This window comes from Arthrobacter sp. zg-Y916, assembly GCF_020907385.1.
GTDB lineage: Bacteria > Actinomycetota > Actinomycetes > Actinomycetales > Micrococcaceae > Arthrobacter_B > Arthrobacter_B caoxuetaonis.
This window is the reverse complement of record NZ_JAJJOD010000001.1, coordinates 1-57671: the sequence shown is the minus strand read 5'-3', so window position 1 is coordinate 57671 and position 57671 is coordinate 1. Positions and strand designations below refer to the sequence as shown.

The 57671-nt window shown below is 65.1% G+C and carries 53 protein-coding genes (1 of these 53 running past the window's edge); 20 read left to right on the top strand and 33 right to left on the bottom strand.

What is annotated here, in order from left to right; genetic code table 11:
* The 6 genes in view from LOC59_RS00265 to LOC59_RS00240 are tightly spaced (at most 33 nt apart) and all read right to left on the bottom strand, a layout consistent with a single transcriptional unit that may run on beyond the window.
* Nucleotides 1-263, bottom strand: the 5' portion of a protein-coding gene (locus LOC59_RS00265; protein ID WP_229970040.1) for an alkaline phosphatase family protein. The gene continues 1138 nt to the left of window position 1, outside the view; the window shows 263 of its 1401 coding nt (coding positions 1-263); its start codon is at nt 261-263; its stop codon lies off the left edge, out of view.
* Nucleotides 264-296: 33 nt separating this feature from the next.
* The gene (eboE, locus tag LOC59_RS00260; protein ID WP_229970038.1) at nt 297-1421 is read right to left on the bottom strand and encodes a metabolite traffic protein EboE; all 1125 of its coding nucleotides are present in this window, start codon (nt 1419-1421) and stop codon (nt 297-299) included.
* Nucleotides 1421-2299 (bottom strand): TatD family hydrolase, encoded by an 879-nt coding sequence (locus LOC59_RS00255; protein WP_229970036.1) that lies wholly within the window; start codon nt 2297-2299, stop codon nt 1421-1423. Before LOC59_RS00255 ends, eboE begins: the two co-directional genes overlap by 1 nt.
* 2 nt (nt 2300-2301) lie before the next feature.
* A complete protein-coding gene (locus LOC59_RS00250; RefSeq protein ID WP_229970033.1) occupies nt 2302-3807 on the bottom strand; it encodes an EboA domain-containing protein in 1506 nt (501 codons plus the stop codon).
* On the bottom strand, nt 3804-4685 hold the full coding sequence (locus LOC59_RS00245; RefSeq protein WP_229970030.1) for an SCO3242 family prenyltransferase: 882 nt from the start codon (nt 4683-4685) through the stop codon (nt 3804-3806). Before LOC59_RS00245 ends, LOC59_RS00250 begins: the two co-directional genes overlap by 4 nt.
* Nucleotides 4682-5947 (bottom strand): inositol-3-phosphate synthase, encoded by a 1266-nt coding sequence (locus LOC59_RS00240; RefSeq protein ID WP_229970028.1) that lies wholly within the window; start codon nt 5945-5947, stop codon nt 4682-4684. The genes LOC59_RS00245 and LOC59_RS00240 overlap by 4 nt, the downstream gene beginning before the upstream one ends.
* A 326-nt stretch (nt 5948-6273) precedes the next feature.
* On the opposite strand from LOC59_RS00240, the gene LOC59_RS00235 reads away from it, so the two are divergent.
* From LOC59_RS00235 to LOC59_RS00210, 6 genes are all read left to right on the top strand, one after another.
* The gene (locus LOC59_RS00235) at nt 6274-7473 is read left to right on the top strand and encodes an ROK family transcriptional regulator (protein ID WP_227895990.1); all 1200 of its coding nucleotides are present in this window, start codon (nt 6274-6276) and stop codon (nt 7471-7473) included.
* Nucleotides 7474-7961: 488 nt separating this feature from the next.
* On the top strand, nt 7962-8807 hold the full coding sequence (locus tag LOC59_RS00230) for a sugar phosphate isomerase/epimerase family protein (protein WP_229970026.1): 846 nt from the start codon (nt 7962-7964) through the stop codon (nt 8805-8807).
* Nucleotides 8808-8927: 120 nt separating this feature from the next.
* Nucleotides 8928-9947, top strand: a complete 1020-nt coding sequence (locus LOC59_RS00225; protein WP_229970024.1) for a zinc-dependent alcohol dehydrogenase family protein — start codon at nt 8928-8930, stop codon at nt 9945-9947.
* A 9-nt stretch (nt 9948-9956) separates the two neighbouring features.
* A complete protein-coding gene (locus LOC59_RS00220; protein WP_227895993.1) occupies nt 9957-10601 on the top strand; it encodes a M23 family metallopeptidase in 645 nt (214 codons plus the stop codon).
* Between the two features lie 75 nt (nt 10602-10676).
* A complete protein-coding gene (corA, locus tag LOC59_RS00215) occupies nt 10677-11672 on the top strand; it encodes a magnesium/cobalt transporter CorA (RefSeq protein ID WP_229970023.1) in 996 nt (331 codons plus the stop codon).
* Nucleotides 11673-11681: 9 nt separating this feature from the next.
* Nucleotides 11682-12101 carry an META domain-containing protein gene (locus LOC59_RS00210; protein WP_229970021.1) on the top strand — a complete coding sequence of 140 codons (420 nt, stop codon included), beginning with the start codon at nt 11682-11684 and terminating at the stop codon, nt 12099-12101.
* A 90-nt stretch (nt 12102-12191) separates the two neighbouring features.
* Here the strand turns inward: LOC59_RS00210 and LOC59_RS00205 are convergent, their stop codons facing one another.
* Nucleotides 12192-13538 (bottom strand): MFS transporter, encoded by a 1347-nt coding sequence (locus LOC59_RS00205; protein ID WP_227895996.1) that lies wholly within the window; start codon nt 13536-13538, stop codon nt 12192-12194.
* A 263-nt stretch (nt 13539-13801) separates the two neighbouring features.
* Between LOC59_RS00205 and LOC59_RS00200 the strand changes: the two genes are divergently transcribed.
* The gene (locus tag LOC59_RS00200) at nt 13802-15322 is read left to right on the top strand and encodes a S10 family peptidase (protein WP_227895997.1); all 1521 of its coding nucleotides are present in this window, start codon (nt 13802-13804) and stop codon (nt 15320-15322) included.
* Nucleotides 15323-15424: 102 nt separating this feature from the next.
* Here LOC59_RS00200 and LOC59_RS00195 read toward each other — a convergent pair whose 3' ends face one another.
* Nucleotides 15425-15925: a DUF456 domain-containing protein gene (locus LOC59_RS00195; protein WP_227895998.1), complete on the bottom strand. Its 501-nt coding sequence runs from the start codon at nt 15923-15925 to the stop codon at nt 15425-15427.
* 120 nt (nt 15926-16045) lie between these two features.
* Here LOC59_RS00195 and LOC59_RS00190 point away from each other — a divergent pair, with 120 nt between their 5' ends.
* Nucleotides 16046-16942, top strand: a complete 897-nt coding sequence (locus LOC59_RS00190) for a YrzE family protein (RefSeq protein WP_229970019.1) — start codon at nt 16046-16048, stop codon at nt 16940-16942.
* 65 nt (nt 16943-17007) lie between these two features.
* Here the strand turns inward: LOC59_RS00190 and LOC59_RS00185 are convergent, their stop codons facing one another.
* The 17 genes from LOC59_RS00185 to LOC59_RS00105 all read right to left on the bottom strand — a co-directional run bounded on the left by LOC59_RS00185 (nt 17008) and on the right by LOC59_RS00105 (nt 35903).
* Entirely contained in the window at nt 17008-17907 is a 900-nt protein-coding gene (locus LOC59_RS00185) for a 3-hydroxyacyl-CoA dehydrogenase family protein (protein ID WP_229970016.1), read from the bottom strand.
* Nucleotides 17904-19418, bottom strand: a complete 1515-nt coding sequence (locus tag LOC59_RS00180; RefSeq protein WP_229970013.1) for an aldehyde dehydrogenase family protein — start codon at nt 19416-19418, stop codon at nt 17904-17906. The genes LOC59_RS00185 and LOC59_RS00180 overlap by 4 nt, the downstream gene beginning before the upstream one ends.
* Before the next feature lie 48 nt (nt 19419-19466).
* Nucleotides 19467-20651 carry an acyl-CoA dehydrogenase family protein gene (locus tag LOC59_RS00175; protein WP_229970010.1) on the bottom strand — a complete coding sequence of 395 codons (1185 nt, stop codon included), beginning with the start codon at nt 20649-20651 and terminating at the stop codon, nt 19467-19469.
* A 14-nt stretch (nt 20652-20665) separates the two neighbouring features.
* Nucleotides 20666-21829 carry a CaiB/BaiF CoA transferase family protein gene (locus LOC59_RS00170; RefSeq protein WP_229970008.1) on the bottom strand — a complete coding sequence of 388 codons (1164 nt, stop codon included), beginning with the start codon at nt 21827-21829 and terminating at the stop codon, nt 20666-20668.
* A gap of 47 nt (nt 21830-21876) precedes the next feature.
* The gene (locus tag LOC59_RS00165) at nt 21877-22689 is read right to left on the bottom strand and encodes an aldolase/citrate lyase family protein (protein WP_269440036.1); all 813 of its coding nucleotides are present in this window, start codon (nt 22687-22689) and stop codon (nt 21877-21879) included.
* Nucleotides 22674-23459: a 2-oxo-hept-4-ene-1,7-dioate hydratase gene (gene hpaH / locus LOC59_RS00160; RefSeq protein WP_229970006.1), complete on the bottom strand. Its 786-nt coding sequence runs from the start codon at nt 23457-23459 to the stop codon at nt 22674-22676. Before hpaH ends, LOC59_RS00165 begins: the two co-directional genes overlap by 16 nt.
* Nucleotides 23460-23511: 52 nt before the next feature.
* The gene (locus LOC59_RS00155) at nt 23512-24282 is read right to left on the bottom strand and encodes an HpcH/HpaI aldolase family protein (RefSeq protein WP_229970003.1); all 771 of its coding nucleotides are present in this window, start codon (nt 24280-24282) and stop codon (nt 23512-23514) included.
* 34 nt (nt 24283-24316) lie between these two features.
* Nucleotides 24317-26077, bottom strand: a complete 1761-nt coding sequence (locus LOC59_RS00150) for an ABC transporter permease (protein ID WP_229970001.1) — start codon at nt 26075-26077, stop codon at nt 24317-24319.
* Nucleotides 26070-27251 carry an ABC transporter ATP-binding protein gene (locus tag LOC59_RS16715; RefSeq protein ID WP_229969999.1) on the bottom strand — a complete coding sequence of 394 codons (1182 nt, stop codon included), beginning with the start codon at nt 27249-27251 and terminating at the stop codon, nt 26070-26072. Before LOC59_RS16715 ends, LOC59_RS00150 begins: the two co-directional genes overlap by 8 nt.
* A gap of 31 nt (nt 27252-27282) precedes the next feature.
* Entirely contained in the window at nt 27283-28317 is a 1035-nt protein-coding gene (locus LOC59_RS00140; protein WP_229969996.1) for an extracellular solute-binding protein, read from the bottom strand.
* 282 nt (nt 28318-28599) lie between these two features.
* Nucleotides 28600-29685, bottom strand: a complete 1086-nt coding sequence (locus tag LOC59_RS00135; RefSeq protein WP_229969993.1) for a helix-turn-helix domain-containing protein — start codon at nt 29683-29685, stop codon at nt 28600-28602.
* 23 nt (nt 29686-29708) lie between these two features.
* Nucleotides 29709-30557, bottom strand: coding sequence for an alpha/beta fold hydrolase (locus LOC59_RS00130; RefSeq protein ID WP_229969991.1), 849 nt, complete (start codon nt 30555-30557; stop codon nt 29709-29711).
* A complete protein-coding gene (locus LOC59_RS00125; protein WP_229969989.1) occupies nt 30551-31501 on the bottom strand; it encodes an alpha/beta fold hydrolase in 951 nt (316 codons plus the stop codon). Before LOC59_RS00125 ends, LOC59_RS00130 begins: the two co-directional genes overlap by 7 nt.
* A gap of 10 nt (nt 31502-31511) precedes the next feature.
* Nucleotides 31512-32384 carry a hypothetical protein gene (locus tag LOC59_RS00120; RefSeq protein ID WP_229969987.1) on the bottom strand — a complete coding sequence of 291 codons (873 nt, stop codon included), beginning with the start codon at nt 32382-32384 and terminating at the stop codon, nt 31512-31514.
* 71 nt (nt 32385-32455) lie between these two features.
* Nucleotides 32456-33454: a flavin reductase gene (locus LOC59_RS00115; protein ID WP_229969985.1), complete on the bottom strand. Its 999-nt coding sequence runs from the start codon at nt 33452-33454 to the stop codon at nt 32456-32458.
* Nucleotides 33451-34713 carry a hypothetical protein gene (locus LOC59_RS00110; RefSeq protein WP_229969982.1) on the bottom strand — a complete coding sequence of 421 codons (1263 nt, stop codon included), beginning with the start codon at nt 34711-34713 and terminating at the stop codon, nt 33451-33453. The genes LOC59_RS00115 and LOC59_RS00110 overlap by 4 nt, the downstream gene beginning before the upstream one ends.
* Before the next feature lie 281 nt (nt 34714-34994).
* Entirely contained in the window at nt 34995-35903 is a 909-nt protein-coding gene (locus LOC59_RS00105) for an SDR family oxidoreductase (RefSeq protein ID WP_229969980.1), read from the bottom strand.
* Nucleotides 35904-36346: 443 nt separating this feature from the next.
* Between LOC59_RS00105 and LOC59_RS00100 the strand changes: the two genes are divergently transcribed.
* Nucleotides 36347-36787, top strand: a complete 441-nt coding sequence (locus tag LOC59_RS00100) for a universal stress protein (protein WP_227896003.1) — start codon at nt 36347-36349, stop codon at nt 36785-36787.
* Nucleotides 36788-36801: 14 nt separating this feature from the next.
* On the opposite strand, the gene LOC59_RS00095 is transcribed toward LOC59_RS00100, so the two are convergent.
* On the bottom strand, nt 36802-38481 hold the full coding sequence (locus LOC59_RS00095) for an MFS transporter (RefSeq protein WP_442860554.1): 1680 nt from the start codon (nt 38479-38481) through the stop codon (nt 36802-36804).
* Between the two features lie 139 nt (nt 38482-38620).
* On the opposite strand from LOC59_RS00095, the gene LOC59_RS00090 reads away from it, so the two are divergent.
* The 3 genes from LOC59_RS00090 to LOC59_RS00080 all read left to right on the top strand — a co-directional run bounded on the left by LOC59_RS00090 (nt 38621) and on the right by LOC59_RS00080 (nt 40371).
* The gene (locus LOC59_RS00090; RefSeq protein WP_227896004.1) at nt 38621-39187 is read left to right on the top strand and encodes a TetR/AcrR family transcriptional regulator; all 567 of its coding nucleotides are present in this window, start codon (nt 38621-38623) and stop codon (nt 39185-39187) included.
* A 77-nt stretch (nt 39188-39264) separates the two neighbouring features.
* The gene (gene rraA / locus LOC59_RS00085; RefSeq protein ID WP_229969977.1) at nt 39265-39732 is read left to right on the top strand and encodes a ribonuclease E activity regulator RraA; all 468 of its coding nucleotides are present in this window, start codon (nt 39265-39267) and stop codon (nt 39730-39732) included.
* A 9-nt stretch (nt 39733-39741) separates the two neighbouring features.
* Nucleotides 39742-40371, top strand: a complete 630-nt coding sequence (locus LOC59_RS00080; protein ID WP_227916064.1) for a dienelactone hydrolase family protein — start codon at nt 39742-39744, stop codon at nt 40369-40371.
* Between the two features lie 374 nt (nt 40372-40745).
* Here the strand turns inward: LOC59_RS00080 and LOC59_RS00075 are convergent, their stop codons facing one another.
* From LOC59_RS00075 to LOC59_RS00050, 6 genes are all read right to left on the bottom strand, one after another.
* Entirely contained in the window at nt 40746-41591 is an 846-nt protein-coding gene (locus LOC59_RS00075; RefSeq protein ID WP_227896007.1) for an HpcH/HpaI aldolase/citrate lyase family protein, read from the bottom strand.
* A 63-nt stretch (nt 41592-41654) separates the two neighbouring features.
* On the bottom strand, nt 41655-43172 hold the full coding sequence (locus LOC59_RS00070; protein ID WP_229969975.1) for a nucleobase:cation symporter-2 family protein: 1518 nt from the start codon (nt 43170-43172) through the stop codon (nt 41655-41657).
* Nucleotides 43172-44098 carry a factor-independent urate hydroxylase gene (gene pucL / locus LOC59_RS00065; RefSeq protein ID WP_227916062.1) on the bottom strand — a complete coding sequence of 309 codons (927 nt, stop codon included), beginning with the start codon at nt 44096-44098 and terminating at the stop codon, nt 43172-43174. The genes LOC59_RS00070 and pucL overlap by 1 nt, the downstream gene beginning before the upstream one ends.
* A 3-nt stretch (nt 44099-44101) precedes the next feature.
* On the bottom strand, nt 44102-44440 hold the full coding sequence (gene uraH / locus LOC59_RS00060) for a hydroxyisourate hydrolase (RefSeq protein ID WP_229969972.1): 339 nt from the start codon (nt 44438-44440) through the stop codon (nt 44102-44104).
* Nucleotides 44437-44952 (bottom strand): 2-oxo-4-hydroxy-4-carboxy-5-ureidoimidazoline decarboxylase, encoded by a 516-nt coding sequence (gene uraD, locus LOC59_RS00055; protein WP_227896011.1) that lies wholly within the window; start codon nt 44950-44952, stop codon nt 44437-44439. Before uraD ends, uraH begins: the two co-directional genes overlap by 4 nt.
* A gap of 292 nt (nt 44953-45244) precedes the next feature.
* Entirely contained in the window at nt 45245-46615 is a 1371-nt protein-coding gene (locus LOC59_RS00050) for an 8-oxoguanine deaminase (protein ID WP_229969970.1), read from the bottom strand.
* 403 nt (nt 46616-47018) lie between these two features.
* Here LOC59_RS00050 and LOC59_RS00045 point away from each other — a divergent pair, with 403 nt between their 5' ends.
* The 8 genes from LOC59_RS00045 to LOC59_RS00010 all read left to right on the top strand — a co-directional run bounded on the left by LOC59_RS00045 (nt 47019) and on the right by LOC59_RS00010 (nt 57462).
* The gene (locus LOC59_RS00045; RefSeq protein ID WP_229969968.1) at nt 47019-48128 is read left to right on the top strand and encodes an XdhC family protein; all 1110 of its coding nucleotides are present in this window, start codon (nt 47019-47021) and stop codon (nt 48126-48128) included.
* A 13-nt stretch (nt 48129-48141) separates the two neighbouring features.
* Nucleotides 48142-48981 (top strand): FAD binding domain-containing protein, encoded by an 840-nt coding sequence (locus LOC59_RS00040; RefSeq protein WP_229969966.1) that lies wholly within the window; start codon nt 48142-48144, stop codon nt 48979-48981.
* The gene (locus LOC59_RS00035; protein WP_229969962.1) at nt 48978-51788 is read left to right on the top strand and encodes a molybdopterin-dependent oxidoreductase; all 2811 of its coding nucleotides are present in this window, start codon (nt 48978-48980) and stop codon (nt 51786-51788) included. Before LOC59_RS00040 ends, LOC59_RS00035 begins: the two co-directional genes overlap by 4 nt.
* Nucleotides 51789-51864: 76 nt before the next feature.
* On the top strand, nt 51865-52509 hold the full coding sequence (locus LOC59_RS00030; RefSeq protein WP_227896016.1) for a TetR/AcrR family transcriptional regulator: 645 nt from the start codon (nt 51865-51867) through the stop codon (nt 52507-52509).
* Nucleotides 52510-52581: 72 nt separating this feature from the next.
* The gene (locus LOC59_RS00025) at nt 52582-55077 is read left to right on the top strand and encodes an MMPL family transporter (protein WP_229969960.1); all 2496 of its coding nucleotides are present in this window, start codon (nt 52582-52584) and stop codon (nt 55075-55077) included.
* A gap of 267 nt (nt 55078-55344) precedes the next feature.
* Complete coding sequence (locus tag LOC59_RS00020) at nt 55345-56595, top strand: collagen-like protein (RefSeq protein WP_229969958.1); 1251 nt, start codon at nt 55345-55347, stop codon at nt 56593-56595.
* A 2-nt stretch (nt 56596-56597) separates the two neighbouring features.
* On the top strand, nt 56598-56981 hold the full coding sequence (locus LOC59_RS00015; protein WP_229969956.1) for a DUF6916 family protein: 384 nt from the start codon (nt 56598-56600) through the stop codon (nt 56979-56981).
* Nucleotides 56974-57462, top strand: a complete 489-nt coding sequence (locus LOC59_RS00010) for a phage tail protein (RefSeq protein ID WP_229969954.1) — start codon at nt 56974-56976, stop codon at nt 57460-57462. Before LOC59_RS00015 ends, LOC59_RS00010 begins: the two co-directional genes overlap by 8 nt.
* A 34-nt stretch (nt 57463-57496) precedes the next feature.
* Here LOC59_RS00010 and LOC59_RS00005 read toward each other — a convergent pair.
* Nucleotides 57497-57671, bottom strand: a 175-nt coding sequence (locus LOC59_RS00005; RefSeq protein ID WP_331460399.1) for an FAD-linked oxidase C-terminal domain-containing protein, incomplete at its 5' end; no start/stop codon positions are given.

The following is a 57671-nucleotide window of genomic DNA, read 5'->3' as shown; positions in this document are numbered from 1 at the left end:
TTCTCTCCGCTGACCAGCTTGTTGTGCTGGCGCCAGAGGAACACCTCACCCAGTTCACGGAAATACCAGCCGTTGCCAACAATCCCGTGTTCAGACGGCGGCAGGCCGGTGAGCATGGTGGACTGGACAGTGCAGGTGACAGCCGGAAGGACGGTGGCCAGTTCCGAAGACCAGCCGACAGCAGCGAGTTTGGACAAGTTGGGCATATCCCGCAGCGACTGTCCCGTGAGTCCCACGATGTCGAGCAGCAGTACCGGTTTCAAGGCTCTCCTTAGGTGTTGGGCAACGCTCCGGTGTCAGGACGGAGCGGGAGCCAGCAGGTGGGATTCCGCCCAGGCGATCTCCCCGGCTATCCCTTCGACGAGGTCGGTGTGTCTTCCGGGCAGGACGCTCCAGGTGTAGGTCTCTATGTCCAAGTGCACGTCCCGGGCATACGGCAGCGTGCTGACTTCAGCCACAGCGGCTTCGAGTACATCCGCCGTCGTCTCCAGTGGCTGCGCCGGTACCAAGTGCAGCGGCATGTGGAAATGGACTCTCCAAGGACCCCTGCCCGGCAGCTCGCCCAGGGCTTGCGGCAGGTCATCTGCCGTCAGGACGGTTCCATCGCTTTCCAGTTCCCGGACCTGGTGAAGGTACCGAGGTTCCGCGAAGGCTTCGAGTGCATGGCGGGCGGCCGGTCCCGAGGGCCCGGCTACGTGCAATGCGGCCGATGCCTGGACCTTCACGATTCGCAGGCCTGCTGCGCCGACACCGCGAACTGCCGCAGCCGGGTTCGCAAAAGATACGGCCAGATGGCAGGTGTCTATGCACAGGCCGATGAAATCGGGATCGATGCCCCTGGGAATTCCTGCTGCCAGCCAGACTGTAACGTCCGAGACCGTGTCCAGAACGCACCCCGGCTCCGGCTCCACCGCTATCCGGACCGTCTTCCCGGTGCACTCCTTGAGCGTTCTCAGGGCTGCGGACAGCGCCGCGAACGCAACGGTGGCCGCCTCGTCGTCGTCGTCCGTCCATGGATCACGCCAGGCCAACGGCAGCGTGGAAATAGACCCGGGAACGCCGTCGGGAAGCAGTGCGGCGAGGACGTTGGCGCAATCCAGCGTGTACTGGAGCCGCTCGCGCTGAGCCCAGGTGGGGAGGTACACGTCTGTCTTGACCACGTCGTTGTGGAACCCGCCGTAGGGAAAGGCATTAAGGGTATGGATTTGCAGCCCCTGCTCGGACAGGACCTCCCGAAGCAGCGCCAGGTCGGCATCACTGCCCGCCAAACGGCTTGCCAGCACTGCAGGCAGCCACAGCCCCACGCCCAGGACTTCCAGCCCGGTGCGGCGGCGGATCGGACCCGCGTATTCGCGGAGCTGCCGGATTACCCCGTCAAGGTCTTCGGCCGGATGCACGTTGGTGCAGTAGGAAAGCTGCATCAGGCCCGGACCCCCCGCAGCAGCGAGTTGCCTTCGAAGGTGGCTCCGGCTCCCCCGAGTTCCTCTCCGTCGAAGCCGGGGATCGGGTCCAGGATCAACGCACCGCTTTGACCGTAGAAGTCCACCGGATTCTGCCAAAGGACACGGTCGACGTCGTCCGCCGAGAAACCGCCCGCGAGCATGGCCTTCGCTGTGCTCACCGTCTTGAGCGGATCGGATTTGCCCCAGTCTGCAGCGGAGTTGACCAGGACTTTCTCGGTTCCGTACTCGCGGAGGATTGCGACCAGGCGTTCCTCGTCCATTTTTGTATCCGGGTAAATGGAGAACCCCATCCAGGCACCTGCGTCCTTCACCATGGCCACATTCGTCTCGTTGAGGTGGTCCACTACCACCATGGACGGGTCAACGCGCGACTCCCGGACAATGTCCAGGGTCCGCTGCGTGCCGCGGAGCTTCTCCCGGTGCGGGGTGTGCACCAGCGCCGGGAGGCTGAATTCGGCGGCCAGCTCCAACTGCCGGCTGAATGCCCTGTCCTCGGCCGGCGTCATGGAATCAAAGCCAATCTCTCCCACGGCGACTACGCCTTCTTTGCCCAGGTACCGCGGAATCTCCTCCAGCACGGGCACGCATCTGGGATCGTTTGCTTCCTTGGGGTTCAGGGCGATGGTTGCGTGGTGCCGGATTCCGTACTGCGCTGCCCGGAACCGTTCCCAGCCCAGCAGGGCATCAAAGTAGTCGATGAAGGATCCGACGCTGGTCCGCGGCTGGCCCAGCCAGAAGGCCGGCTCAACCAGTGCCCGCACTCCGGCTTCATACATTGCGGCGTAGTCGTCGGTCGTGCGGCTGGTCATGTGGATGTGCGGGTCGAAGATTCGCATGGCTAGGACTCCTTCAGGGAGGTGGTGGGGCTGGCTTCGGTGCGCAGCAGGAGGCCGACGTCGTCCGGCACTGGACGTCCCGCTGCCTGCCGTTCGGCAGCGAAATCGGCGGCCATGCGCGCCAGTTCGTCGTCGGCCCGGTCGTTGAGGTCGGTCACGGCGGCAAGGCTGACCCCCATGAAAATGAGCTTCAGGACGGCGTGCCGCCAGTTGTGCTGGTCAAGGTGGGCGGCAGCGAAGGGTCCGGCGGCGGCTGCAACCAGTCCGGTTTCGTTGGTCCGGAGCGCCTCCGCCGTCACCTGCAGACCCGCCGCGACCACCGGAGCCGGAAGATCAGGCTCATGGATGGCCAGGGAGCCGAGCCCCCTGAGCACGCCGCGCCGCTCCGCGGAGTCTCCCCCGCTGTAGAGCGAAAGCAGCGACTCTGCCAGCTGCCCGGGAGAAAGGAACCCCGCCAACCGCCGAAGGAGCTCACCGCGGGCGTAGTCGCTCCTGTTGCCGTGGAGGACCGCCGTCGGATCAGTGGCAGGATGCAGCGGGCTGCGGCCAACGCTGCGGCCGGCTGCCGCGAAGACGGCGGGCAGGGCGGCGGGGTCCGCGGCGATCCGGGCCACCGCCTGCTGCAGCCACTGTTCCGCCACACGGTCTGCCTGCACGTCCTGCCAGGCTGACTGCAGCGCAGCCATGCTCCGGACAGCCAGTCCCGGCGCATCAAAGGAATGCCGGGGAAGTTCGACGGCGGCCACTCCGCGGTAATCCAGTTCCGTGAGAGTGGCCAGGGCGAGCGGAACGTCGACTTCTCCCTCGCCGAACGGAAGGTGCTCATGGGCAACGGACCGCATGTCATCGAGCTGGACGTTGGCCAGCAGCGGTCCGGCGTCCATCAGTGCGCCCCGCACTCCGCCCGGTTCCACTACTACGCAGTGTCCTATGTCCACGGTCAGCCGGAGACCTTCCGGATCGCCGAGCCGGGACCGAAGCTCAAGCGCGTCAGCGACCGTCTCCACGAACATGCCGGGTTCCGGTTCAAGTGCGAGCAGGACACCCTTCTCCGAGGCATGGCCCAGCACCTGGGCCACCCGTGTTTCCAGCCGGTGCCAGCCCGTCTCAGGACTGGTGCCGAGCGGCAGTATGCCGGAGAAAAAGGAGACGCATTCGGCGTTCAGCGCCGCTGCGATATCTACCGCTCGGTGCAGGAAGTCGACCCGGACTGCGGCTTCTTCGTCCACAAGGGCCGGCCGGTGCTTTTCCCGGGGGTTGAGGAGGAACCGGGTGCCGGTTTCGATGACCACCCGAAGATCGAGTTCCTCGAGCCGGCTGCGCAGCGTGCTGAGACGGGCCTCCAGGTCCGGGGCGAACGGGTCCAGGTGCGGATGGCCGAGGGTCAGGGCCACAGCGCCGTAGCCGAATTCGTGCAGCAGCTCCAGCACCTCCGGCAGCGGATGGTCCGTGAAACCGTTGGTGCCGTAGCCGATGCTGAACGGCGGTGCGGACGGTGCGGTGGTCATGACTCGCTCACTCTCCTGCCCCTGGGACGGGAACGGATGATCCGGCCAATAATGTCGACACCGATCAGCGCACCTGCAGCCGCCGGGTGTCCGTGACGCACCGCGAGCGCCGCCTGAAGCGGTACCATCGCGCGGATGCCTGCTTTGGTTGCGCTCAGGGCGTTGCCGGCAGCCGGGTTGCGCGCTGCCCGTATCTGGGCGGGTGCGCATCTCAGGGCATAGGCAGCCGCGGCGCCGAGGACCGCGAGCGTCCTGGCCGGCGGCCCGGCGGATCCTGCGGCGACTAACGCCGCCAGGACACCCGTGGTTACTGCGGCGCCGGAAGCGGTGGCGGCGTCCGTGCCGTTGACCTCACCCCGGGACAGGAGGGTCACGGCTGCCGTATGGCCCCCCATGATTCCGGCTGCCCCAAGCGCCGGCTTAATGTGCCCGGCCCCCGCTCCCATGAGGACATCAAGGGCCCGGCAGGTTCCCATTGACACGGCGCCCGGAAGGGCATGGTTCTTCGCCGCCAGGTCATACGTCCAGATCGAGACCGCAAGCGGAACCCCCACGGCCAGGGCACCGCGCCCTCCGGCAGCCGCACACAGGCCGAGTCCCGCCGCCGTAAGGGCAGATGCCGCCGTGAGGGCGTTCCGGGCGCTGATCCGCCCGGAAGGAATGGGGCGCTCGGGACGCTCGACGGCGTCGAGGTCCCGGTCAGCGTAGTCATTCAGTGCCATTCCACCTGCGTACAGGCACGCGCTGGCCAGCGGCATCAGCGCGCGCCGCCCGGTCAGGGACCGCCCGGCGGCAGCGCCGCCCGCCACCGAATCACCCAGCACGGTCAGGACAGCGGGAGCCCTGACCAGCTCCAGGTAGTCTCCGGGCCGGCTCACTGCTTCTCCTTCCCCGCCCGGGATGAGATCCGGCTGCTGGCTTCCTGTGCCCAGTGCACCAGGTTGTTCACCTGCTGCGCGAAGGAGTGTTCCGCGCTGCCCCAGGGATCCTTGAAGAAGAAGCCAAGGGCACCAACATGTCCTGTCTCTCCGGCCGCGTCTGCGAGCGCCATCAGGCGGGCGAGGTCCAGGATCATCGGAGCTGCAAGCATGGAGTCGTAGGCGGTCCAGGTTGTCTGGATGGTCAGCCGGGAGCCCAGGAACCCTTCCACGTGGATGTGGTCCCACGCCACCTTGGTCTCGCCCAGGTCCGGCACGTTGTCAATGTGCAGCGGGGTGACTGCGCCTCCGGTGAGCTCGCGCAGCCCCCGGTTCTTCGACAGCAGCTTTCCGGAGACGGCCCGGCTGTCTGCCAGAGTGGCTCCGTCACCGCCGCCCAGCAGGTTGGTTCCGGCCCAGGACAGGACATGGAGACCGCGTGCAGCCAGTGCAGGAGCAAGCACCGAGCGCAGCCAGGTCTGGCCCGTCTTGCCGTCCTGGCCTGCGGTGGGAACCCGGGAGGCTCCCGCGAGCTCATATAAGGCAGGAATGTTCAGGGCGACGGACGGAGTGAAGCAGATGTAGGGAGACCCTGCCAGGACTGCTGCGTAGGCCGCCACTGAGCTGGCTGGAAGCACTGACCGTGCCGGGTCCTCGAGGGCTTCCCGGAGGAGCCCGGAATCGCAGTATTCGTCGAGCTGGGCCGGCGGCGCTTCGGTGGAGGCGACGTCCACGACGATAACCCGCCGCAGCCCGTTGGTTTCCCTGAACGCCAGAATGTCTCCGGCCAGGCGCCTTACGGCCTCAGCCTGCGGTTCCGGTGCGCCGGCTGGATCGTACCCGGGACGCACCCGCCCGTCAGCCTCCTGGAGCTGGGCCCGGACCGATTCAAACAAATGTGCCGGGACCATCCCCGCCTCAGCAAGTTTCTCTCCCCGCTTGAGAATTGAAACACCGCTGATGTCATGGCCGCCGACTACCAGGTCCGCGTAATCCGGGAGGCACACGCCGTCGAAGGCGTCCTGTTCGGTGACGCATCCCAGTGGTTTCACGAGCCGTGATGCGATGGCCGCAAGCCCAATCACCGCCGTCGTTGCCACTGACCCCCGTGCTCCGATAAGCCAGATGCCGGTGCGGCCGTAGCCGCCGTTCCCGTGAGCGGCACCGGGTGCGGCTTTCCCGCCCGGCTCAGCTTCCAGTCCCTCATGGGTGTCCCTGATCAAACTTCCTCCTCGAAGCTTACGAACCATCGGCGGGCTTAGCGCCTAACCCAGGAACTGAATCTTCGGGTGAGACGCCCGTCACAGGGAACCTAACATAGGTAATGTCAGGCAACAACGCACTTATGAGGTATTCCGATATATCCACGCTTGGCGGTACCGTCATTCAGTCGACCATTGACAATCCAGCGCGGGAGTTGCGTTCATTCCCGGCGCCTCCGGCTGGCGGAACGGACCGTCGCGGCGCACCTAACCGAACCGGGTGGTCCTATGGCATGCGGAGTAGTTGACGTCAATAGTTCCGTCGCATTTTGTGCTGTAATGAGTCGGTGAGTGACATAAGTAACGTCAGCGGGCTGGCCTCCTCCGGAGCGAGCGAGCTCTTCCAGATCCTTCGCGACGGCAAACCCCGGACCCGGTCCGAGCTGGCCGAGCAGATGGGGCTGGCGCGCTCGACAGTCACCCTTCGGATCGAAGCACTCATGGACCTGGGGCTCGTGGGCTTCGTCCAGGATGCCGTGTCCACCGGCGGCCGCCCCTCGTCACGCATCGCCCTCAAGGCAGGCAGCCGGGTTGTCATGGGAGTGGACATCGGAGCTTCGCACCTCCAGGTGGCAGTTACGGACCTCACCGGCCATCTGCTGTCCCAGTCCGCCCGGACCATGGAGATCACCCTGGGGCCGGAAACCGTCCTCGAAGCCGTGGTGGAAATAGGCTCCGAGCTGCTCGCTGCCACCGGGCGGTCAACCGAAGACCTCCTGGCGGTGGGCATCGGGCTGCCGGGCCCGGTGGAACACAGCACCGGACGGCCCATTAATCCGCCCATCATGCCGGGCTGGAACGCCTACAACGTACCCGGATTCCTGCAGTCGCGGTTCCACGTCCCCGTTCTGGTAGATAACGACGTGAACATCATGGCCCTGGGCGAGCGCAATATGGCCTGGCCCGAGGTAGATGACCTGTTGTTCGTCAAGGTTGCCACCGGTATCGGCTCAGGCATCGTCTCGAGCGGAATGCTGCAGCGCGGGGCGGACGGAGTTGCCGGGGACATCGGGCACATCCGCGTCCACGGCGGCACCGGAGTGCCCTGCCACTGCGGAAATACTGACTGCCTGGAAGCCATAGCGTCCGGGCCTGCCATCGCCGCCAAGCTGCGGCAGCGGGGCCTGGAGGCCAGCGGCAGCGAGGATGTCGTGGCACTGGTCCGCGCCGGAAACACGGAGGCCATCCACGCAGTCCGGCAGGCCGGGCGCGACGTTGGGGACGTGCTCTCCGCGTGCATCAGCCTCGTCAATCCCTCGGTGATTGTCATTGGTGGATCCATGGCACTGGCCGGTGAGCACTTTATTGCCGGAATCCGGGAGACGGTGTACTCCCGCACGATTCCCCTTGCCACCCAGCACCTGCAGATAGTGCATTCCAGCTCCGGCCTTGACGCCGGCGTGCTGGGGGCGAGCATGCTGGCCATTCACCATGCCATGTCCCCCCAGCGCATTGACGCCATGGTTTCCGGCCTGAGTAACGCCTAGCTGAACTTATCCCACCCTTGTCGGCGACTTTTGCTTGACAGACACCAAAAGTCCGCCATAGCCTCATGCGACGGACTCATTTCCAGTCACCGCTCGTGTTTCACACTCGCAGCCTTGCACAGGATCGGCGGATAGCAGGCATGCTTTCCTGACCAAACCCCTAAGGTACGCCTGGGCGCCTGGTAGTGGTTTCAGACAACAAAACGGACATATCTACCTAAATGCTGGTGCTGAATCAATGTGGATAGCTCGCCGGCGACGATGAGCTATCCGTATCGGCCCAGTGAATTCCCCAGTGACCCGCACGTGTTTTCGCCAGTGCCGACGGAGGCGGCGGAAATGCGTCCAACGCTCAGGAAGGCAACAGTATGTGCTTCGGATTTGACGCAACAGGCGCACTAAACCGTTCTCTTGAAAAGAAGGGTGTTGACCGGCGCAATTTCATCCGCGGGGCATTGGCCGCTGGCGTCGGCGTTGGCCTCGCAGGTATGGGCGCTGCTCCTGCAGTGGCCCACAAAGGCAAGCCGGGCCACCATGGAAAGCCAGGCCACAAAGGCAACCGTCCGGTTCCCCCGGGACAGATCAGCATTCAGATGTACACCCTGCGCTCCATCATGAACGGCACGGAGATTGATAAGAATTTCGCCAGGCTGGCCCGCTACGGATACAACCGGGTGGAGCTGGCCGGACTGTACGGACGCACTGCCAAGGAGATGAAGCGGACCCTGGACCGCGTGGGAATCCGGGCGACTTCCAGCCACGAGGGAATCAGCGCTACGCCGGAGGCCCTGCAGACCAAGATCTCCAATGCGCGCACCCTCGGCCAAAAGTACATGGTTGTTCCGTACCTCGCGTCAACCAACGCTGACGACTGGTACCGGTGGGCGGACCAGATGAATGCCGAAGCAGCCGTCGTGCGCCGGGCAGGCATCAAGTACGGCTACCACAACCATGCCCACGAGTTCACGACGGACCTGGGCGGCGGGCTCACTCCCTGGGACATCTTCACGAGCCGTCTTGATCCGAGGCTGGTCCATCTGGAAGTGGACCTGTACTGGGCAGTCACGGGCGGTGTCGGGGTAGGTGCTGCCGACCCCGTCCAGTTCGCTATCGACACGATCAGGGAGGCCCCGCAGGAGACCCTGCAGTACCACGTGAAGGACCGGGAAGCGAGCGGCGATTTCGCTGACCTGGGCGCCGGAACCATCGATTTCCGGCGTATTTTCAGGGCCCACCAGCCCAAGGAGTACATCGTCGAAAACGACCAGCCGGACGTCACTCCCCTGCAGACTGCAGAGGTGGGCTACCGGTACCTCCGCAAGATCCGTTTCTAGCACGGACCAACAGCCGGGTAGGGGCCGTCCCGAACAGGGGCGGCCCCTACCCGCTTAAGCCTGTTCCCGCCGGTGTAAAGGTGCTCTGCTGGAAACACCCCACCGGCGAAGGAGAGCACCATGCGTGGCGTAGTAATGCATGCACCCGGAGATGTCCGCACCGAAGACCGGCCCGATCCCACCATCGAAGAACCGACCGACGCCGTCATCCGGCTGGCAGCGACCTGCATCTGCGGCTCGGATCTGTGGCCGTACCGGGGCGTGGAGAAAGTCCAGGACTCGGCCATGGGCCACGAGTACATCGGGGTGGTCGAGGAAGTCGGCGCCGAGGTGCGGACCGTCAAGCCCGGAGATTTCGTGGTCGGTTCCTTCTGGGCGTCGGACAACACCTGCGTGATCTGCCGCGCCGGGTTCCAGAGCCGCTGCGTGAACGCCATCCCGATGGGAGCCATCGGCACCCAGGCGCAGTTGACCCGGATTCCGCTGGCGGACGGCACCCTCGTGGCCACCCCCGGCACTCCCCCGCCGGACCTCATCCCCTCCCTCATGGCGGCCTCGGACGTGCTGGGCACCGGCTGGTTCGGCGCAACCGCGGCACAGGCCGGCCCGGGCAAAACCACCGTTGTGGTGGGCGACGGCGCCGTCGGGCTGATGGCGGTCCTGGCGGCACGGGAACTCGGCGCCGAGCGGATCATCGCCATGAGCCGCAACCCCCAACGCCAGGAACTCGCCCGCTACTTCGGCGCCACGGACATCCTGTCCCAGCGCGGCGACGAGGGCGTGGCCGCAGTGAAGGAACTCACCGACGGCGTGGGCGCGCACTCCGTGGTGGAGGCCGTGGGCACCCAGGAGTCGATGCTGCAGGCCATCCATTCCACCCGGCCAGGCGGACACATGGGCTTTGTGGGCGTCACCTACGAAGTTGCCCTGCCGGGCATGGAACTGTTCTTTGCCGAAATCAACATGCTGGGCGGCCCGGCCCCGGTGCGGCGCTTCCTGCCGGACCTGATCCAGCGGATCTGGGACCGGGAAATCGACCCTGGCCGCGTGTTCGACCTGACCCTTCCATTGGAGGAGGCGGCGGAAGGTTACCGCGCCATGGATGAGCGCCGTGCTGTCAAAGTGCTGCTGACGCCCTAACCTGAGTCCATGGACCCCCTGCTCCTCCAGCTCCCCTTCACCGGCCGCTGGACGGTACAGAACAGCCCTGCGAATCGGGTTCCCAGCCACGGGACCCACCTGTTCGGCACCACCTATGCGATCGACTTCGTCGCGGTCGATGAGCGCGGACGCTCCGCACCGCCGTCGTTCCGTGCGGCATTCGGCACCGAGCCGCCGGAGGATTTCACCGGGTTCGGCGTTCCGGTGCTCGCGCCGGCTGCGGGGGTTGTCACGGCAGTGCACGACGGCGAACCGGACCACGAAGCGCGCCGCTCACCGCTGTCCCTGGCCGGGTACGCACTTTCGCAGCGGGAGCGTGTCCGGCAGGGCCCCGCCGGGATCGCCGGAAACCATGTGGTGCTGGCGGTCGGTTCCGGGCCGGACCGGGCCTACATCCTGCTGGCCCACTTGCGACGCGGTTCCACGGCCGTAGCCGTCGGGGACACCGTCCTTCCCGGGACGCAGGTCGGGAACTGCGGCAACTCCGGAAACAGCACCGAGCCGCACGTCCATGTGCAGGCCAGCGACTCCATGGACTGGGAACGGGCACACGGGCTGCCGCTCGCGTTCGCCCGCCCGGGCACCGGCGAGCCGTGGCTGCCCCGCAATCGGGAAATCTTCGACGCCGGCTGAGGGCAGATGGACGCTCCGCGCCGCCGGGCGACGTAGGCTCATCTGGTAAGCGTGCTTAGCGACAAAGGAGCAGCAGTGACCCTGGTGGATAACGCCGTGTATGTGGACGGGAAGCGTCTGCACAGCCCGGAGACGCTCGAGGAGACGTTTGATCTCATCCGGGAAAGCGGCGGCATGGCCTGGATCGGGCTCTACCGCCCGGATGACATTGAACTGCTGGCCGTCGCCGAGGAGTTTGGGCTGAACCTGCTGATCGTGGAGGACGCCCTGGCCGGGCACCAGCGGTCCAAGCTGGAACAGTACGGTGACCAGCTTTTTGTGGTGCTCCGCCCCGCCCGCTATCTGGACGACGTCGAACGCGTGGAAATCGGCGAACTGCACCTTTTTGTGGGCCCCAACTTTGTGGTCACCGTCCGACACGCCGAGTCCCCTGACCTGGCCCGCGTCCGCAAGCGTCTGGAACGGGAAGTGGACCTGCTCTCCCTGGGACCGCAGGCGGTGCTGTACGCCATCCTGGACCAGGTGGTGGACGAGTACGCACCGGTGTCCGCGGGACTGGAAAACGACATCGACGAGATTGAAGACGAGCTCTTCGGCGGCGATGCCGAAGTTTCCCGGCGCATCTACGAGCTTTCCCGCGAAGTTATCGGCTGCCAGCGTGCCATCAGCCCGCTGGAAACGGTGGTGGGCGAACTGCAGCGGAATCCGGGTAAGTACGGGGTGCCGCCCGAGCTGAAGGACAACCTGGGTGACGTGCTGGACCACGTGCTGCGCCTGATTGACCGGATCACGGCGTACCGCTCGCTGCTGGACAACGCCCTCTCGCTCAGCTCCACCCTGGCCTCGAACCGGCTCGCGGAGACTTCGGTGGCGCAGAATGAACAGACCAAAAAGATCTCCTCCTGGGCGGCCATCCTCTTTGCTCCGACCCTGGTGGGGACGGTGTACGGCATGAATTTCCAGAACATGCCGGAGCTGGACTGGCCGCTCGGCTATCCCATGGCCCTGACCCTGATGGTCCTGCTCGGCATCCTGCTCTATGGGGCATTCAAACGGAAGAACTGGCTCTAGGAGACTCCCATGCGCACCCGGTTTACGTTTCTGGCCCTGGCCCTGCTGCTGGGTGCAGCGGCCTGCGCGGCCGACCCTGGCGGCTCCGGCTCCCCCGCCTCGCCGGATGATTCCGGCAGCGGCGGGCCCTCGCCGTCGTCGTCCGCCGCTGGCGCGGCCGGAACCTGGGGCAACCCGGAGAATACGCGCGAACCTTCACTGGAGCTGCACGAAGACGGGCGCCTCACCGGCACCGACGGATGCAACCGGCTGATGGGCCAATGGGTCCTTGAAGAGGGGAAAGTGATCTTCAAGGAAGTGGCCATGACCATGATGGCCTGTCCCGACGTCGACCAGTGGCTGGCTTCGGCGGTCAGCGCGGTCCCCGCCGCGGACACGCTGCTGGTGTACGACGGCGCCGGCAACGAGATCGGCACCCTCACCCGGTAGCGCACTCCCCTTTCATCGAAAAGACAGAAACTGCCCGTATGAAGCTTCATACGGGCAGTTTCTGCTATCTCGGTGCTGCTTGTGGGGGGACTAGTTGGGCTGCGGAGCCCGGTGGGATTCTTCGATCCCCAGGTCTGCGCCCTTGGTTTCCTTGACCATGCTCACGGCGATGAAGGAAATCACGCACAGGACCATGATGTAGATGCCGATCGATCCGGACCAGCCGGTGGCCCCGAGCAGCATCTCGGCGATCATCGGAGCGAACGCGCCGCCCAGGATGGCACCGATGGCGTAGCCGATGGAGACGCCGGAGTAGCGGACGCGGGCCGGGAACATCTCGGCGTAGAGCGCGGACTGCGGACCGTAGGACAGACCCAGGCCGATCGTCAGGACGAAGATGGACAGGCCGAAGAGCACCACGTTGGCAGTGTCGATCAGCAGGAACATCGGGATGGCCCAGAGGAAGACCCAGGCGTAGCCAATCTGGAAGGTGCGGATACGGCCGATCTTGTCCGAGAGAATGCCGCCGAACATCGTGAAGATGAGCCAGCCGAAGGAACCGACCGTGGTGGCCAGCAGCACTGCGGGACGCTCCATGCCCAGGGTCTTGCCGGCGTAGGAGGCGAAGAACGCGATGACCAGATAACCGGCGGCGTTGTTGGCGATGAAGATCAGTGCCGCAAGGATGACTTCGCGGGAGTTGTACTTGAACAGCTGACCCAGCGGAGCGGAAGATTCCTTCTTACGCTGCTGCATTTCCTTGAAGACAGGGCTTTCATCCACGGACCGGCGAATGAAGTAGCCCACGAAAATGAGGACAACGGAGAGCAGGAACGGCACACGCCAGCCCCACTCGAGGAACTGCTCCTCAGTCATCATGCTGGTGAGCACGAACATCACGAAGGTCGCCAGGATCATGCCGATGGGCACGCCGATCTGCGGGTACGCACCGAAGAAGCCGCGCTTGTTGATCGGAGCGTGCTCGACCGAGAGGAGGGCAGCGCCGCCCCATTCGCCGCCGGCGGAGAAGCCCTGCAGGATGCGCAGCACCAGCAGCAGGACCGGAGCAGCAACGCCAATCTGGGCATAGGTCGGCAGGACGCCAATCAGTGCCGTTGCGGCACCCATCATGATCAGGGTGAAGACGAGCATCTTCTTGCGGCCCAGCTTGTCACCCAGGTGTCCGGCGACGATGGCGCCGAGCGGGCGGAACAGGAAGCTGATGCCGATGGTGGCCCAGGAGACGATCTGCGCCAGAGCGGTGCCTTCACCCAGGGGAGCGAAGTACAGGGTGGCGAGTACCAGGCCGGCAGCCTGGGCGTAGATGAAGAAGTCGTACCACTCGATAGTGGTGCCAACCAGGGTGCCCGCAAGGACCTTGCGTTCTTCCCGGCTCATCCGCTGGGACGGGGCAGCAGACGCGCTTTGTGTAGTCATTGAAACTCCGTTGTTTTTGGCTGGGCGGCATTAACTGAAAGAACGGTCGGTAACCAGTCGATACACAATATCCACAGTGTGACTCCCGACACATCTTTTATTTCCTATGTGACGGGTGGTGGCTGAATGTTTCAGCCACGCTGTGAATCCGATAATCGAACACATGCTTCAGATAAAGAACTACGAGCACTATAGGGTCCCTGTGAGCTGCGACACAAGAAAGTGCTCATCATGAACGTTTTGTGACGAACTAGTCTTGGCGTATGTCTTCCCAGCAGCCCGCCTCGCCTCAGTCCGCCGGCCCGCAGCCCGCCGGCACCGACCCTGCCGGTGCCGCCAAGGACCCGGTTGGACCCGCGCAGGTCAGCGATGATCTTTCGGTGCGCCGGCATGTCCTCCCCTCCGGCCTCGCCTACACCACCACCACGGGCCGGATCGTGTTCCGGCGGGAAGGAACCACTGACGGCAAAGCGGACGGGTTCCAGCCGAAGGCGGAAATCTTCCTCGCCGCCTACACGGCGGACCGCGACGACGCCGGCAGCTCCCCCAATCCGCGTCCCGTCGTCTTCGCCTTCAACGGCGGTCCGGGCTCCTCTTCGGTCTGGCTGCATCTGGGCCTGCTGGGGCCGCGCCTGGTGGATTCGGGCGACGCCGGTAACCTCACGGCCGCCCCCTACGGGCTGGTCGACAATCCGCAGACCCTGCTGGAACACGCCGACCTGGTCATGATCGACCCGGTCAACACCGGATTCTCCCGTGTGGTGGACGGGAACGCCGCGGACGAGTTCCACGCCTTCGAGCAGGACCGCGACCTGGTGGCGGAAGTCATCCGGCTCTGGACCACCCGGAACAACCGATGGCTGAGCCCGAAGTACCTGGTGGGCGAGTCCTACGGCACGCTGCGCGCCGTCGCCGTCGCCGGCCGCCTCTTCGATGCCTACGGGATGTCCGTCAACGGGCTTGGCCTCATCTCCACCGTCCTGAATATGGGCACCCTCATGTTCGCCCCCGGCGTGGACACGCCCTACGCCCTGCACCTGCCCACCTACGCGGCGATCGCGCACTATCACGGGAGGCATCCAGGCAGGGAGCTGGCCGATGTGGTCCGCGACGCGGAGGAATACGCGGCAAGGGACTATGGGTATGCCCTCAGCCAGGGCTCCCGCCTGACCGAGGAAGAGTTCGACGCCGCGGTGCAGCGGCTGGCCGAGCTCACCACCCTGGACCCAGGGTTCATCCGCCGCACCAACCTGCGCTGGGACTACGCCCAGTTCTCCGCTGAACTTCTCCGCGGGCAGGAGCTGGCCGTGGGACGGATCGACGGGCGCTTCACGGCTCCGGCCGAAGACCCGCAGGCCTCCGTGAACTGGGACGATCCCAGCCTGGCTGCGATCAACGGTCCGTACTCCGCGGCGATCAACCACTACGTCCGCGCTGAGCTCGGCTACGAAAACGACCTTCCGTATGAAGTCCTGACCGGCCGGGTCCAGCCGTGGAGCTACAAGGATTTCGAGGGCGTGCCGATAGACGTCACGCAGACCCTGGAGCGGCTGATGGCACATAACCCGACCCTGCGGGTGCATGTGGACTACGGCTACTACGACGGCGCCACGCCCCACTACGCCGCGGAGTACGTCTGGGCACACATGCGCCTGACCGGCGCAGCCCGCGCGCGCTTCACCCACCACTATTACGAAGCCGGACACATGATGTACCTGCAGCCCGAGGCACGGCTGGGCCAGCTTGCTGCCCTTGCGGAGTTCGTTTCACCGCCCGCAGGATAGGTCTATTCGGCGGCGGCCCAGTCGGTGGGCGTCATCATCTCGGGCCGGGGAAAAGGACGTACCTACCGGCCAAAACGGCCTGCCGCGGAATGATGTGAGCCGCTAACGCGTGGCGAAGTGGATCCAGACGCCGATGATCCACGCCGTTCCGGCCGCGAGCGCCAGCCCAAGTTCCACCAGCATTCCCAGTCCAGTGGCCTTCAGTGCAGCCCAGGAGGACGACGCCGCTGCCGGGAAGCTGCGCTGGCGGGCGTATTCGCTGAGCAGGAGCCCGCCGGCAAACCCGACGATCAGCCCCACCACCGGAATAAAGAACATCCCGGCAATGCCCGCAGCCAGACCAATCAGCACGGAACGGTTGGGGATTTGCCGCTGTTTCAGCTTCCTGCCGGTCAGGACAGCACTGGCGGACAGCCCCGTCAGCGCGAACAGGGCTCCGAAAGCGAACGACCACCAGCCGGCGCCGCTGCTGACACCAATGGCCCAGCCCAGGAACGCCAAGAGAATCAGGATGCTGCCGGGAAGCACAGGCACCACAATTCCTGCCACACCCACGGCGATCAGCAGGCCGGCGACGAGGGTGATGATGAGGTCCGTATCCATGCGGCCAAGTCTTCCACGCGGCGGGCCCGGAGGCAGAAACCAGACAACTGACGCTACAGTAAGGTTACTTATGAAGTCATCACCTTCAGTCCGGCACCCCAACGGCAACAGGAGAAGCAGATGAGTACCGAATCAGGCAGCACCGCTGCGGGTGAACCCCGCCGCCGGCAGGCAGACGAAACCCCTTCCCGCGAGGACGCGGGCACCGCATCGCCCCGCCCATCCAGCACCGACAACGAGCCGGACGTCACCCGCCGGCTGGAGACACCTTCGCGCGGGGAACACACCGGCCGCGCCGAAACCACCGGCAATTCAGGCAGTTCCGGCACCAATGACACGGAAGTGCTGAACACCGGCGCCACCGGCACCAGGGACCCGGACGGCACCGCCCACCGGACTGACGGACACGACGGCCGCCACCAGGCCGCAGAGCAACCTGTCATGCCGAACCGGGAAGCGCTGCTGGCGGCAGAACGCGAGCGCTTCGGCGGCATCAAGTTCGGAGCTGCGTTCTTCGGGTGGCTGACCGCCACCGGCATGGTGGTGCTCCTCTCCGCCCTGGCCGCAGCCATTGGTGCTGCAGTCGGCGTCTCGACTGACAGCGACCTGGGCGCCGCCCTGGACCAGGTCACCTCCAACCAGTCCGCCAACCTGGTCGGAGCGATCATCACGTTGGCTGTCCTGCTGCTCGCCTACTACGCCGGCGGCTACGTCGCAGGGCGGATGGCACGGTTCAACGGAGCCAAGCAGGGTGTGGCCGTGTGGCTCTGGGCGCTGGTGGCCGCCGCCGTCGTCATCATCCTGGGCCTGATCCTGAACGATGACATCCGCAGCCTCACCCAGCTGAACACTGTGGCATCCCTGCCCCAGGACCTGGGCGACGTGAGCGCCGGAACCTGGCTGGCGCTCCTGGCTACCGTGGTGGTCAGCCTCATCGGTGCCATTCTGGGCGGACTGGCCGGCATGCGCTTCCACCGCCGGGTGGACCGCGCCAAGTTCACCCCGGCAACGGCCTAACCCCCGGAACGCGAAAGCCGGCCCCGCGGACAGCGATGCGGGGCCGGTTTATGCGTTCCGAACCGCTATCCCGCTGCGGCCGGACCGTACTCGTAGAACCCCGCACCCGATTTCCTGCCCAGGCGACCCTCTTCCACGAGTGCGGCGACTGCGGTGCTGGGCCTATCCGCCGGATCCCCGGTTTCGGCATAGGTGCACTCCGCCATGAAGTGAATGACGTCCAGTCCGACCATGTCCATGAGCGCGAACGGGCCCATGGGATGGCCGAGGGCAGTCCGGGCGGTGGCGTCGATGTCCTCGCGGGTGGCCACACCGGCCTCCGCCAGTGCCATGGCTTCACGCTGAATCGCCCCCATCAGCCGGTTGGCGATAAAACCGGGAATCTCCCGGTTGATCAGCACTGGTTCCTTGCCGAAAGCACGCGCCAATGCCATGACTGCCTCCACGGTCTGCTGTGAGGTGGCTTCATGTCGCACCACCTCGACGCACTTCATCACCAGGGCCGGATTAAAGAAGTGCATGTTGCAGACCTTGTCGGGGCGGCCTGACTCCCGCGCGATCTTGGAGGACCCCAGCGTCGAAGAATTGGTGACAAGGATCGTATGGGGCGGACAAATTCGCCCAAGTTCGGCAAAAATGTCCCGCTTGATGTCCAGCCGCTCGGTGGCGGCTTCGATGACGACGTCGGCACGGGCCGCTGCGGACAGGTCGCCTGCATACTCGATACGCCCCAGCGCCGCTGACGCGTCCTCCTCCCTCAGCTTTTGCTTGTCCACCCGGCCCTTGGCCCAGTGCGCCAAATCGTGTTCCGCTGCGGCCAGTCCCTCAGCTGAGATGTCCTGAAGGATGGTTGGGAATCCGGCCAGAGCGGCGGTCATGGCGATCTGCCGGCCCATCGTTCCAGCCCCCACGACCATGACGCGGGTGTTCCGAAGATCAGGGTCCGTATACACAGCTAAGCTCATGCCGAACTGCCTCCGCGCAGATAGACAGTAGTGGTGTGGGTGAAGAACTCGCGGGCCGCGCTGCCCTGTTCCTTGGGCCCGTAACCGGATTTCTTCGTCCCGCCGAACGGAACGTGCGGATCAGCCCCGGCAGACTCGGAGTTTATGTGCAGGATGCCAACGTCAAGTTCATCGAGCGCGTCCAGGATACGGGTGGCATCCTGCGTAAACACTGCGGCGCTCAGCCCGAACTCACTTTCGTTGGCAAGATCGAAGGCGTCCTGAACATTTGCGGCACGGCGTACGGCCAGCACCGGCCCAAACAGTTCTTCCCGCCACACGATATTCTCCGCCGCGTCCCCCGCCGGTATCTCCAACACCGAAGGTGTGAGAAAACTGCCTGTTGCAAGGGAGATTCCGCCGTCAGCGGGGTCCGGTGTGCTTCCGCAGACCAGCTTGGCACCCTGGTCCAGAGCGGTACGGATAGCCGCGCGTATTTCATCAGCGGCCGCTGCGGAGACCACCGGACCCATGTGGGTGGCAGGGTCCACCGGATCACCCACAACCCATTCCTGCAGACGGGATTGGAGCCGTTCCAGGAACTCGTCCGCAATTTCTTCCTGAAGGATCAGCCTGGATGTTGCAGTGCACTTCTGCCCGCTGGAACGGAACGCCCCGAAGAGGACCTGGCCAACGGCGAGTTCCAGGTCTGCATCGGCCAGGACGATCGACGCATTTTTTCCGCCCATCTCTGCCTGCACCGGAAGTCCCCGCAGTGCGGCTTTCCCCGAAAGGGTCCGGCCCACACCTGTGGAGCCCGTGAAGGTGAGGCCGTCCAGGTCAGGGTGCTCCACGAGTTCGTTGCCCAGTTCTCCAGAGCCGAACACGAGGTTCAGGACTCCTGCCGGCAGTCCAGCCGCTTCCAATGCCTGCACCAGCCGCATCGCCAGCAGCGGCACCAGGCTGGCGGGTTTGAACACCACCGTGTTCCCGTAAATAAGTGCGGGCGCTATCTTCCACGCCGGGATAGCGATCGGAAAGTTGAATGGCGTAATGACCCCCACAACCCCGAGCGGCCTGCGGGTAACGAGGATCCGCTCACCCCGGCGCGGGGACGAGAAAACCTCCCCTGCCGGCCTGTCCCCCTCGTTGCCGTAATACCGGAGGATTTGAGCGGCCCGGGCCACCTCCCCAATCCCTTCCGCAAGGGTCTTACCTTCCTCGCGTGCCAGCTCCAGGCCCCACGCCTCGGAGTTGCTTTCGAGGTACTCTGCAGCTCGGACAAGCACCGCACCACGCTCATGCATCGGAGTGCGGGCCCACCCGGGCGCGGCCGACCGGGCTGCGGCCATCGCCGCGCGTACATCAGAGGCGACTGCTTCCGCGCCGTGCGCAACAATTTCTCCCGGCCTCGCGGGATTGGCTGAGACCAAGGTGGCGCCCCTGCCCTCACTCCATTCGCCGTTGACGTAGATCTGCAGTCCTGCAGGCTCGCGCAGCGGGGCCTGAGCAAGGTCGGTGGTCGTTTCCATATTCCTGTCCATTTCATCCAAGGGCACAGTTCGACTGCACAGATATCTCTAGCGGAAGGCCGGGACGCCGGTGAGCTTGTTGCCCAGAATCAGCGTGTGCACCTCGTCGGTTCCCTCATAGGTCCGAACGGATTCCAGGTTGTTCGCGTGACGCAGCGGAGAGTAGTCCAAGGTGATGCCGTTCCCGCCCAGTATTGTCCGGGCTTCCCGGCAAATGGCGATCGCCTCCCGGCAGTTGTTCAGCTTGCCCAGAGAGATCTGGTGGAGGCCCAGCGTCCCGGCGTCTTTCTTGCGTCCGATGTGCAGCGCCAGCAGGAATCCTTTGTTGATCTCCAGGGCCATGTCCACCAGCTTCTGCTGGGTCAGCTGATACCCGGCCAGCGGTTTCTCGAACTGCATCCGCGTCTGGGCATAGGCCAGTGCATCCTCAAAGGCGTCCCGTGCCGCACCCATGGCACCCCAGATAATGCCGTAACGGGCCTCGTTCAGGCAGGAGAAGGGTCCCCTGAGGCCTACGGCGCCGGGAAGGACGGCCTCAGCGGGCAGGCGCACTTCAGTCAGTTCAATTTCGCACTGGATCGAGGCCCGCATAGAGAGTTTCGGTTCAATCGGGGTGGCGGTGAATCCGGGGGTCTCGGTGGGGACCACGAATCCCCGAATACCGCCCTCGGTCTGCGCCCAGATCACGGCCACTTGCGCTACGGATGCCAGACCGATCCAGCGCTTGGTACCGTTGAGCACCCAGTCATCGCCGTCGCGGCGGGCAAAGGTGGTCATGCTGGAGGGGTCGGAACCCGCTGTGGGTTCAGTGAGGCCGAAGCACCCGATGGCCTGGCCTGCAGCCATGGCCGGCAGCCACTGCTTCTTTTGTTCTTCCGAGCCGTGTTTGTGGATGGCGGACATGGCCAGCGAGCCCTGGACCGAGACGAAAGTCCGCAGCCCGGAGTCACCGGCTTCCAGTTCCGCCCCGGCCAATCCGTATTCCACTGCGGAACGCCCGGCGCAGCCATAACCGTCCAGATGCATTCCCAGCAGGCCAAGCTTGGCCATCTTGGGGACGATCTCCAGAGGAAAGTGCGCGTCTTCGTACCAAGCCGCGATGTTCGGTTTTATTTCCGCCTGGACAAACGCCCGGACCTGGTTCCGCAATTTCAGTTCGTCGGGAGAGAGCAGGGCATCGAAATCAATGAGATCGCTCGGTTCAAGTTCGGTTGTCAGTGCGTCGGTAGTCATCTGTCTTTCCCTTATTAGCTGGGGTTCGAATAATGGATGGGGGTCGTGCTGCATAGAAGGTCTTGATGTTCGCCCAAGCCAGGAGGAACACGGGTGTACAGGGCGGGCGTCCGGGAGAGCGCGATGGGATTAGCAATATGGCGTGTGGTTCGCCCATTCGATCCGTCGGTTATGGCAACAACTGGTTCCAGGCCCAGGGACTCGGCAAATTCGATGGCCTCCAGCACGGAGTTCACCTTGCCGGCCGGGACGCCGGCTGACATAAGCCTCCTCTGCCATTCCGCGGCAGTCCGGCCTTGAAGTGCCTCCTCGATCAGCACCTTCAACTCCCGCCTGTGCTTCACCCTCAGCGCATTAGTTGCGAATCGTCCGTCCCGGCCCAGGCCCTGGAGCCGAAGCTCACCGATCAGGGATGCAAACTGCCTGTCGTTGCCGACGCCCACCGCGAGTACGCCGTCAGCCGTTTCGAAGGTTTCATACGGCGCGATGCTTGGGTGCGCGTTACCAAGGCGGGCCGGCGCCTCTCCCGTGGCGAGGGTCCCGCTGGCCTGGTTGGTCAAGCCTGCCAGCAGGGAGGTGAGCAGCGAAATCCTGACCTGCTGCCCTTTCCCTGACTGTTCCCGCTCCCGCAGCGCCAGCAGGATTCCAGTTATTGCGTTCTGCGCGGCAAGCACATCTACCAGCGCCACTCCGACCTTGCTGGGCGGGCCATCCGGCTCCCCGGTGATGCTCATGAGTCCCCCCAGCGCCTGGACCAGCAGGTCGAACCCAGGAAGGCGGGCGCCCTGCCGGTCCCCAAATCCTGAAATGGAGCAGTACACCAGCTTGGGGTTATGGTCCTTGAGCTGGTCGTAGCCGAGACCGAATTTAGTGAGGACTCCAGGTCGGAAGTTCTCAATTACCACGTCGGCTTCCATGATGTGTTCCATCAGGGAGGCCAGATCGTCCGGGTTATTGAAGTCGACCACCACGGAACGCTTGTTCCGGTTTACGGCGGTGAAATAGGTGCTGGTTCCGTCCGGCGTTACCGGCGGGCACCAGCTGCGGGTTTCGTCCCCGAACGGGCTTTCAACCTTGAGGACGTCGGCTCCGAAATCTGCAAGCATCATCGATGCCAGGGGGCCGGCCAGAATCCGCGACAGGTCGACAATCCTGATGTTGTTTAAGGGCTGAGGCATCTTGTCCTGACTTCCCTGATCCAGGGTTACGTGCTGCATGGCAATGGCTAGTAGCTCGACGGCGCCGAGGTGCCTTTTGCGGCACTCCGGCTGTACTTGGCAGCGAGCGCTTCGGCACCACGGGCGAGAAGGGCTACGTCGGCGCCGACATTGATGAAATCTGCACCGGCCTCGGCATAGGCACGGGCCTGAGATTCCTGGAAGGCATTAACGCCCACGATCTTGCCCTGGGCCTTGACGGTCCGAATAACACGCATGACCGATTCGACCACCTCGGGGTGTTCCTGCTGCCCGAGCAAGCCCATAGTCGCTGCCATATCCGCGGGACCGATGAAGATGCCGTCGATCCCTTCCGTGGCAGCGATCGCAGCGGTGTTGGCTGCAGCTTCTACGGACTCAATCTGCACGAACAGCGAGATGAAGTCATTGGCCCGGGCCAGATAGTCAGGGACGCGGTTCCAGCGGGCTGAACGTGCCAGTGCGGCACCGACACCGCGCACACCCTGCGGAGGATATCGCGTTGCCTCCGCTGCCTGCCGGGCCTGATCCGCGTTGTGGACCATGGGCACAATCAGCGACTGGGCGCCGATGTCCAGGAACTGCTTGATCACCACCGGGTCGTTGACCGGGACCCGGACGACGGCCACTGGCGGGTATCCGGCGATCGCCCGGAGCTGGGCCAGGACGGATTCGAGGCCCATCGGCCCGTGCTCCCCGTCGATCAGCAGATAGTCCAGGCCGGACCCGGCGCAGATCTCGGCGACGCCGGCGTCGCCCGAATTCAGGAACATTCCCGCTGCCGTGCCGCCGCCTCCGAACAGATCCTTGAAGGACCTCGGAGGGTCTATTCGAAACGGCATGTGACTGTCCCAAGCTTTCCGTAGTCCGCGGCAATGGTGTCGCCTTTATGTACCCACAGCGGGCGGGTGAAGGAGCCTGCCAGGATGATTTCCCCGGCCCCGAGTCCATCGCCGTGGGCCGCGATTGCGTTAGCCAGCCAGTAAACTCCAGCCGCTGGGTGATTCAGAACGCCCGCCGCCACGCCCGTCTCTTCCACCGTCTGGTTCTTATAGAGGATCGCTGAGATCCAGCGCAGATCCACGGCCTGAGGGTCGACGGGGTTGCCGCCAACAACCATTGCTCCCATTGCGGCGTTGTCGCTGATGGTGTCAACGATGGTCCGGCCCTCCATCTCGATGCGCGAGTCCAGAATCTCCAGCGCCGGAACAACGTACTTTGTTGCATCGAGGACATCGAAGACTGTCGCATTGGGTCCGCGGATGGCTTTGCCCAGGACAAATGCCAACTCCACTTCCACACGCGGATGGGTGTAGTCGTCCCACTGGATGCTGCTGCCGTTTTCCAGCACCATGTCATCAAAAATGATCCCGTAATCCGGCTCCGTAATGCCGACGGCCGCCTGCATGGCCCTGGATGTCAGACCGATCTTGCGGCCGGCCAGGCGGCGCCCGTTGGCTTCAGAGCGCCGGCGCCAGAGGTCTTGCACCCGGTACGAATCCTGGACATCCATGTCCGGATACCGTGCAGTCAGCCGTTCAATCGGAACGCGGGTCCGCCCCGCTTCGACGAGTTCGTCGGCTATGGCAGTGATGGTCTCGTCACTGAGCATGGTCAGCCTTTCGTTTGAGGGTGAGGGGTGGAGGCCCAGCGGTGACGGGTATTCACCATCCGGTCCTGATGACGTCCCCGCGTACCTGCTGAAAGAGTTGGCGGGTCCCGCGCTGAAGGACACCGATATCACTGCCGACCGCCACCAGGGCGGCTCCCTTCATCGCCCACTCACGGCTGTCAGCGGGCGAGCTTGCGTAGAGCCCAAAGTGCCTGCCCACACTCTGGACTGTCTCAAGCACATGACCCAGCGCTTCACGGACCTCCGGATGCCGGGCGTTCCCGAGGTGGCCAAGCGAGGCAGCCAGATCTCCCGTCCCAACAAAAACGCCGTCGACGCCTTGGACCAGGGCGATTTCCTTGACCGACTCCAACCCTGCAGCAGACTCGATCTGCACAAAAAGACAGATGGATTCGTGGGCTGTCCTGAGGTAATCGGCGTGGCGCCCGAAGTCGGCCGCCCTGTTCAGTGTGCTGGCCACCCCGCGGTTACCCGCCGGAGGGTAACGCGTCGCCGCAACCACCTCAGCTGCATGTTCTGGCGTCTCGACTCCCGGCACCAGGAGGTTCCGCACCCCCAGGTCGAGGTACTGCTTGATTAGCGTCGGATCGCGGTCCGGAGTTCGAGCCATAACCTCCACGATGCCGCGGGCTGACTGTACCTGTCCCAGAACGGTCGTCAGGGTGTTGGGCGCGTGCTCGCCGTCGATCAGCACCCAGTCCGCACCTGATCCGGCACAGATTTCGGCAGAGTACGGATTCGCGAGCCCCATCCACAGCCCATACTGGGGTTCGCCGGATGCCAGCTGATCCTTCAGGGTCATGGCAGGGCCCCCGCAGCGGCACTTTCCAACGCGTTCAACGCTTCAGAGCCTTTCGGTTTCGAGCGTGCATCTTCCGCACCCAAGCAGGACGTGAGAGCCACATCATCAGGATCACGACGACGGCGGAAACCGCTGTCATCATCACGGCAACAGCTGCCACCTGGGTGAACAGCCCTTCTCCCCAGACCTGGAACAGCAACGCACTGACCATGGGGGTCTGGCCGGTGCCGAGGAGCACGGCCACCTCAAGGTCGCCGATGATCCGCACGAACACCAAGGCGAAGGTGGCAAGAATGCCCGGGCGCAGCAGCGGCAGCACAATCTGTCCAAAGGTCCGCCCGGCTCCCGCTCCGCAGAGGCGGGAGGCGTCTTCCAAGCTGCCGTCGATTTGAGCGGAGGTTCCTTCAAGGGAGATCACTGCGTAGGGCAGGAATGAAACGAAGTACGCCATGCCCATAATCAGCAGTGTGCCGCCGAGGTTGAAAGGGGCAGCGGCGAACGCGAATATGAATGCCGCCGCCAGGACTGCACCAGGGACAACCCCGGGAAACTTGGCTGCTGCCCCCGCCGCTTTGGAAACCCAGTTGTTGGACTGGCGGGCGTAGGTCAATATCAGCGTTGCTGCCATAACGACCACGAAGCCCGCTGTGATTCCCAGGAACACCGAGTTGCCAATGCCTTCAACGGCACCGCCAGACCCGGAGGCCATTACCCGGAAATTCTCCACGGTCCAGTTCGGGGCAAAAATGTCCGGCTGCCAGTACTTCTGGAGGCTCAGGTAGATCACCGCAGCAAGTGGAAGCACGGCGGCGCAGAGGATGTATGTCAGCCCAAGCATCCGTACCGGCCAGCGCCAGCGGCCGAGCGCGATCCTGGCGACCTTCGGCGCCTGGCCGCCCATCCGCGCAAAACGCTGCTTTGAGATCACGGAGTGCTGGAGATAGTACAGAACCAGCAGCACCACCAGCAGCAGGACACTCAGCCGCACAGCGGTGCCATAGTCCACTGGGTAGGAGTTCTGGATCGAGCGGACAATCCGCACGGACATGATGTCCAGGTCCGTCCCGCTGCCAATGATGGCCGGAACGGAATACACACCTGCCCCGATGATTGTGGCAAGGATGAATCCGGAGAGGAGCGACGGCGCCACTGCCGGCAGCGAAATGGTCCGGATAACCCGCAGGGTGCTCGCGCCTGAGGCACGTGCGGCCTCCTCCAGCGACGGGTCCAGGGACCGCATCGCCGCAACGATAGGAAGGTAGGTATAGGGAACGGTGAGAAGCACGTACACCAGGATCATTCCGGCGGCCGAATAGATCTGGAATCCCATGGGTTCCAGCACGCCCGACAACAGGCCCACCTCAGGGCTGGCGAGGACCACCCAGCCAACTGCCAGGGCGACCGCCGGCAGGAACAGCGGAATAAGCGGCAGGGAATCACCGATCGATCCCAGGCCAGCGTCCGTGCGCTCGTTGACCCAGGCCAGGAGGGCGCCGATAGCCAGGGACAGGAAAGCGCTAATGCCCACCACCACCGCAGTGTCCCGGATCATACCGGGGAACCACGGCTCCCTCACCAGCTCGATCCAGGCATCCAGCGGTCCGCCCGCCCTTTGGAACATCTGGAACAGGGGGTAGGCAACCAGGAAGACCACGAGTGCCGAGAGCGCGACAAGCAGTCCGCCGAAGGCGCGGTTGCTCAGTGTCTTGGCCCAGCCTCGCCGGACAGGAGGCCCTCCGGGGGCGTTTTGGTGATCCTTCGCCTGAGGCCTTTGAAGTGTTGGGCTGCTAGTCATCGGTTACCACCCGCAGGAACTCCGAGGGAATGCTGACTTCGATCTCGCTGAGTTCCCGAAGCTGCGGGTCCGGGGCACCGAAAGCCCACACAGTCACAACCTGCTCGCCCAACTGGCACTGGTATTCGGTGTGCGACCCGGAGAAGGTCCTGGATATGACCACGCCATGCCAGGCCTCGGCATCGCCGGTTCCGGCTGCCGCAGGCACAATCCGGCACTTCTCCGGACGGATCATCACTGTCACGGTGTCACCCGGGGTGACTTCGAAGACCGGGTCGTCGGCACGCCGGCTTACCTGCATTTCCCTGCCGCACAGCTTCACCTTCATGCTGTCCGCCGACTGCTCGCTGACAGTGGCCTCCATGAAATTGGCCTCGCCAATGAACTCCGCTGTCGAGCGGTTGCTCGGGCGTTCGTAGACTGCCACGGGCGACGCGAGCTGGTCCACCTTTCCATGCCGCATTACCGCAATCCTGGTTCCAAGGCCCATAGCCTCCACCTGGTCGTGGGTGACGTAGACCGCAGCGAACTCCAACTGCTTGTGAAGCCGGACCAGCAGCGACCTGAGCTTTACCCGGATTCTCGCGTCCACGTTGGACAGCGGCTCGTCGAACAATACGACTGAAGGCTCGGAGATGAGCGTGCGCGCCAGCGCAACGCGCTGCTGCTGGCCGCCGCTAATCATTCCGGGGTGCTGTTTACCCAGCCCACCGAGACTGACAAGATCCAGGTACTCCTCGGCCCGGCTGAGCGCCGCTGATTTCTTCACCCCGGCCGTACGCAGCGGATAGGCCACGTTCTCAAGCAGGTTCATGTGCGGCCACAGCGCATAGGACTGGAACATCATGTTGACATCCCGGTCGTTGGGGGCGAGGCCGATCCCTGAGGCGGAATCGTAGGCGGGCTGGCCGTTGATGCTAATCGAGCCGCTGGTCGGTGACTCCAGGCCGGCGATGCATCGCAGCAAAGTGGACTTGCCGCATCCACTTGGGCCAAGCAGGACAAGCAGTTCACCGGTTCGGACGTCAAAGGACACATCGTCGACGGCGTTGACGAACTCTCCTTCATGCCGCTGGAATTCCTTCACAACGTTTTGAACGGAGAGACGGATTGGCTTGGTCTCAGCGGCTGCCGGGGCGCCTTGGGCAACGGGCTGAATTTGGGTAAGGCTCACAGGTGGCCTCCTTATGGGGGAAGAGTTGGGCTTAGTCGAGTTCGAACGCGCTGAGGATGGTGTCGCGGTCTTTTACTGCGCGCAGTGGGTCTGCAATGCGTGCGTCATCCGGTGTGGGGCTGCAGCCTTCGACCTCGCTCTCCACGAGGGAGAGGTACAGGCCGTCACCGCAGAACGCGGACTGGCCGGCGGGGCTGAGCATGAAGTTCGTGAAAACCAAAGCAGCATTGGGATGGGTGGCGTCTGCGGCCACACCGAGCTGATTAGTAAAGGCAAACACCGGTTCCGGAATAACTACACCCAGCGGGGCACCCGAATTGACCAGTGTCTGGGAGTGGCCTTTGGCCCCGGGGGCTGACAGGGCGACCTGTCCGGCTGCCACCTTCTGGATGGCTGAAACCGATGAATCGAACCAATCGTCATTCTTGTCTCCGAGGTTCTTCAGGTATCCGCTGCCGTATTCATCCATCAGGAGCTGGTAGAAGGAGAGGACGCTGTCAGAAGCGACCTGCGGATCAGTCAAGGTGGCATCCTTCAGAAGCTCTGGATTCCCCAGGTCCTTCCAGCTCTCGGGAGCAGCCGTGATCTTGTCTGTGTTGTAAGTGAGCACCCACGGCGAGGTCACCAACCCAACATGGGCGTCATGCGCAAATCCTTCCCGGACGTCGGCGAGGTTCGGCACCACATCCTCGTTCAGGCCCAGGAACCAGTCAGGATCCTGATTGAACATGAGCGGGTCGGTGACGATCACAGCATCAGCGCTCTGGGCACCAATTGACGTTTCCGAGGCGAACCGGCTGCGCAGGTCACCCGTAGAGAGCCGGGTCATGGTTACCGAGATGTCCGGATACGCCTCCCGGAACGCCTCAACGAGTGCAGCGTTGACGTCCTCGGTTGCCGCCGAGTAGACAACCAGCTCCCCTTCGTCTGACGCCCGCTGCTCAATGTCGGCGAAGTCGGTACCAAGCTCTGTAGCCGCACTCTGGCCTCCGCAGGAGGTCAGGGCAACCGCGGCCAGCGTCAAACAGGCGACTCGGGGGAGGAAGGTGCTAAACGCAGAGTTCATCGATTGCTCCAAAGGGTGTCGCCACTTCACTGTGGCGGATTCAAACATGGTGTGACGGGTGTCACTCGGGTCATAAGACAGTATCTGTGCCTCAGGAATTACGTCTCGGGACAGCCTAACCAAGCACTTCCGAAGATTTAGATGAATGGACCATTACGCCAGGATGCCTCTTGCTGGAATGGCCCGGGGGTGGTATTCATCGTGGTATTCACCGCCAATTAGACAAAAGCAGCCCGTCCGAAGTTATTCGGGGGCTGCGATTGCCTAAATGTTTAGCTGGACTCAGTCAGCGAGTCCTTCGCTGCGTAGCGCGAGCCAGAGCCGGCTGGATGTGGTGGGATCCGTGAGATCCAAGCCCAGCATCTTTTCGGCTGAGGAGACACGGTAACGCAGGGTGTTCCGGTGGAGGGCCAAGGACTCCGCTGCTGCTTCCCAGCGGCCCCGGCAGCGCAGGTATTCGACCACCGCTTCCACCACCTGGGGACTGCCGTCGCGCTGAAGTTTGTGCACCCAGTCGCTGGGAGTCTCTCCTTGATAATGGGACCGGTCCACCACGGTGCCGGCAGGAGCCTTGCGGATGTCGTTCATCCAGTGCTGCCACCGATGTGAGAGCTTATTTGCGGGCACCTGCTCGGTCAGCAGCACCCTTAGGGCCGGGTGCCGGTCAACCAGCGCCACAAGTTCGGGAGCCATAGCCTGAAACTGGACGCGGTTCAGCAGGAGCCACAGCTCATCGTCGTCGATATACGCAAGCAGCTGACGCGCATCAGGCGGCATTGCCGCTTCGAGCAAATCGAGGAGATCGTCTGGATCCCATGCCGATACTCCTCGGACACAGACAATGTGGGGCCGGCTGGGCGGTGTGGCCAGCCCCATCTCTGCCGCAAGTTCCAAGGCGCTGTCTATCCGCTGGGAAAAGATCAGCCGGGTAATCGAGTCCCGCACCATGCGAGACGCTGTCTGGAGCCGGCGCATGTCCCGCAGCAGCAGCCGCAGAAGCATGGCAGCGCTGGCGCCGAATCTGTGCATCTCCGGATGCAGCGGCGCATCGCAGGCCAAAATCAGAACCGCTGTTGCACGCCCCTCAGCACCCACAGGGAACGCCATCAGCTCCTGCCCGGCAACCGATCGGCCGGTGGCCGGTTTAAGCGATGGACGGGGAATGATGGCCACCGCTTCAGCAAGCGCTTCCTGGTCTACCTCGCCTGAGGTCCCGGACTGCACGGACTCGATCAACCGGCCGCTGGTAGTAACCAGTGCTGCCCATGCGGCGCTGTTGTCCGTAAGGCAGCTGAGAATCGCAGAGATCGGGTATTTAGACCCCGATGCGCGGACCAGGTCCACGTATGCCAATTGTGAAGTCTCCATGACCTCTCCGAGACTAGTCGCTGTCAGGATAACTCCGCGCACTTTTTACCGTGTATGAAGCCGGTCACAAGAGAATTGAACTCTGAAGGCTTTTCGAAAGGCACCCACAAACCGCATTCCCCGAAAACGTGGAGCTGGGCACGCGGAATACGGCTTAGCATGAAGACCCCGTTCTCAAAAGACTGGGCCCGGTTCTCCCTGCCCCAGACAATCAGCGTTTGTGCCTGGATCTCATCCAGGCGCTTCCACAAGTCCTCGGGCGTGTGCCGGGTGGATGTCCTCCCCTCCGGTGCCTTCTCCATAAACTCCGGTTCAACGCTGGCTTCATACCGCTCGCGCACCACTTCCTCAGTGATCAGGGACGGATCGTAAAGCAGCTGGGAGAGGTAATCGTGCATCTTCTCCGGCGTCGGCCCGTTGCCCCCGTAATAGACTTGGCTGGCGGTCACCTTTCGGCGCAGTCCGAACATGGTCTGCCCACCGGCGGAACTAACCAGTACAAGCCGGTCTACGACCTCCGGCCGGTCCACAGCCAGCCGGATGGCCACAGCACCTCCTGTGGCCATCCCCAGCACGTTTGCCCGATCAATTCCCAAAGACTCGAGGAAGGCCACCATGACTTCGGCGTACATCGCGTTACGCCCGGTCCCCACGTCGGGCTTGTCTGATTTTCCGTAGCCGGGAAGATCCACGACGATCACCCGGAAGTGCCGCGAGAGTTCCTCCACATTGCGGCCGAAGTTACCCCAGCCGAAGGCGCCCGGGGCACCGCCGTGGATGCAGAGCAGCACGGGCCCCTCGCCGGCCTCGTGGTAGTGGACACGGACGTTGCCGGCTTGGGCAAACCTGGACGTTGAGTCATACGTCAGCATGCTGCCCCCACGTTGACCCGGACATCCGGCAAGGCGTCCCCCTGCAGCGGCGGCGCCTTGATTCGGCGGTCCCATCCAGCGATGAAACGCAGGACAAAATGGTTGAACTCCTCTGCGCGCTCAACCATGGTCCAGTGGCCACAGTGCCCAAACACCACCAGGTCCGCATGAGCGAATGATTCCATTCCCGCCAGCGCGTCTTCAGGCGGGTTCACCCTGTCTTCCCTCCCAAAGAGGAACAGCATGGGCACCTGGCAGGCCCCGGCCTGGTCTGCTGCAAACGGGTAGTCCGTTTTGCTGGCTTCCCTCAGCCGGGTGGATTCCTGGTGCTGCTCGTACGCCCCGGGGCGTTCTGCTACCCGGGTGCGGAACTCCACCAACGGCTCCGGGATCATCCGGGGGTCGTGTACGAGGTGTTCCATGGACCGTCGCACCATCACCGGTGAGTACTCCCCCATGTCCTTATGGGAGGTCAGGTTCGGCTCGAACCGTGATCCGGAGTCCCACCTCGCTCCGCCGGTCCCGACGACCACCCCTCCTGCCACCCGGTCAGGGTGCGCCAGCACCAGGCTGGAGAGCACCATCCCACCCAGTGAGTTGCCGACCACATAGGCATGTGGCAACTCGAGAGCGTCAAGAAGCCGGATCACCAGGTCTACCTGGTTGGGCCGGACTGCCGGAACGTCCCCGGGAGTCTCTGTGAAGCCATACCCGTAGAGGTCCGGGGCGATCACCCGGTGGCCTGCGGCCACGAGAGCCGGGATGGTTAGGTAGAAGTTAGCCGCTGCGGTAATGCCGATGGCCGAGCCGTGGAGCAGGACCACCGGGGTGCCGTCCGGGCGTCCCTCATCCAAGTAATGAATGCGCTCGCCCGGACGGGTGGAGAGCCAACGGGATTCGTAGCCGAAGTACTCGGCAATGAGTGAAGAATCATCTGCGCTCATGGTTAACCGCTCATGCCAGGACAGGCCATTTGGCGAAGCCAATACCTGTGAAACAGGCGTGGACAGGCAGGTAGTCGATGACCTCACCGGGGCGGTTCATCGCCGCGGCCAGCGAAATCCAGGCACGGATCTCTCCGGTCCCCGAGCGCATGGTGTCCGAATCGAAACTGAACAGCTTGGCCAGTGCATCGACGTCGTTCCGCTCCACACGTTCCAGGACCCACTTGTCCAGCGGGACATCGATGTCTCCCCGGTTGAAGTCCTTGTCCGACGGGAAGTGGCTCAGTCCGCCCGAGGCGACCAGAGCGATCTTCTCCTCACGCATGTTCAGGATCTCGGCGATCGCGCGGCCAAGATCGGCACACCGTTCCCCTCCGGCCAGCGGGGTGTAGTACTCATTGATCAGGATGCAGACGATCGGGATCTCCCGCGACGGGTCGAGTTCGGGAGCAATCCGAGCAGCCATGTGGGGCAGCCCGTACCCGTCCCGGCCCTGGGGATTGAACCGGTTCAGGGTGGCGATGTCGAAATTCCGCTTAACCAGTCCATGCGCAAGGGCCTTGGCAACATCGACGTCGTTCTTGAAGGTAATGGTTGCGCGGTCTTTCATGGGAACGTCCCACTCGTACGCCTGATGCCCCCACATATCTTCCTCGCCGGTGTAGATGGCCAGCGTGGGGTTGTTCGAGAGGTTGAACAGATCGCCTTGGTCATCGCCGATGAAGACCAGCACGTCAGGTTCGTATTCCTCGACCGCTTTGCGCATGTCCGCGAAATCTTCATGGATCCGCGCGTAGAGCTCCTGGCAGTATTCCAGGCTGTCCCGCTGCCGTGCCGCCTCCGGGTAGCGTTCAAAGACGCCCGGGGCAACCCTGTCTGTCATCCACTTCTGCCAGTGCTCCGGGGGACGGAACATTCCAGCCGCATGGGAACATGCCAAGCCGAGACCAATCATTATGCATTCTCCTTTGTGTGGTGGAACCGAATAGGTTGTTCGCTGCGGGCCAGTGCCGTCAGCACCCGGTAGGCTGCTTCGACGTCGGCTTCCGGGATGCCTGAGAGTGCTGCTTCGTTGAAGCGGCGGGCATTCTCGGCTACCTGCAGGCGGAGGCTGCGGCCCTGGGGCGTCTGCCGGAAGCCCGAACCGGTGACTTCGACCAGGTTCTCCTCGATGAGTTCGCTCAAAGCGTCCTCGATGGCCTGCGGCCCCAGGAACGCCGAAGACACAAGTTCGTCGACGGTCTGTGGACCCGTTGAGAGCCTTTTGAGCACCCGGCTGCTGCCCACACTCAGCCCGAAACGGGACCTGTGCTCATCGAATTCCCGTGAAAGCCGGTGATTCACCGCGGTCACGAGCTGGGCGAAGGGAGCAGGCTCGCTCTCCGGCGAGGTGTCTTCCGTTGAAGCTGCGGCCCCGGTACCGGAGGAAGGGAAAGAAGCTGATGCGTAGCCGCCCTGGACGAACAGCAGCGGCTCCCCCTCGGCCACGGCGCAGCGCTCTACGTGTCCGACGAGGATCTGGTGGTCACCGCCGGGCAGGACGTCATAAGTCCGGCATTCAAAGCGGGCGATGGCTCCTTCGATCAGCGGAACCCCGGCCAGCCCTTCGGTCCACTCGATCTGCTCGAAAGCACCGGTCCCGCTCTGCGGCGAGGCGACGATGCGAGAGACATCCACCTGATCGGCCGAGAGCACGTTGACGGCAAAATGCTGTGCCCCGACGAACGCGGGAGCCCTCCCAGAGGTGTTCTGCACGGACCAGAGGATCAGCGGCGGGTCCAGTGACACCGCGGCAAACGAATTGACGGTCATGCCAACAGGCAAGCCTCCGTTGAGTGTGGTGATCACGGCGACGCCCGTGCCGTACTGGCCCAGCGCACTGCGGAACGCCCTTCGGTCCTGACCGGGATCACTGATCTGGTATCCGGCTCCCGGAGCCGCGACGACGCTCATCGGTGGTACGCCAGGGCGCGCATGGACGGGTTGTCTTCAAAGCTCGGACCCGGCAAGCCCAGCAAACACTGTGAATACAAGGTCGCGGCGGCCTCCCGGCCAGCTGAGCCGTGCACACGCATCGCGTGCAGGTCGCGGACAACCCGCTGAAGGTGGTTGGTCGAGAGGATCGCTCCCGCTCCGGCCACCGGCCAGATCTCCTGCAGGGCGTTGAGGCTGATGGCAATGGAATCCGCCGCCTCGAACCTGACCTTCATGCGTTGTTCCGGATCCGCCACACCACCGGCGCAGGCGATTTCGAACAGGCTGCGCCAGTTCTGGAGATGCCGTTCCTTCACCGTCTGCACAATCGAGATTGCCCCGGCTAGGCGGACCAGCAAATGGGGGTTTTCGGTGACCGACACCCCGGTGCCGCGGCGGGCCCGGCGGACTTTACTCTCGGCGATAAATTCCTCGAGGCCGCCCAGGGTGGCTCCGATCGCTGAGTTAGCCATGGTGGAGTTGAAGATGGACATAAACGAGACCCGGTAGAGGGGTCCGTCGTTGACCTCCCAGCCGGGATTCTGGTCGCTGTAGGTGTTGCTCAGCAAATGCACCCTGTAGTCGGGAACAAAGGCGTCGTTCACTGTCACGGATTTACTTCCGGTGCCCTTGAGCCCGGCTACGTCCCAGCTGTCCTGGGCTACGGAGAAGTCCCTGCGCGGAATGACGAAGTTACGGTCACCACCGCCCAGGATCACCCACTCGGCATGGTCAACGCCGCTGGAGAAGCCCCAGGTCCCGTTGACCACATAGCCGCCTTCGACTTGCGTCCACTTCCCGGTGGGGGCGTAGGAACTCGATGCGCGGGTGTCTGGTCCGTCCTGCCAGAACTCGTCCTGCAGACGCTTGTCCATAAGGGCGATTTCGAAGGAATGGACGTTGAGCTGGCCACCGATCCAGGCGGCGGAGGACTCCGCGCCGGCGATCTTCATGATGCCCTCGAAGAAACTGGCGGGGGCCATTTCCAGGCCTCCGTACTGCTGCGGGGTCAGGGCGCGGAAGACGCCCGCACGGGTCATGGCCTCAACGGTGGAATCCGGAACCATCCCGATCCGTTCCGTCTCTTCACGTCCGGCCCGGACCGTTCCCAGGATTTCGTCTACGGCGGCGAGGTAACGGGCGCCGGCCTGATAGGCGCGTTCCGAGTACTCGTCGCGGCTGGCACCGTGCCCGCTATGAACAGGTGCTGTGTCAATGGTTCCTAAGGTGGCGTGCATGCCAGGTCCTCTCGCATGGGTTGTGCAGCGGGCCGCAGCCGGAAGGCGAATAACGGCCACTGCGCCGGCGGCGCGTGACCGGTGGTGCAGCCGATCTATGCATCACACTAGGACCGGGCGAATGGACTGTCTTTGGCCGTAACGCCCAACCTGAGGCCTCCGTTTAGATAAGCCGTTGGGAACTTGACTCCAGTTGCCCTGTTATTCATGGACAGGCCGCTGTGTCTTGAACGCAAAAAACCGGCCCCGCGCGATGCGGGGCCGGCTTCTCTATCCGGAACTTACGGCGAAGGCATTCCGCCGTTGACGTTGAGCGTTTCACCCACCACGTAGCTGGACTCCGGGGATGCCAGGAAGACGTAGGCCGGTGCAAGCTCGGTAGGCTGGCCGGCGCGGCCAAGGGGCGTGTCCTTGCCGAACTCCGGCAAGGCGTCCTTGGGCTGTCCGTCGGAAACCTGCAGCGGGGTCCAGAACGGACCGGGAGCCACAGCGTTCACGCGGATGCCCTTGGGCGCCAGCTGCTGGGCCAGGCCCTTGGTGAAGTTGTTGATCGCAGCCTTGGTGCTGGCGTAGTCCAGCAGGTGCGGGGACGGACTGTAGGCCTGGATTGACGTCGAGTTGATAATGCTCGAACCGGCCGGGAGATGCGGCAGCGCAGCCTTGGTCACCCGGAAGAAGGAGTAGATGTTCGTCTTGAAGGTGTCATCCAGCTGTTCGTCGCTGAGGTCTTCAAGGTTCTCCACGGCAACCTGCTTGCCGGCATTGTTGACCAGGATGTCCAAGCCGCCCAGGCCGTCTACGGCGTCCTGCACCACCTGGATGCAGTACCCGGCGTCACGGAGGTCGCCGGGAAGCGCGACGGCGGTGCGGCCGGCACCCTTGATGACCTCAATCACCCTGGCGGCGTCTTCCTCTTCCTCCGGCAGGTAGGAAAGCGCGACGTCGGCGCCTTCCCGGGCGAAGGCGATAGCCACTGCCGCGCCGATGCCGGAGTCTGCACCGGTGATCAGCGCCTTGCGGCCTTGAAGCCGACCGGTTCCGCGGTAGGAGTCCTCGCCGCGGTCTGTCTTGGGCTCGAGGTCGGCATCGAGGCCGGGCTCGGGCTGGTCCTGCTTGGGCGGACCGACCGAGGGATACCGGTTGACCGGATCCTGGAACGTGTACTGGTCCGAAGTGTTTCCGTTGGCCATTAAGTTTCCCCACTTCCCATTGTGCATGGATATGGAGCCGCAACTCGCGGCCGCCTACATTAGGTAAGCATGCTTAGTATCCTATTGGGGGATGGCAGCGGCGGGCAAACCCGGCCTGTGGCCCGGACGGTGGGCGGGCGGAAAAGAGGTACTGGAGGCTTTAGAAAAAGAGCCCGAGGAAGCCGACGCTGATGCTGCCAACCAGGCCGATAATCAGGAGCCAGACAATGGGCGTGCGGTACTTGTTCATGTGTCGCATGGTCCGATCAGTCTACGCGGAATGCCGCTGACGGGTGAGGAACAGTCCGGCGGCTCGGGAGCGTGGAGTCGTTGGCGGGCACCTGCCGGTAGTACGAACAAGGCCGGGTCTAGGAAAAACCCGGCGCGAGCGGCAGACTTTCTGCAGGAGTTCGATCCGCAGCGGACAGACGGGAACACGAACCATGACAACCAACGGACGCAAGCTGATCGTGGTGGGCGTGGACAGTTCCGCCCTGTCAATCGTGGCACTGCAAACAGCGCGCCGGCTGGCGGAGCTCCTGCAGTGCCGGATTGAGGCCGTAACGGTCTGGAGCCATCCCATCGCACTGACCGCCCCGGTGGCATCTGCTGAGTGGTCGCCGAGGGTGGATGCAGAAGAGGCCCTGAACGAGTCCATACTGAAGGCGTTCGGCGATGACGTTCCCGAAGGGCTCACCAAACTCGCTGTGTCCGGCCAGCCGGTGCAGGTGCTGGTGGAAGCCAGCAGGAACGCGGAAATGCTGGTGGTCGGCAGCCGGGGCAGGGGCGGCTTTGCGGGACTGCTGCTTGGTTCAGTCAGTTCCGCAGCTGCAGCCCATGCCCACTGCCCCGTGCTGATCGTCCATCCGCCGGAAAAGGAATAACCGGCAGATCTGCCTTAGCGGGGAGCCGGGCAGGCGCCGCTCCCTGCGAGTTCGGCCTGGGCATCCCGGTCAGCGGAGCCATCTTCAGCGGTAACCCCGCCGGGCGCGGAAAGAGCCGCTGCCGGTGCGGCACCTGGTGCGGCGGGAGCACCGCCGTCGTGCACCGCATCCTTGTCTGCGGCAACCCGGCGCAGCGTGAACACGGCGCCGGCCGCAGCGGCCACCATCAGCACAATGCCGATCAGCGACGTCGCCACCACACCGGAGTCGAACGCAGCCTGGGCTGAGGACAGCAGCTCCGCGGCCTGCGGACCCGGCAGGGTTTTGGCGGCTTCCACGGCACCGCCGAGGGTCTCCGACGCGGCGGAGGCCGCTGCCGGATCCATGCCGTCAGGCAGTGCAATGCCGTTGCGGTAGCCGGCGGTGAGGATGCTGCCCAGTACGGCGGTGCCGAGCACGGCGCCGACTTCATACGCCGTTTCGGAGATGGCAGACGCGGCACCGGCCTTGGCCGGTGGTACGCTGCCCAGAATCAGGTCGTTGGAGATGGTCTCGGCAGAGCCGACGCCGATGCCCAGCAGCATAAAGGCGACCACCAGGCCCAGCGGGCTTTCGTTGTGGCCGGTCAGCAGCACCACACTGTAGCCGACGGCGCTGAAGGCCAATCCGCCTGCCACCGCGTAGGCCGGGCGCACCCTGCGCACCACCCGGACAACAGCCAAGCCGGCCACGATCGTGAGCATCAGGCCGGGCAGCATCATCAGGCCTGCCTCACGGGGCGTCTGCCCCAGGACCAGCTGCAGGTGCTGGGAGAGGAAGAGGATGAAGCCCACCTGGGCGAAGACGCTGAGCAGGTTCGCGGAAATGGAACCACTGAAGACGGGGTTGCGGAAGAGCCGGACGTCGAGCATCGGCTCGGGCCGGCGCAGCTGGCGGCGCACAAAGGCAGCACCGAAGAGCAGGCCAGCCGCCATCGGCACCAGGGAGTAGGCATCCAGCCCGTGCGTGGAGATGGACTTGATGCCGTAGACCAGCGGGAACATGGTGGCCATGACCAGCACGATGCTCAGGGGATCAATCTTGCCGGGCAACGGATCCCGGGACTCCGGCAGCAGGCGCGGCCCGAAGACCAGCAGCGGGATCAGCACCGGGACGGCAAGGAGGAAGACCGAACCCCACCAGAAGTGTTCCAGCAGGGTGCCGCCGACGATCGGCCCCAGGGCCGCGCCGCCGGAGAAGCCGGCAGCCCAGACCGCGATGGCGATCCGGCGCTGGCCCGGCACCACGAACATGTTCCGGATGATGGACAGGGTTGCGGGCATCAGCATGGCTCCGAAGAACCCGAGCAGCGCACGGGCACCGATCAGCGCCTCGGCGGACGGTGCGAATGCTGCAAGGACAGAAACCAGTCCAAACCCGGCCGTGCCGATCATAAGCAGCTTCCGCCGCCCGAACCTGTCCCCCAGGCTGCCCATCGGCACCAGGAGGCCGGCGAGGATCAGCGCATAGATGTCGATGATCCACAGCAGCTCCGTCCCGGTGGGCGCCAGGGCACGGGAAAGTGAGGGGACGGCAAAGCTGAGCACGGTGTTGTCGACCGCAACCAGCAGGACCACGAGCATAAGCACCGCCAGTCCCAGCCATTCACGCTTTCCAGCCCGCTGGAGCACGGGCCGTTCCTGTACCGCAGGCACAATTCCTCCTTGGATGCGGGCAGGGCTGTGCCTGCCAAAAAGTTGGGGTGACATAGACGCACAGGCGGACGCCGGGGAGCCACCCGCACGTTACTGTACCGTCTAGACTGTACAGCAGCCGATGCCGTACCGTAAAGCCATGCCTGCACAGACATCCGCACGGGACCGCGTCCTGTCCGCCTATGAGGAACTGCTGATCAACGAAGGTCCCCGCGGAGCCACCCTGGACGCAGTGACGGCATTGGCCGGAGTCTCCAAGGGCGGGCTGCTCTACCACTTCAAGAACAAGGAAGCCCTGGCCGCAGGCCTCCTGGACCGGCTGCGCCTGCTCGCCGCCAAGGAGCTGGAAGACATGCGGACAGCTCCTGACGGGCCCGCCCGCTTCCTCGTCCGCGAGTCCCTCTACGTTGGAAGCGACCTGGACCGCGCGCTCATCGGCGCCGTGCGGCTGGCGCAGGCCAACGACGCCGCTGCTTCCGAGCTGCTGCAGCAAATCCACCGCGACTGGTTCGACCTGGTGGTCGCCGAGGTCGGCGACCGTGCGACAGCCCGCGCCATCATGCTGTTGGGTGACGGACTCTATTACAACGAAGGGCTGCCCGGCGGCTGGCCGCAGGATAAGAACTCACCCACGTCCGGCCCGGTGGAAGAGCTCCTGGACATCGTGGATCTACTCAAGGAGCAGGCCTCCGCCAAGCGCGGCTGACCTTTGGTCCCGCGCAGACGCCGTCACCGCACGATGGCTTCCGCGTAACACGTGTGCCGTGTGGCACAGTATGTGCCATGGAAACCAGCACAGCAGACCTCTATGACGAACACGGCGACGCACTGGCTTCGGTGTCCCTGCAGTTCCAGGACCTCGGCGGACACACCCGGTTTACCGGCCCGGTCCGCACCATCCGCTGCCTGGAGGACAACGGACTGGTGAAGTCCACGCTGAACTCCCCGGGAAACGGCGCTGTGCTGGTGGTCGACGGCGGCGGGTCGCTGAACACCGCCCTGATGGGGGACATGATTGCGGAGGCCGCCGTCGCAAACGGCTGGGCCGGCGTCGTCATTAACGGACCCATCCGCGACCGGGCCGCCGTTGCCAAGCTTCCCCTGGGCGTGAAGGCGCTCGGCTCCAACCCGCGCAAGAGCGCGAAGGACTCCGTTGGCGAAGTGGACGTTCCCGTGGAGTTCGGCGGCGTGATGTTCCGCCCCGGCGCCGTCCTGTACGCCGATGAAGACGGCATCCTGGTTGAACGCTAGGAGCCGGACGTGTCCCATGTCCTGCTGTTCCACCACGAACTCGGGCTGACCCCGGGAATGGATGCGGTGGCGGACCTGCTGCGGGACGCCGGCCATACTGTCACCGCTCCGGACCTGTATGACGGACGCACGTTCGGCAGCCTCGAAACGGGCCGGGCATACGCCGAAGAAATCGGCTTCGACGTCATCGAGTCCCTGGGCGTACGGATCGCCGAACGACTGCCGGCCGATCTTGTCTATGTGGGGTTTTCCCTCGGGGTGATGCCGGCACAGCGCCTGGCCCAGACCCGCGCCGGTGCCCGTGCCGCGGTACTGGTCAGCGGCTGCGTTCCGCCGGGCACTTACGCTGACGCCTGGCCCGCGGGTGTACCGCTGCAGATCCACGCCATGGCGGACGATCCGGTTTTCGTGGAAGAAGGGGACCTCGACGCCGCTGCGAACCTGGTCGAGTCAATCTTGACGGAGTCAGGCGGCTCCTGGGGCGGGGGCGACTCTGTCGACGACGCGGCCGTCAAGCTCATCCTCTATCCGGGCAGCTCCCATTTCTTCGCCGACATCAGCTCCCCGGACTACGACGAGGACTACGCGCACGCCCTGACCGGAAGTGTGCTGGAGCTGCTGGCTGGCCTGGACGGCTGACCGGGTCCGCGCCGGCGTCCTGCTGCCCGGGCGGCCGGACCCCCCTGCGGCCTGGATCCATCCATTGCTGCGATAACGCTGCTTAGAGGTACTCCCCTACATCCTTTGCTGCAGTAACGCCGCTTTCAGGGTCCGACAACAACGTTATTGCAGCAATGAATGGCCGACCCCCTTCCATAGCTGCGTTATTGCAGCAACAGACGACCGGAAACCAGAGCTCACCGCAAGGCGGCGGCGCTGGCTCAGGGGCTTCCAGCACTCGGCCCACATCCTGGCTGCCGGCGCCCTGGCCCCCCCTCAAGCGTCAACACCCGTTAAAGAGCCGCAGTCCGCACCCTAAGGGCACGGACTGCGGCTTCCTGCGTTGCGGAAGGCTAGGCGTTCCAGAGACCGTACGAGTCGGCCAGCGAGGAAATCTTCTGGGCACGCGCCAGGCGCGGCAGGTAGGACCCATCGCCGACGACAGCGCCCGCAGCGTGCGCGTCCAGCAGTTCGTGGGCCCAGACAATCTCGGACTCACTGGGCGAGAGCCCCTTGTTAATGGTGTCCGCAGCTTCGGGCATCAGGCAGAGTTTGCCGGTCATGCCCATGGAGGCCGTGACCTTGCACGCGTCCAGCAGCTTTTCGCCGAGGGTTCCGGGCGTCGGTCCGTCGATCGGGCCGGGCAGCTGCCCCACGCGGGAGGCCACCACCAGCTTGGAGCGGGCATAGGCCAGCGCCATCGGATCATCGGAGGCGCCGGTGTCGCGGCGGAAGTCGCCCACGCCGAAGGCGAGCCGGAAGGTGCCCGGGGCGCTGGCGATCGCCGTCGCATTTTCGATGCCCAAGGCCGATTCGACCAGGGCGAGCACCGGAGTGCCGGCCTGCAGCCGCATCGCCGTGTGGGTTACCTGCTCAGGCTTCTCGGTCATGGCCAGCATGACGCCGCGCAGGCCCGGTGCCTTGGAGAGTGCCGCGAGATCGTCGGCCCAGTATTCAGTCTCGATGCCGTTGACACGCACCCAGGCCGTCATGCCCGTGGAGAGCGCCTCCACGACCCGTTCCCGCGCCTCTGCCTTGCCGGCGGCTGGTACGGCGTCCTCCATGTCGAAGACGACCGAGTCGGCTTCCGATGCCAGGGCGGGCGCAAAATTCGCTTCGTCCGCGGCGGAGGCCAGGAGCCAGGAGCGGGAAAGTTTCGCGGGCAGCGCCGCAGCGCGGCTGTTACGGAATGGGGCCATGGAATGAGCCTACTTTCCCGCCCCGGCGTTATCCCAACGGGGGCAGTATGCATGTGACAACGATTACTTCACCTCAGGCTGGTTCTGTTCCTGCCCCGGTGTGACGACGGCGATTTCCTGGCCCTCCGCGTCGAGCAGTTTCCCGTCCTTGATGTGGTCCCCTTCCCGGAGCATCCGCAGCTGCTCGGTGCGGATGACCCGCACCGGCGCTTCCGCGAAGACACTGGGATCCTCGGGGTTGCCGGCCTTGATGTGGTTGAAAAGGATGTTGAGAAGGATCGCCATGACGGCGGCGGAACTGATGCCGGAGTGGAAGATGGTGCTGAACCAGGACGAGAACTGGTCGTAGAACGCCGGTGCCGCGATGGGGATCATACCGAAGCCGATCGAGGCTGCGACGATGATCAGGTTCATGTTGTTCTTGTAGTCCACCTTCGCCAGGGTGCGGATTCCGCTGGCGGCAACCGTGCCGAACAGGACGATTCCGGCGCCGCCGAGGACCGGCGTCGGCACCGCGGCAACAACCCGGCCCAGGACCGGCAGCAGGCCCAGGATCACCAGGATCAGGCCGCCGGCGCTGACCACAAAGCGGCTCTTGACTCCGGTGATCGCCACCAGGCCGACGTTCTGGGCGAACGCGCTCTGGGTGAAGGAGTTGAAAACCGGCGAGAGGGCGCTGGAGAGCATGTCCGCCCGCAGCCCGTTGGCAATCCGCTTGGAATCGACCTTCGTGTCCACGATTTCGCCGACCGCGAGGATGTCCGCCGTCGTTTCCGTCAGTGTCACGAGGATGACGATGCACATCGAGATGATGGCCGCGACCTCGAACGTCGGCATGCCGAACGCAAACGGGGTGGGCAGGGCGAAGACCGGCCCCTCCCCGACGCCGGAGAAGTCGGCTTTGCCAATGACGACGGCGAACAGCGTGCCGAACACGATCGCAAGGAGGATGGACAGCCGCGAGATGGTGCCGCTGCCGAGCTTGCTGAGCAGCAGTACGGCCGCCAGGGTCAGCGCGGCCAGGCCGATGTTGGACACACTGCCGTAGTCTTCGGCCTGGGCACTGCCGCCCATGGCCCAGTTCGCGGCCACCGGCATCAGTGTGAGGCCAATCGTGGTGATCACGACGCCGTTGACCACCGGTGGGAAGAAGCGGATGACTTTCGCGAAGATCGGGGTGATCAGCAGACCGATGACCGATGCGGCTATCACGGCACCGAAGACTGCCTGGATACCTCCGCCTCCGCTGAGGATGGCCGTCATGGTGGCCACGCCGGCGAAGGAAACACCCTGGACCAGCGGAAGCTGGGACCCGAAGAACGGAACGCCGAGAGTCTGCAGCAGTGTTGCCGCACCTCCAACAAAAAGGCAGGCGGCGATCAGCAGGCCGATGTCCGCCGAGTCCATCCCCGCTGCCGAACCGATGATCAGCGGCGGAGCGATGATTCCGCCGTACATGGTCAGCACGTGCTGGAAGCCGTAGGCGAAGGTGCTCCCCAGCGGCAGGACTTCATCTTCCGGCCGGGCCGGCTTCCCGCCCCGGCCCGACGGCTTCGCGGCCTCTGCGTTACGGCGGCGCATCAGCAGAATCCTGCAATCGTGTTCCACACCGGGCTGGTCCCGGTGCTGCCTTCGCGCTGGACTGCAGCTTCGATCAGTCCGTACGGGCGGTCCGCGGCGAAAAACACCTCGCCCGGGTTGTCCAGGCCAAACGGCTCAAGGTCTACGAGGAAGTGGTGGTTGTTCGGCAGCGAGAGCCGGACCTCTTCGATTTCCGGATGGGCAGCCAGCACGGCCTTGCCCATCTCGAACATGGTCTGCTGCAGCGCCAGGGAATGCGTGTTCGCGAAAGCGTCCAGCATCAGCTGCCGCACGGAGGCGTAGGAAGCATTGAAGTCGATGCCGTCCACCGAGCCGTAGCGCCATTTGGCGCTGACGTCGGTCGCCAGGATCCGGTCCGTTGTCTCGCCGAGGGTGGTGTAGCGGTCCCGCGGAAAGCCATGGAACTCCGAGCCCGTGGACTTCAGGACGGTGAGGCCGGAGATACCGGCCACCAGGTGCCGGCCGGAACCTTCGGCCAGCAGGACTGCGGTACGGACTTCGCTCTTGTCTTTGGCGAAGGCATGGTCGTGGTCGCTGATCCGGTTCCAGAAGTACTGCTCGGCGGCCCAGCGTCCGCCGCTCACCCAGTCGAATCCGGAGGTGAAGTGCTCGGCGAGCCGGAGCAGGAAGGCCTCCGGAGAGCTGACCCCGTCGCGGGCGAAGGCATAGATGGTGTTCTTCTGGGTGTCCGTGGCGACGACGTGGGCGTTGTTGCCCTCCGTGTGCGCGGCTTCAAAATCGCCGTGGAGCTGCGACGTGACGCTGAGGTCTTCGATGCTGTGCCTGGCCGTGTCACGGGTGACCTTCACGAGCCGGACCTCGGCTTTGCCGTACTGGTTGGGTCCGAGCACGATTCGGGCAGTTTCCGCTCCGCCGGCTCCGGCAGTGTGCGTTGTTGAGGTCATGGCTCAGCTTCCTCGGTAGGTTGAATAGGCGAACGGGCTCAGCAAAAGGGGCACGTGGTAGTGCTCCCCGGTTTCCGCCACGACGAAAGTCAGTGCGACGGAAGGAAAAAACGACGGCGTTCCTGAGGCTTCGAAGTAGGGTCCGGTCGCGAATTCGATCCGGTAGGTCCCGCCCTGGAGCCGCTCGGGCCCCAGATTCGTGATCCGCCCGTCGCTGTCAGTGACGCCGACGGCGAGCTCCCGCCAGTCGAGTTCTCCCAGGACCTGCAGCGATGCATGGACCCCCTGGGCCGGGCGGCCCGCGGCTGTATCCAGGACGTGGGTGGTGATCTGGCTTGTCATGGCGTTAGGAGCCCTTCCAGTCGGAGGATGGCGATTTCGCGCAGCTGGGAGGCGGTGACCTCGAGTTCGTCCTCGGCGGTGTTGTCCAGGCGCTCGGACAGGGCGGCCAGGATTTCCTCGGCGCTGCGTCCAGCGGCCCGGATCAGGAAGACCCGGCCGAAGCGTTCCTCATAGGCACGGTTTCCGGCCAGGAGCCGCTCCTGGACGTCCGCGGCAGTGGAGACACCGGCCTGCTCGCTGCGGGACATCCTGGCTTCGCTGCCGCTGCCTGCGGCCTTTTCACCGATGCGCGGATGGTGGGCCAGGGCTCCGTCGATCTCTGCTTCGGTCCAGTCGGGGGCTGCCAGTTCCGCGAAGGAGAGCAGTTCTGCCGGCGTCGCGAAGGGACGGGCGAAGGAGATTTCGGAAGCCCACCGGGGAATGTCCACGCAGGGTTTCAGGAGCGCCTGTGCCTCCTCGAAGGAAGCGGCGTTGAAGGCCGCCAGGAAGTCCTGGGAAGACTGTGGGTGCACGGGTGTCAGCTTTCAGTTGGGACCGGCTCCCCCGGCGCTGAACACCCTTGACCATCGGCAGGCGCCGACTTGATTCGATGTTTCCGGAGGAGTTTCTGTAATGCGGAATTTCTATTTCGAACAGTTTGGATTCTTATTTAGTCCCATGTCAAGGGTTAGGGCGGCACGGGAATCATTCAATCTGCGCTGCGTTTCGTTCAGGTAAATTCCCTGCCCTGCGCGGGATATTTTGCCGCAGGGTATTGTCCGCGCGTGGATTCTGTTGAATAATTCGCCGGCCGCCCTCACCCTCTTACCCGCCGGCGACGAGCCGCCGTGCCGCTTCGGAATGCCGCGCCGTGAGCGCCGCCAGGTCCAGTCCGGCGATCTCGCCGTCGAGCACCCGCCACTGCCCGCCCACCATGACCCGGTCCGCGCGGTCCGCCCCGCAGAGCAGCAGGGCCGAGAGCGGGTCATGGGACCCGGAGAAGCGCAGGTCGTCCAGCCGGAAGAGGGCCAGGTCCGCCTGCCTGCCCGGGGCGAGTTCGCCAATATCGGTGCGTCCAAGCGCCCGGGCCGACCCCTTGGTCGCCCAGCCCAGTGCGCGTTCGGGCGTGATGGCCTCGGCACCGTACCGCAGGCGCTGCAGGTAGAGCGCCTGCCGTGCTTCCAGGATCAGGTTGGAAGCGTCGTTGGAGGCCGAACCGTCAACGCCCAGTCCCACCGGCGCTCCGGCGTCCTCCAGTTCGGCCATCCGGCCGATGCCGGAAGCTAGGCGCATGTTCGACGTCGGACAATGCGCGACGGCGGTGCCCGCGGCGCCCAGCCGTGCGATTTCCTCGTCGTTGAAGTGCACGCCGTGGGCCAGCCAGGTCCGGTTCCCCAGCCAGCCGACGCTGTCCAGGTAGTCCACGGTCCGCAGCCCGAACATGTCCAGGCAGAAGGCTTCCTCATCCATGGTTTCAGCCAGGTGGGTGTGCAGCCGCACGTCATGCTGCTCGGCGAGCGCGGCGCTGTCCTTCATGATCTGCCGGGTGACGGAGAACGGCGAGCAAGGGGCCAGGCCGATCTGGATGACGGCGCCGTCCCCGCGCTGGTGATAGGTGCCGATCAGCCGTTCGCTGTCCGCCAGGATGACCTCCGGAGCCTGGACCGTCTGCCGCGGCGGCAGGCCGCCGTCGTCCTCCCCCAGCGTCATGGAACCCCGGGTGAGCATGGCGCGCATGCCCAGCTGGCGGACAACCGAAACCTGCACGTCGATTGCGTCGCGGAGGCCGTCCGGAAAGAGGTAATGATGGTCCGCCGCAGTGGTGCAGCCCGAGCGCAGCAGCTCTGCCAGCGCCACCGTCGTCGCCAGTTCCAGGTCTTCCGCGGAGAGCCTGGCCCACACCGGGTAGAGGTTCTTCAGCCAGGGGAAGAGCGGCGTGTTGACCACCGGCGCCCAGGCGCGCGTGAGCGTTTGGTAAAAGTGGTGGTGCGTGTTGATGAGTCCGGGCAGCAGGACGTGCCCAGAGGCGTCAAAGACCTCCGAAACGGGAGCGGACGGCTGCTCGCCGGCCGCCAGGACCTCGGCGATCCGGCCGTCTTCTATGACCAGGCCGCCGGCGCCGTCGAGGTCATTGGCAGTAAACGCAGCGAGGGGATTCTGGATCCAAAGGCGGCTTGGTGCGGGCGCATGGTTCATGGGCGGGTCCTTTGCGGTGAATGCCGCGTGGGACGCCGTGCAGGTGCGGGCGCGCCAGGGGCGGCCAGCTCAGTGCGGCTTGTCTGCTGATCCAAGAAGTCCGGTGGGATCCGGTCCTTCGCGCCAGCGTAGGACGGCGCCGGGAAGGCGGTCAAGAATGTTTCCTGCACCATTTCCGGACAATACGCGGCGGCATGGCGTGACCGTGGTAGGCTCCTTTCCAATTCGGGCCCGAATTGCCTGTTTTGTTTAGCTGTGCAATTCGGCTGCCCGGCGAGAAGATAAGAATTGGATTCGCGGATTTAAGGCCCACCGGTATCTGCACCCGGTGGGGAACTCACCGCTTGGTTGCTGGATTGGCCGGTGGCGGTGCCGCCGGTCTGCCGCTGAAGGGCAGGGTGCCGTGCTGGATCACTGGGACGACGTTGTCAGAGCCCTGGGCCGGGGAACCCCATGCGCCGCAGCCACCATCATCCGGACCTCCGGCTCTGTCCCGCGCCCAGCCGGGACCTCCATGGTGGTGGCGGCCGACGGCGGTGTGCTGGGATCGCTGACCGGAGGCTGCGTGGAGGCAGCCGTACTGGAGTCGGCGCTGGAAGCCATCGCTGACGGAAAACCCCGGACAGAATCCTTCGGTTACAGCGACGGCGATGCCTTCGCCGTCGGCCTCAGCTGCGGCGGCAGCGTCGACGTCCACATTCTGCCGCTGGCTCCAGGCAGCCTTCCGGACGGACCGGTTCCTTCCGCAGTGCTGCGCCGGCTCGACGGCGGGGCGCACCTTCCGCTGCCCGTGGCAACGGGTGAGGACCTTCGGAACGCCCTGGAGGCCCTGCTTCCCGGGGCAGGGTCATCGGTGCCGGACCAGCTGGCAGGCATGCTGGCTGCCGGCCAGACCGGCACCCTTCCGCTGGCGGACGGGGAGTGCGGCCAGACGGCAGAACTGTTCCTGGAATGCCGGGCCGCTGCCCCGACGCTGCTCCTGCTTGGAGCCAACGACTACTCGGCAGCCCTGTCCCGGATGGGCGCCCTGCTGGGCTACCGGGTCACGGTTGCCGACGGGCGGCCCGCCTTTACGGATCCGCGGCGCTTTCCGGAGGCCGACGCCGTCGTCGTGCAGTGGCCGGATGCCCTGGTCCGCGCCGAGCAGGAAGCGGGCCGGCTGGATGCCCGTTCGGTCATCTGCCTGCTCAGCCACGATGCCAAATTCGACGTCCCGGCGCTTGCGGCAGCCCTGCAGTCCGGGGCGGGATATGTCGGGGCCATGGGATCACGCCGCACGCACCGGCACCGGCTGCGGGCCCTGCGGAACGCCGGTGTCCCGGAGGCAGCCCTGGCGCGGCTGCACTCGCCCATCGGGCTGGACATCGGCGCGGTAACGCCCGCGGAAGTCGCCTTATCGGTGTTCGCGGAAGTGACGGCCGCCCGCAGCGCCGCCAGCGGAATGCCGCTGCGCGGGCTCAGCGGGCCCATCCATTCCCCGACCCGCCTTCTCAACCACCTCACGGCCAGCTAGGAGATCCCCGCACGTGGACATGAATACCATTCAAGACCTGGTGCCCACTGCCCAGCCCTCCGACTGGCGTCCGGGAGACGCCTGGCTGGCAGGAGGGACCGTGCTGTTCTCCTACGGCAGCTCCACCCTGCAGCGGCTGCTGGACATTACCCAGGGCGGGTGGGAGCCGCTGACCGCCTCCGCGGAGGGGCTGGAGATCGCCGCGACCTGCACCATCGCCGAGCTCTACGCCTTCGCCGGCGAACTGCCCCCCGCCGCCTCCGAATGGACGTCCCTCGCTGCGGTTCGCCCGTGCTGTGAGGCGTTTGTCGCCTCCTTCAAGGTCTGGAATGTCTCCACGGTGGGCGGAAATGTCTGCACTGCACTGCCGGCCGGCCCCATGACCGCACTGACTGCGGCCCTGGATGGCCAGGCCCTGGTGCTTTCTCCGGACGGCTCCAGCCGCACCCTGCCCGTCACGGAAATGGTGACCGGCGACGGTGAGACCGCCCTGGCACCCGGGGAACTGCTGCGCAGCATCACGCTCCCCGCGCAGGCGCTGGGCTCGCGGACTGCCTTCCGCCGGCTGTCCCTGTCCAACCTCGGGCGCTCCGGCGTCCTGGTGATCGGACGCCTTGACCCGGACGGAACGTTCGTCCTCACCGTTACCGCGTCCACCGTGCGTCCGGTCCAGCTGCGCTTCGGCGCCCTGCCGGACCAGGCTGAACTCCGCGCGGCGCTCGATGACGCCATTCCGTTCACCCTCTACCACGACGACGTTCACGGCCTGCCGCAATGGCGCCAGTACATGACCGAACGGCTAAGCGAAGAAATCCGGGCCGAACTTGCCGGAGAAACGGAGGCAGGGCAGTGACGTATTCGGTCAACGGCCGGGACATCCCCGCCGAACCCGCCCCCGGACAGTGCCTGCGCACCTTCCTCCGCGAAGCCGGGAACACCGGCGTGAAAAAGGGGTGCGACGCCGGGGACTGCGGTGCCTGCACGGTCCACGTGGACGGGGTGCCGGTCCACAGCTGCATCTATCCCGCCCGCCGGGCCGAAGGCCGCGAGGTCACCACGATTGAGGGACTGGCCGACGGCGGCACGCTGCACCCGATGCAGCAGCAGTTCCTCGACGCGCAGGGTTTCCAGTGCGGATTCTGCACCGCGGGCGTGGTGATGACCGCCGCCACCTTCGGACCCGAGGAACTCGGGAACCTGCCGCGGGCGCTGAAGGGCAACCTGTGCCGGTGCACCGGCTACCGGGCCATCGAGGACGCTGTGCTGGGCCGGCAGAACATCTGCGGCTCATCCGAGGGCTGCGGTGCTGCCTGCGGTGCCGGCGCGGCCGAGACCCCGGCCGCCGTCGGGCACAACATTCCGGCACCGGCAGGTCCGGCGATCGTCACGGGCGCCGCCCGCTACACGCTGGACCTCCCGCCCGAGTCCCTCCCCGGCCTGCTGCACCTGAAGCTGGCACGCTCCCCGCACGCACATGCCCGGATCCTCTCGATCGACACGTCCGCTGCCCTGGCGGTTCCCGGGGTGGAGGCCGTGTTCACGCACGACGACGCTCCCCTCCAGCGCTTCTCCTCCGCCCAGCACGAACTGCACACCGACGACCCGGCCGATACCCGGGTACTGGACGACGTCGTCCGGTTCAAGGGCCAGCGGGTCGCCGCCGTCGCAGGCACGTCCGTGGCCGCCGCGGAAGCCGGCTTCCGTGCCCTCAAGGTGGAATATGAGGTGCTGCCGGCCGTCTTCGAGCCCGACGACGCCCTGGCGCCGGACGCGCCGCTGCTGCACGCCGCCGCTGCGGCCGAGACCGGCGTCGGAACGCCGGCGGCAACCAACATCGTGGCCGAGCTGCATTCGGTCATCGGGGACCCCGAGGCCGGATTCGCCGGAGCGGCCGCCGTCCACGAGGGCACGTACTACTCCCAGCGGCTGCAGCACGTTGCCCTGGAGACCCATGCCGCCATTGCCTCGTTCGACGAGGACGGCCGGCTGGTCGTGCGCACCTCCACCCAGGTGCCTTTCCTGGTCAAGCGCACGCTGTGCCGGGTGTTCGACCTGCCCGAAGACAAGGTCCGGGTGGTCTCCGGCCGCGTCGGCGGCGGCTTTGGCGGCAAGCAGGAAGTGCTGGTCGAGGACATCGCGGTGCTCGCTGCCCTGCGGCTTGGCCGGCCGGTGCAGCTCGAACTCACCCGTGAGGAACAGTTCACCGCCACCACCACGCGCCACCCCTTCCGGGTGAAAGTCCGTGCCGGCGCGGATGCTGCTGGGAACCTCACCGCCCTGGCAGTCGACGTCACCACCAACACCGGTGCGTACGGCAACCACGGCCCCGGTGTGATGTTCCACGGCTGCGGCGAATCAATGGCCGTCTACCGGTGTGCCAACAAGCAGGTCGATGCGCGCGCCGTCTACACCAATAACCTTCCGGCCGGTGCGTTCCGGGGTTATGGCCTGAGCCAGATGATCTTCGCGATTGAATCCGCGCTGGACGAACTGGCCCGTTCCCTGGAGCTGGATCCGCTCGATTTCAAGCAGCGGAACCTGGTGGTGGAAGGCGATCCCATGATCTCCACGTCCCCGGAACCCGCCGAAGACGTGCTCTACGGCAGCTACGGACTCCAGGAATGCGTGGACCTGGTCCGCGGTGCGCTCGACGCCGGCGCCCGGGATCCGGAACGGTCCGGGCAGTCGCTGGGCGGGGACTGGCTGGTTGGCACGGGCACCGCCGTCGCTATGATCGACACCGTGCCGCCGCGCGGACACGTGTCCCATGCCCGGATCTCGCTGCGGCCGGACGGGCGGTACGGGCTCGACGTCGGCACCGCGGAATTCGGCAACGGCACCACCACCGTCCATACCCAGCTGGCCGGCAGCGCCCTGTCCACGGATCCGGGCAACATTGTCATCCGGCAGTCCGATACCGACCTGGTGGACCACGACACCGGCGCCTACGGCTCCACCGGCACCGTGGTCGCCGGGAAAGCCTCGCTTGCCGCCGCCACGGAACTGGCGGCGCGGCTGAAGGGCTTCGCCGCGTCACTTTTCCGGAACACGTCGGCGCAGGTGGCGCTGGTATCGGATGCCGTGGTGTGCGGCGAGGAGCGTGTTCCCCTGGCCGAGGTCTACCTGCGGGCGCAGGAAGCCGGCGTTGAGCTGGCGGCCGAGGGCCGCTGGGGCGGCACTCCGCGGTCGGTGGCGTTCAACGTCCAGGGTTTCCGGGTGGCAGTAGACCCCGGGACCGGAGAGATCCGCATCCTGCAGAGCGTGCAGGCAGCCGATGCCGGCGTGGTCATGAACCCGATGCAGTGCCGCGGCCAGGTGGAAGGCGGCGTGGCGCAGGCCCTGGGCGCTGCCCTGTATGAGGAAGTGCAGGTTGATGAGTCGGGCCAGGTGCAGACCCGCATCCTGCGGCAGTACCACATACCCACTTTCGCCGACATACCCCGCACGGAGGTGTACTTCGCGTCCACGGATGATGCGCTGGGCCCCATGGGCGCGAAGTCCATGAGTGAGAGTCCGTTCAATCCGGTGGCTCCGGCGCTGGCAAGCGCCCTCCGGGATGCCACCGGACTGCGCCTGAACCGGCTCCCGTTCGCCCGGGACCGGGTGTACCTGGCGCTGCGGGAAGCGGGCTGGCCGGCGAAGGTCTCCGCCGCACGATAGTTCTGGTTGCACGGTCGCTCTGGTTACACGTGAGCTCTGGTTGCACCCAGTGCAACGATGCACCTAGTGTAGGAGTGTGCTTGACGCCGGATCTCCTCCAGACCGCCGTGCCGCCCTGAAGGGCAGGCACCGGCAGGCCATTGTGGACGCCTGTGCAGGCCTGCTGACCGAGCGGAGGGGAACGGACTTCTCCGTGGATGAGCTCGCGCAGCGCGCAGATGTCTCCCGCCGCACGGTCTTCAACCACTTCGCTTCCCTGGACGACGTTGTGCTGGAAGTCGGCACCGGCGTCGTCGCTTCCGCCCTGGTTTTGCCCGGCGGCAGGGCCCCGGAGGGCTACTCGCCGCTGGACGACCTGGTGGACCTCGTCAGCTCACCCCGCTTCATCGAAGCGGTCTCCTACCTGACACGTGTCCTGGGCCGGGCCGACAACCGGTCCTCACCCGAGCAGGCCATCATGGCCTTCCGCTCCGTGACCATGGCCAGCGACCAGGTCATGGCTTCCCTGGCCACCCGGCACCCGGAGTCCAACCCGGAGGATATCCAGCTCCTGGTCGGCACCTTCGCGGGCGGCGTCAGCGTGCTCTACGAACTCTGGTGTGCCCAAACCGGAGCCGTAGACACTCCTGAATCCCGCGGTGCCTGGCTGGAACTCCTGCAGCGCCTCGTCGCTGCCCTCCGCAGCGGAAACCTCGCCGGCACTCCCCCGGGCACCTCCTAGAACTTCACTCCCGGCGGCTCACCCCGCCACCTTCGTCCGCAGCAGATTTTCGTTTTTCGACAAGGACCACACATGGCTGAATTCCTATACCGCCTCGGACAGGCCGCCGCCAGGCGCGCCCGCTCCGTCCTAGCGCTGTGGATCGGGGTGCTGGCCATCTGCGGAATCTCCTTCGCACTCTTCGGCGGCACTCTCTCCACCGCAATCTCGATTCCGAACACGCCGACCACCCAGGTCACCGACCGGCTGCAGCAGGAACTGCCGGAGGCGTCCGGCGGATCCGGATCGGTGGTCTTCCAGACCGAGGACGGCTCGGAGTTCACCCCCGAACAGCGGGACGCCATTGCTGCCTTGGTTGAAGACGCCAAGGGCGTGGACGGCGTGGAAAACGCCGTGGATCCCTTCGCCACCGAAGCCCAGCGCGAAGAGCAGGTCAGCCAGCTCTCTGAGGGCCAGGCGCAGCTGGATGCCGGCCGCACCCAGATCGAGGCGGCCCGCGCAGAACTTGACGCCGGCCAGGCGCAGCTCGACGCGGCGCGCGCCCAGGCCGAAGCCGCCGGCATGCTGGCCATGGCGCAGCCCCAGCTGGATTCCCAGCAGGCCCAGCTCGACGCCGGCCGCGCGGAACTCGAAGCGCAGGCGGCCGCGGCCGAAGAGAAGGCACCGCAGCTGGAACAGGGAGCCGCCCTGCTGGACATGGCCTCCAACATCCGGATGGTGTCGGAAGACGGCAGCACCGCGATCCTGACCGTGGTCTTCGAGGACCCCCAGATGGAGGTCACACAGGAGACGAAGGACGCCCTGGTGGCCGTCTTTGAAGACGCACCGGTCGACGGCGTCACCACTGACTTCTCCACCGACATCGCCCAGGGCATCCCCAGCATTGTGGGTATCGGCGAGGTTGTTGGCCTGGTCGTAGCCGCCATCGTGCTGGTCGTTATGCTCGGCACCTTCGTCGGCGCCGGCCTGCCGCTTATTTCTGCACTGATCGGCGTCGGAATCGGCGCCCTCGGCGCATTGGCATTCTCCGGCGTCGTCGAAATGATTTCCGTGACGCCCGTGCTCGGCCTGATGCTGGGCCTCGCGGTGGGCATCGACTACACCCTCTTCATCGTCAACCGGCACCGCCGCCAGCTGAAGCAGGGCTATGACCTCGAGGAGTCCATCGCCCTGGCCAACGGCACCTCCGGCAACGCCGTCGTCTTCGCCGGCGCCACGGTGCTGATCGCCCTGCTGGCCCTGAACATCACCGGCATTCCGTTCCTTGGCCTGATGGGCACAGTCGGTGCTGCCTGCATCGCCATCGCGGTCATGATCGCCGTGACGCTGACCCCGGCGATGCTGAAGCTCGTCGGCATGCGGATCCTCAGCAAGAAGGAACGCGCGTCGAGCACCGCTGCGGCTGAGGCCCCCCGGCCCGCAACAGCCCCCGTGAAGCCTATGTCCACTGTGACCGCCGTACTCACCGCACTGGTATCGATTGCTGCCCTGCTGTTCATCGCGGTTCCGTCGCTGGACCTGCGCACCGGCCTTCCCGACGGCTCCTCCGAGGCACATGACTCCACGCAGTACCGGGCATACTCCACGCTGTCGGAGAAGTTCGGCGAAGGCCAGAACGGCACCCTGCTGGTTGTGGCAGAACTTCCGTCGGAACCGACCGAAGCCGAAGCAACCGAGATCCAGGCCGAGATCGCCGGGATCCTGTTCGAACAGGACGGCGTTTCCGCAGTAGCCCCGATCGGCTCATCGGAGGACGGCAGCACCGTCGCGTTCCAGGTTGTTCCGGAGGAGGGGCCGACCAGCGAGTCCACCGAGAACCTGGTCCACACCCTGCGGGACATGTCTCCGCTGAACGATGAGTACGAGATCGGCGTAGCCGGTACGGCCAGCGGCAACATCGACATTTCTGACAAGCTCTCCGATGCACTGCCGATCTACCTCGGCGTTGTGGTTGGCCTGTCCCTGCTGATCCTGATCCTGGTGTTCCGGTCCATCTACGTCCCGGTCATCGCCACGCTCGGCTTCGTCCTGTCCTACTTCGCCGCGCTGGGCGGCGTCGTGGCGATCTACCAGTGGGGCTGGCTTGCCGGTGTCTTCAACGTGGAGACCCCCGGCCCGATCCTGAACTTCCTGCCAACCATCCTGGTGGGCATCCTGTTCGGGCTGGCCATGGACTACATGCTCTTCATCGGCTCCGGCATGCGTGAGGCGTACGCCCACGGCGCCCCGTCACGCGTCGCCGTCGTGCAGGGTGTCCGGGCCGGACGGGCCGTGGTCACGGCCGCGGCCATCATCATGGTTTCGGTCTTTGGCGGGTTCGTCTTCTCGCACAGTGCCATGATCCGTCCGATCGGCTTTGCCCTGGCCTTCGGCGTCCTTCTGGATGCCTTCGTGGTGCGCATGCTGCTGATCCCCGCCCTGATGCACCTGGCCGGAGACAAAGCCTGGTGGCTGCCGAAGTGGCTGGACAAGATCCTGCCGGACGTCGACGTCGAAGGCGCCTCACTGGAGCGCCGGCACCCGCACATGGACCACCGGGAACCCGAGCCCGCAAACCACGGCGGCTAACCGTCTGATTCCAGCGCAGCAGCTGCCCCCGGCCATCCGCCGGGGGCAGCTGTTTTTCGTCATACTCGGGGTTTCCACGAAACAAATTTTGGACCGCGTCCAAAAGGCGTCAGCATAAATCCATTGGACTAAGTGTTTTATTGGCCTCAGTCCAACACATGTTTGAGCAACGGCGCGGCCCCGGGGGGAGTGGATTCGTGCCGAATCGAAGTTCCACATTTTGCCGCTCCCCTGCCAAGCCCGTTCGCTGACCAGGAGACCCATACTGTGAGCCGCTCCCTGCCCGTACGCCTTTCTGCTGTTGCCGCCGCGGCAGCTGCCGTCCTGGCACTGGGCGCCTGTACCACTGCAGACGATTCAGATGCCTTTCGTGCCTGCCTCGACAGCGCCTCGCTTCAGTTCACGAGCATTTCTGCGACTGATGAGCATCTGTCCTGCGGTCCGAGTGAGGTGCCTGTCTCCTGGCTGGCAGCAGGTCCCGCCGAGGGGTCAGTATCTGCGATGACTGCGACGGCTTCACCCACCGCCGGCGATAAAGGCGACGAGGGTGATAAGGGCGACCGTGGCGAGCAGGGTGCCGCGGGCGATCGAGGGGCGGACGGCCAGAGGGGCGCGGCCGGGGCACAGGGCCAAAAGGGTGCCAATGGCGATCCCGGTTCAGATGGCGCTCGAGGAGCGAGTGGTGCCGATGGTGAGCCGGGTGCGGACGGGGCCGACGGCGTTCCGGGCGTTCCGGGGCCAGCCGGTCCGAAGGGCGACACCGGCGCCAAAGGCGACAAGGGAGACACCGGAGCAACCGGCGCCGCGGGGATCCCGGGCCGGGACGGCAACAGCATCCACAGCGGTGCCGGCATCCCCGCCAGTTCAGTGGGAATCCACGGTGACTTCTACTTGAACACCACTGCGTTCACCGTCCACGGGCCCAAGTCCGGCGGGGTGTGGCCGAGTGGAACGCAGAGCCTGATCGGGCCGCAGGGCCCCATCGGCCCCCAGGGGATCCAAGGGCTCCCGGGAATTCAGGGCACCACCGGTGCCACAGGACCGCAGGGGCCCTTTGGCGCCGCAGGTATTGTTGGGTCAACGGGTGCTACCGGGCCGGCAGGGCCACAGGGACCAGCAGGGCCACAGGGACCAGCAGGAGCGCCGGCTGCCTCTGTCCTCATCGGTTCCGTGTCCTTCGTTGACGCGGCCGACACCTCGGGGTTCATCCCCGTATCCGGCGGAAGCGAAGTCGTGTTCGGAATCTCCGATGCGGAGATAGAGATGCCCCGTGGCGGGATCATTTCAAAGCTCAGCGTCGCAGTGACCCCGCGCAACGGAACCGTGACCCTCTCCCTGTGGGTCGACGGCCAAATGGTGCCCCACTCCTGCACAGTTTCGTCCGGGCAGAAAACCTGCGCCGTCGTTACCGGGTCGCACGGGGTCAGCGCGGGGGCCGATGTGGCGCTTGGCTATACTGCCACCGGCACCGAGCCGGTACGGAATCTGCGCTACTCCATGGGTTTCGAGGGGTCTTAGCCATGCCGGCAGCGAAAGCGCTGAACCGTCGGCTCTTCCTGGCCGGAACCACGGGCCTGGCCATGGCCGCCGCCGCAACTGCAGCCAACGGAACGCTCCCCCGGGCCGGAGCCGCCCAGGCACCGGATCCCTACTCGCTGGAGCTGTGGGAACCACTGCTGGGCCGCGCCCTGGCCATTGGCGCCGGCAGTATTCGCCTGACTGCGGTGGACCGCGGTCCCCTCGGATTCAGGCTTCTCTTTGAGGTCGGGGGTGCTATCCCCGCGGACGACATCTACACAGTGCAGCATCCGGATTCCGGTCCCGTGGCCCTCTTTATGACTGCTCACGGAGAGCACGCCGCAGCCATCATCACTCACCTACCGAAGGAAACATCCTATGACTAGCGACCCATATGTCGGACAGATCATCATGGTTGGGTTCACCTTCGCCCCGCCAGGATGGGCCATGTGCGACGGACAGTTGCTGCCGATCGTTCAGAACACAGCGCTTTTTTCGCTGCTGGGCACAACTTATGGTGGCGACGGCAGGACTACTTTCGCCGTTCCCGACCTGCGAGGGAAGTTCCCCCTGCATGCGAGCGTCATGCGCTACCTCGGCAGTACCGGAGGGCAGGAAACCGTCACCCTGCAAACACAGCAGCTCCCGTCGCATGGGCACACCCTGCAAGCAGCGGTCGATCAGACCACGGACCGGCCCGCCGGTGCAGCACCAGCCCGCGGCGGGAGCTACGGCCCCCCAGCGGGAGGCACGCAGATGGTCCAGAGCGGCCCGACCGGCGGAAACCAGCCCCACGAGAACATGCCCCCGTACTTGGCCCTTAACTTCATGATCGCACTTGAGGGCATTTTCCCACCGCGCCAGTAGATGCCTTGAGCCTGACTACGGTTCAACTGCTGGGCTAGATCGCCTTGCCCGGATTCAGGATTCCCAGCGGATCCAGGGCAGCCCGGATGGTGTGCATGACTTCCAGCGAGACGTCGCCAAGCTCTTCCCGCAGCCAGTCCCGTTTGAGCAGGCCAATGCCGTGCTCCCCGGTCAGGGTTCCACCCAGGGACTTGGCGAGGTGGAACATC

Coding starts and splice junctions, on each gene's coding strand:
- LOC59_RS00155 (WP_229970003.1), bottom strand. CDS start 24,282: ATGACCCTGAAGGATCAGCTGGCATCCGGCGAACCCCAGTATGGGCTG.
- LOC59_RS00025 (WP_229969960.1), top strand. CDS start 52,582: ATGGCTGAATTCCTATACCGCCTCGGACAGGCCGCCGCCAGGCGCGCC.
- hpaH (WP_229970006.1), bottom strand. CDS start 23,459: ATGCTCAGTGACGAGACCATCACTGCCATAGCCGACGAACTCGTCGAA.
- LOC59_RS00010 (WP_229969954.1), top strand. CDS start 56,974: ATGACTAGCGACCCATATGTCGGACAGATCATCATGGTTGGGTTCACC.
- LOC59_RS00050 (WP_229969970.1), bottom strand. CDS start 46,615: ATGAACCATGCGCCCGCACCAAGCCGCCTTTGGATCCAGAATCCCCTC.
- uraH (WP_229969972.1), bottom strand. CDS start 44,440: ATGACAAGCCAGATCACCACCCACGTCCTGGATACAGCCGCGGGCCGC.
- LOC59_RS00250 (WP_229970033.1), bottom strand. CDS start 3,807: ATGACCACCGCACCGTCCGCACCGCCGTTCAGCATCGGCTACGGCACC.
- LOC59_RS00165 (WP_269440036.1), bottom strand. CDS start 22,689: ATGCCGTTTCGAATAGACCCTCCGAGGTCCTTCAAGGATCTGTTCGGA.
- LOC59_RS00150 (WP_229970001.1), bottom strand. CDS start 26,077: ATGACTAGCAGCCCAACACTTCAAAGGCCTCAGGCGAAGGATCACCAA.
- LOC59_RS00205 (WP_227895996.1), bottom strand. CDS start 13,538: ATGACTACACAAAGCGCGTCTGCTGCCCCGTCCCAGCGGATGAGCCGG.
- LOC59_RS00075 (WP_227896007.1), bottom strand. CDS start 41,591: ATGGCCCCATTCCGTAACAGCCGCGCTGCGGCGCTGCCCGCGAAACTT.
- LOC59_RS00230 (WP_229970026.1), top strand. CDS start 7,962: ATGGGCGCTGCTCCTGCAGTGGCCCACAAAGGCAAGCCGGGCCACCAT.
- LOC59_RS00135 (WP_229969993.1), bottom strand. CDS start 29,685: ATGGAGACTTCACAATTGGCATACGTGGACCTGGTCCGCGCATCGGGG.
- LOC59_RS00105 (WP_229969980.1), bottom strand. CDS start 35,903: ATGGCCAACGGAAACACTTCGGACCAGTACACGTTCCAGGATCCGGTC.
- LOC59_RS00090 (WP_227896004.1), top strand. CDS start 38,621: ATGCCTGCACAGACATCCGCACGGGACCGCGTCCTGTCCGCCTATGAG.
- LOC59_RS00255 (WP_229970036.1), bottom strand. CDS start 2,299: ATGCGAATCTTCGACCCGCACATCCACATGACCAGCCGCACGACCGAC.
- LOC59_RS00140 (WP_229969996.1), bottom strand. CDS start 28,317: ATGAACTCTGCGTTTAGCACCTTCCTCCCCCGAGTCGCCTGTTTGACG.
- LOC59_RS00200 (WP_227895997.1), top strand. CDS start 13,802: ATGTCTTCCCAGCAGCCCGCCTCGCCTCAGTCCGCCGGCCCGCAGCCC.
- eboE (WP_229970038.1), bottom strand. CDS start 1,421: ATGCAGCTTTCCTACTGCACCAACGTGCATCCGGCCGAAGACCTTGAC.
- LOC59_RS00180 (WP_229970013.1), bottom strand. CDS start 19,418: ATGGAAACGACCACCGACCTTGCTCAGGCCCCGCTGCGCGAGCCTGCA.
- LOC59_RS00120 (WP_229969987.1), bottom strand. CDS start 32,384: ATGACAGACAGGGTTGCCCCGGGCGTCTTTGAACGCTACCCGGAGGCG.
- LOC59_RS00100 (WP_227896003.1), top strand. CDS start 36,347: ATGACAACCAACGGACGCAAGCTGATCGTGGTGGGCGTGGACAGTTCC.
- rraA (WP_229969977.1), top strand. CDS start 39,265: ATGGAAACCAGCACAGCAGACCTCTATGACGAACACGGCGACGCACTG.
- pucL (WP_227916062.1), bottom strand. CDS start 44,098: ATGACCTCAACAACGCACACTGCCGGAGCCGGCGGAGCGGAAACTGCC.
- LOC59_RS00015 (WP_229969956.1), top strand. CDS start 56,598: ATGCCGGCAGCGAAAGCGCTGAACCGTCGGCTCTTCCTGGCCGGAACC.
- LOC59_RS00220 (WP_227895993.1), top strand. CDS start 9,957: ATGGACCCCCTGCTCCTCCAGCTCCCCTTCACCGGCCGCTGGACGGTA.
- LOC59_RS00070 (WP_229969975.1), bottom strand. CDS start 43,172: ATGCGCCGCCGTAACGCAGAGGCCGCGAAGCCGTCGGGCCGGGGCGGG.
- LOC59_RS00210 (WP_229970021.1), top strand. CDS start 11,682: ATGCGCACCCGGTTTACGTTTCTGGCCCTGGCCCTGCTGCTGGGTGCA.
- LOC59_RS00225 (WP_229970024.1), top strand. CDS start 8,928: ATGCGTGGCGTAGTAATGCATGCACCCGGAGATGTCCGCACCGAAGAC.
- LOC59_RS00190 (WP_229970019.1), top strand. CDS start 16,046: ATGAGTACCGAATCAGGCAGCACCGCTGCGGGTGAACCCCGCCGCCGG.
- LOC59_RS00175 (WP_229970010.1), bottom strand. CDS start 20,651: ATGACTACCGACGCACTGACAACCGAACTTGAACCGAGCGATCTCATT.
- LOC59_RS00115 (WP_229969985.1), bottom strand. CDS start 33,454: ATGAGCGTCGTCGCGGCTCCGGGAGCCGGATACCAGATCAGTGATCCC.
- LOC59_RS00130 (WP_229969991.1), bottom strand. CDS start 30,557: ATGCTGACGTATGACTCAACGTCCAGGTTTGCCCAAGCCGGCAACGTC.
- LOC59_RS00170 (WP_229970008.1), bottom strand. CDS start 21,829: ATGCCTCAGCCCTTAAACAACATCAGGATTGTCGACCTGTCGCGGATT.
- LOC59_RS00195 (WP_227895998.1), bottom strand. CDS start 15,925: ATGGATACGGACCTCATCATCACCCTCGTCGCCGGCCTGCTGATCGCC.
- LOC59_RS00125 (WP_229969989.1), bottom strand. CDS start 31,501: ATGAGCGCAGATGATTCTTCACTCATTGCCGAGTACTTCGGCTACGAA.
- LOC59_RS00185 (WP_229970016.1), bottom strand. CDS start 17,907: ATGAGCTTAGCTGTGTATACGGACCCTGATCTTCGGAACACCCGCGTC.
- LOC59_RS00110 (WP_229969982.1), bottom strand. CDS start 34,713: ATGCACGCCACCTTAGGAACCATTGACACAGCACCTGTTCATAGCGGG.